Annotated in this window: 57 protein-coding genes and 1 tRNA gene (2 of these 58 only partly in view); 30 read left to right on the plus strand and 28 right to left on the minus strand. The window is 59.2% G+C overall.

What is annotated here, in order from left to right:
* Positions 1-17 carry the 5' end (the start) of a hypothetical protein gene (locus METLI_RS09940; protein WP_004040018.1) on the minus strand. The gene continues 244 nt to the left of window position 1, outside the view, so 17 of the gene's 261 nt are visible here — the first part of the coding sequence; its start codon is at positions 15-17; the stop codon falls past the left edge of the window.
* Positions 18-154: 137 nt separating this feature from the next.
* On the opposite strand from METLI_RS09940, the gene METLI_RS12845 reads away from it, so the two are divergent.
* Entirely contained in the window at positions 155-304 is a 150-nt protein-coding gene (locus tag METLI_RS12845; RefSeq protein ID WP_157203260.1) for a DUF2080 family transposase-associated protein, read from the plus strand.
* A gap of 691 nt (positions 305-995) precedes the next feature.
* Positions 996-1,778 (plus strand): HEAT repeat domain-containing protein, encoded by a 783-nt coding sequence (locus tag METLI_RS09950; RefSeq protein WP_004040024.1) that lies wholly within the window; start codon positions 996-998, stop codon positions 1,776-1,778.
* A 522-nt stretch (positions 1,779-2,300) separates the two neighbouring features.
* Here the strand turns inward: METLI_RS09950 and METLI_RS09960 are convergent.
* Positions 2,301-2,501, minus strand: coding sequence for a hypothetical protein (locus METLI_RS09960; protein ID WP_004040030.1), 201 nt, complete (start codon positions 2,499-2,501; stop codon positions 2,301-2,303).
* Positions 2,502-2,531: 30 nt separating this feature from the next.
* A complete protein-coding gene (locus METLI_RS09965; RefSeq protein WP_048104211.1) occupies positions 2,532-3,035 on the minus strand; it encodes a hypothetical protein in 504 nt (167 codons plus the stop codon).
* A 100-nt stretch (positions 3,036-3,135) separates the two neighbouring features.
* Between METLI_RS09965 and METLI_RS09970 the strand changes: the two genes are divergently transcribed.
* A complete protein-coding gene (locus METLI_RS09970) occupies positions 3,136-3,378 on the plus strand; it encodes a hypothetical protein (RefSeq protein ID WP_004040035.1) in 243 nt (80 codons plus the stop codon).
* A 202-nt stretch (positions 3,379-3,580) separates the two neighbouring features.
* On the opposite strand, the gene METLI_RS09975 is transcribed toward METLI_RS09970, so the two are convergent.
* Positions 3,581-5,053 (minus strand): DUF4062 domain-containing protein, encoded by a 1,473-nt coding sequence (locus METLI_RS09975; RefSeq protein ID WP_004040037.1) that lies wholly within the window; start codon positions 5,051-5,053, stop codon positions 3,581-3,583.
* Between the two features lie 321 nt (positions 5,054-5,374).
* Here METLI_RS09975 and METLI_RS09980 point away from each other — a divergent pair, with 321 nt between their 5' ends.
* Together METLI_RS09980 and METLI_RS09985 are read left to right on the plus strand one after the other, a co-directional pair.
* Positions 5,375-6,301, plus strand: a complete 927-nt coding sequence (locus METLI_RS09980) for a hypothetical protein (RefSeq protein ID WP_157203261.1) — start codon at positions 5,375-5,377, stop codon at positions 6,299-6,301.
* Positions 6,302-6,342: 41 nt separating this feature from the next.
* On the plus strand, positions 6,343-7,395 hold the full coding sequence (locus tag METLI_RS09985) for an ATP-binding protein (RefSeq protein WP_004040041.1): 1,053 nt from the start codon (positions 6,343-6,345) through the stop codon (positions 7,393-7,395).
* A 49-nt stretch (positions 7,396-7,444) separates the two neighbouring features.
* Here the strand turns inward: METLI_RS09985 and METLI_RS12510 are convergent, their stop codons facing one another.
* The 3 genes from METLI_RS12510 to METLI_RS10000 form a co-directional block, all read right to left on the minus strand.
* On the minus strand, positions 7,445-8,257 hold the full coding sequence (locus METLI_RS12510; RefSeq protein ID WP_157203262.1) for a PKD domain-containing protein: 813 nt from the start codon (positions 8,255-8,257) through the stop codon (positions 7,445-7,447).
* A 5-nt stretch (positions 8,258-8,262) separates the two neighbouring features.
* Complete coding sequence (locus METLI_RS09995; RefSeq protein WP_157203263.1) at positions 8,263-10,038, minus strand: hypothetical protein; 1,776 nt, start codon at positions 10,036-10,038, stop codon at positions 8,263-8,265.
* A 65-nt stretch (positions 10,039-10,103) separates the two neighbouring features.
* Positions 10,104-13,388 (minus strand): DUF3821 domain-containing protein, encoded by a 3,285-nt coding sequence (locus tag METLI_RS10000; RefSeq protein WP_004040051.1) that lies wholly within the window; start codon positions 13,386-13,388, stop codon positions 10,104-10,106.
* Positions 13,389-13,622: 234 nt separating this feature from the next.
* Between METLI_RS10000 and METLI_RS10005 the strand changes: the two genes are divergently transcribed.
* From METLI_RS10005 to METLI_RS10050, 10 genes are all read left to right on the plus strand, one after another.
* Entirely contained in the window at positions 13,623-14,801 is a 1,179-nt protein-coding gene (locus tag METLI_RS10005; protein WP_004040052.1) for an ORC1-type DNA replication protein, read from the plus strand.
* On the plus strand, positions 14,788-14,934 hold the full coding sequence (locus METLI_RS13370) for a hypothetical protein (protein ID WP_004040053.1): 147 nt from the start codon (positions 14,788-14,790) through the stop codon (positions 14,932-14,934). Before METLI_RS10005 ends, METLI_RS13370 begins: the two co-directional genes overlap by 14 nt.
* A gap of 88 nt (positions 14,935-15,022) precedes the next feature.
* Positions 15,023-15,238 (plus strand): hypothetical protein, encoded by a 216-nt coding sequence (locus METLI_RS10010; protein WP_004040054.1) that lies wholly within the window; start codon positions 15,023-15,025, stop codon positions 15,236-15,238.
* A 61-nt stretch (positions 15,239-15,299) separates the two neighbouring features.
* Positions 15,300-15,779 (plus strand): hypothetical protein, encoded by a 480-nt coding sequence (locus METLI_RS10015; protein ID WP_004040055.1) that lies wholly within the window; start codon positions 15,300-15,302, stop codon positions 15,777-15,779.
* Positions 15,780-16,154, plus strand: coding sequence for a DUF3467 domain-containing protein (locus METLI_RS10020; RefSeq protein ID WP_004040057.1), 375 nt, complete (start codon positions 15,780-15,782; stop codon positions 16,152-16,154).
* Between the two features lie 105 nt (positions 16,155-16,259).
* On the plus strand, positions 16,260-16,439 hold the full coding sequence (locus METLI_RS10025) for a hypothetical protein (RefSeq protein WP_004040059.1): 180 nt from the start codon (positions 16,260-16,262) through the stop codon (positions 16,437-16,439).
* A gap of 79 nt (positions 16,440-16,518) precedes the next feature.
* The gene (locus METLI_RS12850) at positions 16,519-17,658 is read left to right on the plus strand and encodes a helix-turn-helix domain-containing protein (RefSeq protein WP_004040061.1); all 1,140 of its coding nucleotides are present in this window, start codon (positions 16,519-16,521) and stop codon (positions 17,656-17,658) included.
* Positions 17,659-17,662: 4 nt separating this feature from the next.
* Positions 17,663-18,172: a DUF4411 family protein gene (locus METLI_RS12855; RefSeq protein ID WP_004040063.1), complete on the plus strand. Its 510-nt coding sequence runs from the start codon at positions 17,663-17,665 to the stop codon at positions 18,170-18,172.
* A gap of 38 nt (positions 18,173-18,210) precedes the next feature.
* Positions 18,211-18,924 carry a hypothetical protein gene (locus METLI_RS13220; protein WP_004040065.1) on the plus strand — a complete coding sequence of 238 codons (714 nt, stop codon included), beginning with the start codon at positions 18,211-18,213 and terminating at the stop codon, positions 18,922-18,924.
* Between the two features lie 323 nt (positions 18,925-19,247).
* Positions 19,248-19,631, plus strand: coding sequence for a type II toxin-antitoxin system death-on-curing family toxin (locus METLI_RS10050; protein WP_004040067.1), 384 nt, complete (start codon positions 19,248-19,250; stop codon positions 19,629-19,631).
* 311 nt (positions 19,632-19,942) lie between these two features.
* Here METLI_RS10050 and METLI_RS10060 read toward each other — a convergent pair whose 3' ends face one another.
* From METLI_RS10060 to METLI_RS10085, 5 genes are all read right to left on the minus strand, one after another.
* The gene (locus METLI_RS10060) at positions 19,943-21,043 is read right to left on the minus strand and encodes an SDH family Clp fold serine proteinase (protein WP_004040071.1); all 1,101 of its coding nucleotides are present in this window, start codon (positions 21,041-21,043) and stop codon (positions 19,943-19,945) included.
* A gap of 49 nt (positions 21,044-21,092) precedes the next feature.
* Positions 21,093-21,455 carry a hypothetical protein gene (locus METLI_RS10065; RefSeq protein WP_048103803.1) on the minus strand — a complete coding sequence of 121 codons (363 nt, stop codon included), beginning with the start codon at positions 21,453-21,455 and terminating at the stop codon, positions 21,093-21,095.
* 270 nt (positions 21,456-21,725) lie between these two features.
* Complete coding sequence (locus METLI_RS10070) at positions 21,726-24,818, minus strand: type I restriction endonuclease subunit R (protein WP_004040073.1); 3,093 nt, start codon at positions 24,816-24,818, stop codon at positions 21,726-21,728.
* Complete coding sequence (locus METLI_RS12870; RefSeq protein WP_004040079.1) at positions 24,815-26,215, minus strand: restriction endonuclease subunit S; 1,401 nt, start codon at positions 26,213-26,215, stop codon at positions 24,815-24,817. The genes METLI_RS10070 and METLI_RS12870 overlap by 4 nt, the downstream gene beginning before the upstream one ends.
* Entirely contained in the window at positions 26,212-28,332 is a 2,121-nt protein-coding gene (locus tag METLI_RS10085) for a type I restriction-modification system subunit M (protein WP_004040081.1), read from the minus strand. The genes METLI_RS12870 and METLI_RS10085 overlap by 4 nt, the downstream gene beginning before the upstream one ends.
* A 371-nt stretch (positions 28,333-28,703) precedes the next feature.
* Here METLI_RS10085 and METLI_RS10090 point away from each other — a divergent pair, with 371 nt between their 5' ends.
* The 3 genes from METLI_RS10090 to METLI_RS10100 all read left to right on the plus strand — a co-directional run bounded on the left by METLI_RS10090 (position 28,704) and on the right by METLI_RS10100 (position 30,665).
* Positions 28,704-29,162 (plus strand): EVE domain-containing protein, encoded by a 459-nt coding sequence (locus METLI_RS10090; protein ID WP_004040083.1) that lies wholly within the window; start codon positions 28,704-28,706, stop codon positions 29,160-29,162.
* 4 nt (positions 29,163-29,166) lie between these two features.
* A complete protein-coding gene (locus tag METLI_RS10095) occupies positions 29,167-30,081 on the plus strand; it encodes a DUF5655 domain-containing protein (protein ID WP_004040085.1) in 915 nt (304 codons plus the stop codon).
* A gap of 65 nt (positions 30,082-30,146) precedes the next feature.
* Positions 30,147-30,665, plus strand: a complete 519-nt coding sequence (locus METLI_RS10100; protein ID WP_004040087.1) for a TATA-box-binding protein — start codon at positions 30,147-30,149, stop codon at positions 30,663-30,665.
* A 28-nt stretch (positions 30,666-30,693) separates the two neighbouring features.
* Here METLI_RS10100 and METLI_RS13585 read toward each other — a convergent pair whose 3' ends face one another.
* The 9 genes from METLI_RS13585 to METLI_RS10140 form a co-directional block, all read right to left on the minus strand.
* Entirely contained in the window at positions 30,694-31,356 is a 663-nt protein-coding gene (locus tag METLI_RS13585; protein ID WP_004040090.1) for a hypothetical protein, read from the minus strand.
* On the minus strand, positions 31,331-32,314 hold the full coding sequence (locus tag METLI_RS10110) for a Panacea domain-containing protein (RefSeq protein WP_004040092.1): 984 nt from the start codon (positions 32,312-32,314) through the stop codon (positions 31,331-31,333). The genes METLI_RS13585 and METLI_RS10110 overlap by 26 nt, the downstream gene beginning before the upstream one ends.
* Before the next feature lie 119 nt (positions 32,315-32,433).
* On the minus strand, positions 32,434-32,673 hold the full coding sequence (locus tag METLI_RS10115; RefSeq protein ID WP_004040094.1) for a hypothetical protein: 240 nt from the start codon (positions 32,671-32,673) through the stop codon (positions 32,434-32,436).
* Positions 32,670-35,417: a hypothetical protein gene (locus METLI_RS10120; RefSeq protein WP_004040096.1), complete on the minus strand. Its 2,748-nt coding sequence runs from the start codon at positions 35,415-35,417 to the stop codon at positions 32,670-32,672. Before METLI_RS10120 ends, METLI_RS10115 begins: the two co-directional genes overlap by 4 nt.
* Entirely contained in the window at positions 35,414-35,758 is a 345-nt protein-coding gene (locus METLI_RS10125) for a hypothetical protein (RefSeq protein ID WP_004040098.1), read from the minus strand. The genes METLI_RS10120 and METLI_RS10125 overlap by 4 nt, the downstream gene beginning before the upstream one ends.
* The gene (locus tag METLI_RS10130; RefSeq protein WP_004040100.1) at positions 35,755-36,009 is read right to left on the minus strand and encodes a hypothetical protein; all 255 of its coding nucleotides are present in this window, start codon (positions 36,007-36,009) and stop codon (positions 35,755-35,757) included. The genes METLI_RS10125 and METLI_RS10130 overlap by 4 nt, the downstream gene beginning before the upstream one ends.
* A complete protein-coding gene (locus METLI_RS13225) occupies positions 35,997-36,140 on the minus strand; it encodes a hypothetical protein (RefSeq protein ID WP_004038958.1) in 144 nt (47 codons plus the stop codon). The genes METLI_RS10130 and METLI_RS13225 overlap by 13 nt, the downstream gene beginning before the upstream one ends.
* A 165-nt stretch (positions 36,141-36,305) precedes the next feature.
* A complete protein-coding gene (locus tag METLI_RS10135) occupies positions 36,306-37,535 on the minus strand; it encodes a site-specific integrase (RefSeq protein WP_004040108.1) in 1,230 nt (409 codons plus the stop codon).
* A 62-nt stretch (positions 37,536-37,597) separates the two neighbouring features.
* A tRNA-Ser gene (locus METLI_RS10140) sits at positions 37,598-37,682 on the minus strand.
* A gap of 46 nt (positions 37,683-37,728) precedes the next feature.
* On the opposite strand from METLI_RS10140, the gene METLI_RS10145 reads away from it, so the two are divergent.
* Positions 37,729-37,932, plus strand: a complete 204-nt coding sequence (locus METLI_RS10145; RefSeq protein ID WP_004040109.1) for a hypothetical protein — start codon at positions 37,729-37,731, stop codon at positions 37,930-37,932.
* 10 nt (positions 37,933-37,942) lie between these two features.
* On the opposite strand, the gene thsA is transcribed toward METLI_RS10145, so the two are convergent.
* Positions 37,943-39,538, minus strand: a complete 1,596-nt coding sequence (gene thsA / locus METLI_RS10150) for a thermosome subunit alpha (RefSeq protein ID WP_004040110.1) — start codon at positions 39,536-39,538, stop codon at positions 37,943-37,945.
* A 143-nt stretch (positions 39,539-39,681) separates the two neighbouring features.
* Here thsA and METLI_RS10155 point away from each other — a divergent pair, with 143 nt between their 5' ends.
* On the plus strand, positions 39,682-40,239 hold the full coding sequence (locus tag METLI_RS10155; protein ID WP_048103810.1) for a hypothetical protein: 558 nt from the start codon (positions 39,682-39,684) through the stop codon (positions 40,237-40,239).
* 87 nt (positions 40,240-40,326) lie between these two features.
* Here the strand turns inward: METLI_RS10155 and METLI_RS10160 are convergent, their stop codons facing one another.
* The 4 genes from METLI_RS10160 to METLI_RS10175 all read right to left on the minus strand — a co-directional run bounded on the left by METLI_RS10160 (position 40,327) and on the right by METLI_RS10175 (position 43,289).
* Positions 40,327-40,947 (minus strand): orotate phosphoribosyltransferase-like protein, encoded by a 621-nt coding sequence (locus METLI_RS10160; RefSeq protein ID WP_004040112.1) that lies wholly within the window; start codon positions 40,945-40,947, stop codon positions 40,327-40,329.
* A gap of 79 nt (positions 40,948-41,026) precedes the next feature.
* Entirely contained in the window at positions 41,027-41,482 is a 456-nt protein-coding gene (locus tag METLI_RS10165; RefSeq protein WP_004040113.1) for an NOB1 family endonuclease, read from the minus strand.
* The gene (gene rtcA, locus METLI_RS10170; protein WP_004040114.1) at positions 41,479-42,444 is read right to left on the minus strand and encodes an RNA 3'-terminal phosphate cyclase; all 966 of its coding nucleotides are present in this window, start codon (positions 42,442-42,444) and stop codon (positions 41,479-41,481) included. The genes METLI_RS10165 and rtcA overlap by 4 nt, the downstream gene beginning before the upstream one ends.
* The gene (locus tag METLI_RS10175) at positions 42,438-43,289 is read right to left on the minus strand and encodes a ribose-phosphate diphosphokinase (protein ID WP_004040115.1); all 852 of its coding nucleotides are present in this window, start codon (positions 43,287-43,289) and stop codon (positions 42,438-42,440) included. Before METLI_RS10175 ends, rtcA begins: the two co-directional genes overlap by 7 nt.
* Positions 43,290-43,405: 116 nt before the next feature.
* On the opposite strand from METLI_RS10175, the gene lonB reads away from it, so the two are divergent.
* Genes lonB through METLI_RS10195 form a run of 4 tightly spaced genes read left to right on the plus strand, consistent with a single transcriptional unit; the run spans position 43,406 to position 48,165 of the window.
* Complete coding sequence (gene lonB / locus METLI_RS10180) at positions 43,406-45,304, plus strand: ATP-dependent protease LonB (protein WP_394295873.1); 1,899 nt, start codon at positions 43,406-43,408, stop codon at positions 45,302-45,304.
* Positions 45,305-45,307: 3 nt separating this feature from the next.
* Positions 45,308-46,633, plus strand: a complete 1,326-nt coding sequence (locus METLI_RS10185; RefSeq protein ID WP_004040117.1) for a TldD/PmbA family protein — start codon at positions 45,308-45,310, stop codon at positions 46,631-46,633.
* On the plus strand, positions 46,620-47,900 hold the full coding sequence (locus METLI_RS10190) for a TldD/PmbA family protein (protein WP_342632898.1): 1,281 nt from the start codon (positions 46,620-46,622) through the stop codon (positions 47,898-47,900). The genes METLI_RS10185 and METLI_RS10190 overlap by 14 nt, the downstream gene beginning before the upstream one ends.
* Before the next feature lies 1 nt (position 47,901).
* Positions 47,902-48,165, plus strand: coding sequence for a pro-sigmaK processing inhibitor BofA family protein (locus METLI_RS10195; protein WP_004040119.1), 264 nt, complete (start codon positions 47,902-47,904; stop codon positions 48,163-48,165).
* A gap of 6 nt (positions 48,166-48,171) precedes the next feature.
* Here METLI_RS10195 and METLI_RS10200 read toward each other — a convergent pair whose 3' ends face one another.
* Positions 48,172-48,879 (minus strand): KaiC domain-containing protein, encoded by a 708-nt coding sequence (locus METLI_RS10200; RefSeq protein ID WP_004040120.1) that lies wholly within the window; start codon positions 48,877-48,879, stop codon positions 48,172-48,174.
* Positions 48,876-49,700 carry an RAD55 family ATPase gene (locus tag METLI_RS10205; RefSeq protein ID WP_004040121.1) on the minus strand — a complete coding sequence of 275 codons (825 nt, stop codon included), beginning with the start codon at positions 49,698-49,700 and terminating at the stop codon, positions 48,876-48,878. Before METLI_RS10205 ends, METLI_RS10200 begins: the two co-directional genes overlap by 4 nt.
* Positions 49,701-49,814: 114 nt before the next feature.
* Between METLI_RS10205 and METLI_RS10210 the strand changes: the two genes are divergently transcribed.
* The 6 genes from METLI_RS10210 to METLI_RS10230 form a co-directional block, all read left to right on the plus strand.
* The gene (locus METLI_RS10210) at positions 49,815-51,392 is read left to right on the plus strand and encodes a type II/IV secretion system ATPase subunit (protein WP_004040122.1); all 1,578 of its coding nucleotides are present in this window, start codon (positions 49,815-49,817) and stop codon (positions 51,390-51,392) included.
* Positions 51,389-53,332 carry a type II secretion system F family protein gene (locus METLI_RS10215; protein ID WP_004040123.1) on the plus strand — a complete coding sequence of 648 codons (1,944 nt, stop codon included), beginning with the start codon at positions 51,389-51,391 and terminating at the stop codon, positions 53,330-53,332. The genes METLI_RS10210 and METLI_RS10215 overlap by 4 nt, the downstream gene beginning before the upstream one ends.
* Before the next feature lie 82 nt (positions 53,333-53,414).
* Positions 53,415-53,576 (plus strand): hypothetical protein, encoded by a 162-nt coding sequence (locus METLI_RS13375; protein WP_004040124.1) that lies wholly within the window; start codon positions 53,415-53,417, stop codon positions 53,574-53,576.
* On the plus strand, positions 53,573-54,049 hold the full coding sequence (locus tag METLI_RS10220) for a hypothetical protein (protein WP_004040136.1): 477 nt from the start codon (positions 53,573-53,575) through the stop codon (positions 54,047-54,049). The genes METLI_RS13375 and METLI_RS10220 overlap by 4 nt, the downstream gene beginning before the upstream one ends.
* A 56-nt stretch (positions 54,050-54,105) precedes the next feature.
* Positions 54,106-54,435 carry a hypothetical protein gene (locus METLI_RS10225; RefSeq protein ID WP_004040137.1) on the plus strand — a complete coding sequence of 110 codons (330 nt, stop codon included), beginning with the start codon at positions 54,106-54,108 and terminating at the stop codon, positions 54,433-54,435.
* Positions 54,422-56,314, plus strand: the 5' portion of a protein-coding gene (locus METLI_RS10230; protein WP_004040138.1) for a V-type ATP synthase subunit I. The gene runs 84 nt beyond the window's last position; only the first 1,893 of its 1,977 coding nucleotides appear in the window; it begins with the start codon at positions 54,422-54,424; its stop codon lies beyond the right edge, outside the window. Before METLI_RS10225 ends, METLI_RS10230 begins: the two co-directional genes overlap by 14 nt.

Below are 56,314 nucleotides of genomic sequence, written 5' to 3' on the forward strand. Positions count from 1 at the left end.
GCTTTTTTGAAGGTCATTTTTCGATTCCTCCGGTGAGCGGCCTTCCGCTCACTATTATAGTATAGGCCGCAATAGTATTTAAATGTATTTACAATGTATAAACATAGTATATTTTTTAGATATCTATTAATGACACAACGTTGAAACTATGATAATGGATCTCATCGAAGTCTCGATCAGGGGATATGAAGTGCGGGAGAAGACTGTCACCAAGACCGGGAACAGCGGCCACGTGATGGTGCCCCCTTCATGGATCGGGAAGCGGGTCAAAATTATTCTGCTCGATCCCGTTGAGGAAGAGTGATCCCGCTCTCCCGTCCAGGGTCCAATCGCAACGACTGCCCCCCTGAAAGGGGGGAGGAGGCCCGAAGGGCCGGGCGGGGGTGATGCCTATCGCCGCGTGCGGCGGTAGGGGGCACAGCGCAGCGTCCAGGAGCCGGGAGGCGTGCCCCGCAGGGTGACGCCTCCCGGCGGTTCTCAGCGGAGCCGGCACGGGCCGAGCCTGGGCCGCGAGGTCCGTGCGGGCGTACACCCGCACCAGAACACGCACGAAACGAGGCGGTGATGGCCGGTGAGCCTGCATCCTTGCGAACCGGTCATGCCCGCCGGCCCCACCTCATCCTGACATCACAATTGAGCACTGATATGCGCAGATCACATATCCGATCACATAAACGAGGGGATATGTGATCGATATGTGCAGATCACATAGCGGATCACAAACCCCGGCGTTCGCTCCCGCCCGGCAGGTAGCGATACCGGCTGCCCTTCCCCACGCCCTCGCGGACAATCGCGGGCTCTTCGTGCTGCACCTCTTTCATCACCCGCACCACCTGATGCCGGTCCAGGTGTGCGATCTGCCGGATCTCCGCCGCTCCCCCTCGGGATGAACCGGACGCGAACCAGCACATCAACCGGGTTGCAAACCACAACCCTTATGATCGCGAGCACCCATCTCCTTTTTCAGAGGTTAATTCTCAAAATGGGGAATCAAAATGCCTAAAAAACACAAAATCGATCGTGTCGCACTTCTGATTGAAGCCCTCTCGGCGCCGTCCCTGCGGGTGCGGTCCGTTGCCGTGCGGGGGCTTACCCCCCTCCGGGATGCACGGGCAATCCGACCTATCATTGAGTCTGTCAGGGGGCTTGAAGACGAATGCGAAGATTTCATCCCTCCCTTCATCAGCGAGGTCATGATCGCTCTCGCCTCCTCCGACGACAGAGGGGCCCTCATACCATTCTTCACCACGCTTGATGCCTCATTTGAGGACCTCCACCCGATCGTCTGGCATCTAACACAAGAGGACCGCTCGGCGATCCTCAGTCTGGCCGAACTCTATGAGGATGATATCGAACCCCTGAAACAGATCCTGTTCGGTCCGTATTCCGATTACACAAAAAATTGTGTCATCAATATCCTTGCAGAAACCGACACGTATGAGGCAGACCACGCCCTCATCGAGGTGCTCCAGGACCGGGAGATGGACGACTATCTCGTCACCGAGGCGGCCGATGCACTGGGCAGATCGAGGTGCAGGGACGCATTCCACCCGCTCTGCGCAATCCTGATCAACAAGACGGACATTTCCGACGATACCCGGAGTGCGGCGGCGGGAGCACTCGGGCGGATCGGCGATCCCCGGGCAATCGCCCCCCTTGTAGCGGTGCTGACCGACCCGGACGAAGATCGACACTCCCTGACCTATGAATTCGCCATCGATGCACTGCAAATGCTTGTGGGCAACGGCCAGGAGATCGAGGAAGACGGAGAAAATTGAGGAAATAACGCCATCTGAGGGGGATGATGAGGTGTTCAGGGTTCTTTGTGAAGCAGATTACACCTCCGATCTGGATAGCGGGCACGTGCGGTGCAGGCCCCGGGGCGCTGCTGGAGGTGATCTCAGATGTGCATCGGTGCGGGGAACGCTCTGCCGATGCCTATGAAGCATTCGAGTCGATAATTGAAGCGATGGAGAAACGGTCTGAGTGAGGCGGCCTCCCCGGAATGCCTCTCCATACCATTCCAGATTTCTCCTCAAATTCGCGCCAATTTCCGCCCGTTTTCCCGCCCTCCACCTCTCCCGTGCAGATGATCCCCTTCTTCTGGACCATCACCTCCTCAGGCAGGGCACGTACATCCAGTGGAAACAGAGGCATTTCTCCTCAATGGGAGATTTTACCGCCATTTTAGCGTTTTTAAAAACGGAGGCCAAATCATAGAGTAATACCCGTCCAGAATCGAAAATAAGGCCCATAATGGCCGCTTTAACCACGAGAGAGGGATCGAAATCCCCCCTCCCTCACCGCTCATCCCACGCAGACGACTCCCGCCCGGCGATCGAATCCCGGGCAAAGTCGAACTTCTGCGCCTGGTCCATCAGGTCGATGCCGGCATTCCGGCGGGCCCGGCGGTCCAGGGCGTCGGCGACGGTGGGGATCGCGGCAACCGCCATCCCCACGACCGACACCCCGGCGACGATCACGGTCGCATCAATCGGCATGATTCACCCAGAAGAGGGGGAAGATCCCCCTCAGTTCAGGGCCGCGACCCCGTCCGCCCAGGTCTCGACGGTCGCAAGAACGGCGTCGTCCTCGTACGAGGTGATCCGCACGCTCTCGCGGGCCAGAGCGACGTAGTAGGTCTCCCCGCTCGCGTCATGGCACTTCAGCTGGCAGCTGAAGGCGTCGGCGTCGGGGTTCCGCACGGCGTCGCCCCCGAGCGCGGTCTCGAGGGCCGCGTCGTTGAGGACGGCGGTCGCCGCTGCGTTGAAGGCGGCCATGTCCGGCGCCTTGACGGTGACGGTCCCGACGACGTTGCCCTCGACGTCCTCGTAGTTCACCCGCAGGGAATAGGACTCGCGGTTGCGCTCGACGCCAGGATGGGTCGAACCGCCCTGCACGTACTCCACACACCCGAAGGGGTTGTCGGCGATCACGCCGGCGACGATCGCCTCGAAGGTCGCAATGTCTGCGATCGGGGCCGGGATCTGCCGCACGGCGGTCTTGGTGTTGCTGGTCTCGACAAAGTCTGCCATAGATTTCTCCTGCCCGTATGCTCCCAGGTGCATCTCAGGCACACAGTAATATTACCTCAAGTAATATTAATCTACCTTGACCGCCCATGTTCTCTCGACCATGGAGGAGAGGAGCACCCGGGAACTGGTCATCGAGACCGCCCGGGACGTGAAATGGATCTGCCGGACCCTGCGGAGGATGGAGGAGGAGGGGACCTGCCGCGAGGAGCGGCTCCGTGCCCTGGAAGGGTGGCAGAGCGAACAGGTGGGCGAGAGCCGGCGGGATCGGCAGATCGCCGCCGGGGCCGGCGGGATCGTGGGCGGGGCGGTGGCTATCGTGCTGCAGATGTTTGGGTGGGGGTGAGGGGTTACCCCGTTGCCCCGGGCACCATCACGCACTGATCACGCAGATATCCGCATCCTGCCGTGGTGACCTCTTCGGCGATGGCGACGTCGTTGTTTCGGGATGCTCCTGCTCGCCCGTCTAGAGACAGGTGAGGGCGTCGCGGAAGGAGGCGACACCCCGCCCCCGCGCAAGACGCTCACGCTCGCCGACGGCGCTCATCTTAACCGCCGATAATCTCCCAACGGCCGCCTTTCCTTGGACCTACCCGTTTGAGCCGACCGGCCTGCTTCAATTGCCGGATCTGCCATTCAATCCCTTTCGGCGTGATACCGATCTGCTCTGCGAGCTCTTTTGTACTGATGGCCGGGTCGGCTGCGATCAGGGCCAGCATTTTTTCCCTGGTGTTCTCCCTAGTTTCTTCCCTAGTTTTATCCCTAGTTTCTTCCCGAGTTTCGCCGGCACCTCTGTTCTGGACCCGGCGGATGGTCGTCTGGAACCCGTCGCTGACGGCGAACGCCGGCTCCGGCAGACCTGCCTCGGTGCAGCGCCGGATCATGTCCCGCGTCCCTGTGCCCATCCGCTCGATATAGCCGGCGAGATACATCGGTTCGGCGAGGAGGGGGTTCGCCGGCACCGAGCCATGGGCCTCCCGGAGTTTTTCGAGGGTCAGGGACGGCGGGAGGGTGCCGGGGTTCCAGACTTCCAGGCGGTCGGCGAAGAGCATCACCTGCACGCTGCCGTTGCTGGTGTAGTCGCGGTGGGCGACGGCGTTGACGATCGCCTCCGCCACCGCCTCCTTCGGGATCTCGTAGCGGACCGGCGCCTGCGGACCGGCCTCGCGGGTGCCGACCGAGAGGGCGATCTTGCTTAAGACGAAGTCCACCGCCGCATCCACGAGATCGAAGACCGTGCCTTTGTAGACCTGGTAGGACGGGATCGGTTTGGCCACCTCGGTGCCGTGGAAGTGGGCGCACTTGATCTCGGAGGAGATCAGGAACCGTTGCGGCCGGTTCCCGAAGAGGAGGACCGCCGCGTTTGTCACCTTTCCGTCGTCGAGGAGGTTCAGGTGCGCCAGCAGTTCATGAGGAGAAGCGTCCCCGGCGAGGGGGAACCGGCGGGTCGCTCTGGCCGTGCGGATGAACCAGGCCATCCGCTCAGGGTCCAGGTCTCCGGGCATCGCCTTCATGCACGGGGCCGCGTCGAAGGGGCCGGAGCGGATGAGCTGTTTCTCCTCGAGGTACTCGACGAGCGCCGCATACAGCCCGGCGACCAGTTCCGAGGGGGTGTTGAACCGCTTCCGGATCAGCCCGGCCTCTGCCCTGCCGATGAGCGCACGCATCTTCGGGTGACGGGCGGCGTCGTCCGTGCCCCTGACGTAGATGAGCCGGTACTTGCCTTCGGTGGTGGCGAGGTCGAACTCCCGTTCGGTCGGCGAGAGCCCTCCGGCGTTTTCAGAGCCGTAGTCGTTCCCGAAGAGTCCGACATAGATGTCGCAGCGCCTGACCTCGTCGAGGTACAGGTCGTCGGTGCGGCGGTCGGCGGCCGGGACGTCCTCGAAGAGGAAGACCTCAAAGAACCGCCGCATCAGTGCGTCGCCCCGCAGGTAGTCGCGGAGGGCCGCCCGTTCCCCGGCGAACTCCTTCTGCACGCTGCTGATGAAGATGCGGACGGGGGTGAGGGCGAAGGGGGGCATATCTGTTTCGGGTGGTGCATGCGTTCATTTATAGTGTTCGGAGGGGGTGTGCCGCATGACGGGGCCGGGCAGGCGGTGGCGATCGTGCTGCAGATGAACGGGCAGGGGTGAAGAAGGCCGCTCTTCTAATATTCAGATCTTCGAACCAAACTTCAGTAGGAGTGAAAAATACTCTGCAAATACCGGGTTGATTATTTAATGAAACCCATCCAGCAACCAGATAAGGCATCAAAAATATCAAAACGACAATATTATTTATTCTCTCGATAAGCACCTTTCATGTGTCCTTCTAACCCCTCAAAAGTCATAATGCCAAAAAACATGGATGATCTGTTCAAACACGTCACCGAAACCAGAGAGAACACACAAAAAAAAGAAACGTGGGAGTCGTTTCTTGAGAGGTATTGGTCAATTCATAAAATCGATCCGGATCAGTTGTTTTGCAATATCCAGTTTATCGGGAGCATACAATCAAGAAAGAATATGTATTTTTGTTATGAGTACGGAGCCCTCTACCTCCTATCAACTGGATTTAAAGAGATCACCAGGCCAAACATCGTCATGAAAGAAGAAGTCGAAGAGCTTGCTGACTTCATCTCAGATACCAGGCCCCTTAAAGCCTTTTCATTAAGCCAACTGATGGATGCGATGTGCGGCCATACTTTTTCATCAGAAAGGATCTCAGAGGCATTGGCGTTAAACCGGACTGAAACATTGAGGGACGACCCGCTTTATCTGTTGGTGATGAATGCGTGCTATGTGCTGACGGCCCTCAACAGGTTGTCCCTCGATAAAGTCGGAAGAGGCGTTATCTTCTCAAAGAAAGTGCGTAAGGACCAGCATGCAGACGACACCGATATCTATGCAGGCATCAGATATGTCGGGAAAATACGGGATAAAACATGGCTTTTCGAAAATCAAAAATTATACTTTACGATCCAGATGAATCTCTTCCGGGGGAGTATCGTGCCATACATAAAGGAGGAGATCGAGTATCTTCAAAAATTTGTAACACAATATCCTGTTGGTGAACGAGTCATCATAAATGATATCGTGGGCGATTTTGATTACTCCAAACGATTCCAGAAGATCTATACCCAGATCGAATACCGCAATATTAGAAATGACCGTGATGATAGGGATTTCTTTGTAAGCAGGATAAAAAACAGTCTTGAAGTGGTCGAATATCTCGCTCATTCTGTAAAAGTGAAAAAGGAAGGCAGGAATAGAGTATTTGAACGGATTTGACGGCTGACTGAAAGATATCAATACTCCATGGAGCAAGACCCTTGACTGTAAAAATCTGGCTTGGCAGCCTGGACGAACTGAATGCATGGGATGAACCGGTCTTCTGGACCCCTGAATCAGAACAAAACCCTCATCTGTTGATATCCGGGGCTTCAGGATCGGGAAAGACAGAGACCCTGAAGGTGATCTGTGAGGAACTGAATCGTCAGAATATCCCCCTGCTGATCTTTGATTTCCATGACGATTTTCTGGGGTTTGGATCGAATATTGTCAATGAAGATAAAATCCGGATCCATCCCCTGCAGATCCTCGTCGGCGAGAAACCGAAGGATGTGGTCTATAAGGTCTCATCCATCATCAGGCACACCTTCAATGGCATCACAGATGTCCAGGAGGGGACGTTGCGAGAGGCAATGAGGTTGTTTTACACCGATTCCGGGATCGATGATCTCAACAGACCTCTCGCGACCGAGACCCCCCTGCTGCCATTTTCGCAGTTTAAATACTATATTGAGATGACATCCTCAGAACAGCGTACGATGAACAGTCTGAAGATAAAACTGGACATCCTCTTTGATTATGAATTGTTCCAGGCATCTGGGGATGCTGTCAATTTCGACTCGCTTCTGTCGTCATCGACAGTGTTCCAGTTGAAGAATGCTCCAAGTGACGATGTGAAACAGATCGTTGCCGATTTGATGATCAACAAATTGATCCAGTACTCCTATCGCCTTGAAAAGACCAACACTGTACGATTGTATTGTATCCTGGATGAAGCCCACAGGATGACCTATAAGGGTTCCCCGATCGATACCCTCTTTCGGGAAGCACGGAAATATGGCATCGGTGTTATTTTAGCATCGCAGCGGGCGATCGATTTCAATGAGACGCTTCTTGCAAATGCGGGCACGATCATCACCCTGAAACAGAATCTTGTAAAGGATGCCGGGTATATTGCGAAGAATAAATGGGCGGACAAGCAGGTCCTGCTGAATGCTCGCCCGGGGTGTGGGTTTATCAAACGGTCAAGTGAGAACCGGGCAAAGCAGATTCAGGTCGTTCCGCTCGGCGAGAGGGCGAAGAACCAGATTTGATCTTTTTTCAGGAGTGGGATCCAGGGAGGGTGGATGTGCAGGGTTTTGCTCACCCCACCATCCCGAACCACGCCCCCCGCAGCCCGACATTATACTGGGCGATGAAGAGGGCATCCCCGACCTCGATCGCCCCGTTCTCGTGCACGTCGGTCTGCCGGAAGAGATCAGTCCCGGCCACCGGTGCCCCCTCCAGCCCGACGACCACCCGCAGCACCCGGAGGGTGTCGGCCTGGTTCACGACGCCGTCGTCGTTGGCGTCGCCGAGGAGCACGGGAAGGACGTCGATCGTCCGTGTCGCCGTATCCTCCCCGCCGTTGACCGAGAGGGTGACGGTGTAGATGCCGGCGGCGGTATAGGTGTGCGACGGGTGCTGCACCGCCGCCGTCCCGCCGTCGCCGAAGGTCCAGGACCAGGATCTGGCGTTCGTCGAGAGGTCGGCGAACCTGACCGTCAGGGGTGCGACGCCCAGGGCGGGCGAGGCGGTGAACGCCGCGTGCGTCCCGGTGGGATCGAGGGCGCTCGCCGGGGCGGTGAGGTCCAGGCGGACGACGGCCCCGGGGGAGAACGCCAGCGTCTCGGCGGCCGCCTCCCCGTTCACGGTGAAGGCGACGGTCGCCCCGGCCGTCTCGCCGCCGATGATCAACCGCTCATCGAAAGTGCCGGCGCCGCCCATCACGCCGTCCTGGTCCAGGGTGATCTGCCCGCAGACCGCCCCGTCGATCAGGGCGGCGACGACCGTTCCGGCCGGGGCCGGAGTGCCGCCGCAGGTCACGGTCCCGTAGACCTCCTGCGGGAGGGCGGGCACGGCCGCGGCCGGGAGGGCGAGGAGGAAGAGCAGGAAGAGAAGGCAGACGGTCTTCATCTTCATCACGCCCCGATGGCGGCGAGTGTGCCGTCCTCTGTCATATACAGCCAGTAACCCTTCGCCGGGAGCATCCAGCCCGCGTCGCTGTGATCGCCGCTCCCGCCCCTGATGATCGAGGTCTCGTAGGTCTGACTCTCTGCGTCAAAGCCCATCAACACCGACCAGGAATTGCCGAGGGATAGGAGGGCATCGCGTGCCGCAGTAGGTCTTGTGTCAGAGAACCCGATCGCGTTCCACCCGACCGCAAGAGCGCGCTCGGGCGGCGCCTGCGGGGTACCGGTGGCATAGGAGAGGGGGATGTCCACATCTGCCGCCGCGTAGATCCAGTAGCCCTCCAGCGGGCGGATCCGGTCGGTGGGCTTCAGGGGGATCCAGGATCGGGTGGGGGTATCGTAGCGGAAGATCGAGTGACCTGCCGTATCCACCCCGGCGAAGATCGCCGTGGTGTCCTTCCCGATGGAGAGGGTCTTTGGTGTGGAGACGAAGTTCCAGCCCTGGGAGAGGGGGATGGAGGTTACCGGCGGGGTGGCGGGTGAGGTCTCTGAGAGCGAGACATTCAGCCGGTAGTCGCTCCCGACGACGACGGTATCGTCACTCCTCTGAAAACTGTGGAAGAGGAGGATGTCATCAGCCCCGTCGCCGGTCGGCACCGTGCCGGTGAGGTTGACGAGCACGCTCACCTCTGTGTCGGACTGATACGCAAGGTCCCACCCGGCGATCGAGAGCTGGTGGTTCCCGACCGTCTGGTAGGTCTGGAAGTTCGGCACACCGTCGATCGCGATGTTATAGGACCAGACCGGGTCATCGATCCCGGTGGCGAAGACCAGGGAGTGGGCGGGGGGGAAGGTATAATCACGATAAGAACCTTCGAGGCGGATCTCGCCCTCAAGCCTGAATGCACCGCCGGCAACGATGTTGGCGAGCGGGGGGTCCACGTGCAGGCGCTCGATCTCGTAGTTGCCATCGAGAGAGGGGCGCGGGTGGGAGAAGCCGTAGAGTTCGAACTGTGCCGTGGCAGCGGGTTCCCCACCCGGAGCGGTGACGTTCAGGGTGTAGCGCCCCTCGGTCATGCCGGTCGAGTCCACCGGGAAATGCCAGTATCTGATGTTGTCGGTCCCAGACACCGTCACCGTCCCGTTTCGGGCCGGCGCCGTCTCCCCTTCCAGGGTGAAGGCGTAGTGCAGTTCGGTGCCCTCAGGGAGGCAGGCCGAACCCGAGACGGTGAAGGTCTCGCCGACGTCGTAACTGCCGACGGCGTCGATCCTTATCCACTGCACGGCGGGATCGAGCACCTCAAACGAGAGGCGGATGTAGGTGTCGTCGCAGTTCGGCGAGTTGAGCATATCGCAGAGGGCGGTGATGGCTTCGGAGGCGGCCAGGCTGCCGAGGTCGACACCCCACCCCCAGTCATTGACGATGCTGAAGTCTGTGGTGCTCCCCGGGGAACGAGCATAGACATCGAAGACGCCATTGGTCATCGGGTGCTGGACGACCAGATAGCACTGCCCGGCAGGAGGGGTCAGGTCGCCCGGGACGGTGTACGAGAAGGTGCCGTCGTCTCCCACGGTGGCGTTTACCCCGAGCAGGCGGTAATTTTCACCGGTTACCCAGATCTGGACCGCCTCTGGATCGTCCTCTACAACCCCGGAGACGGTGATCTGATCCCCTAAGACGACGGTGGCCTGGAGGGTATCGACTGAGATATAGGGGGACTGTATGATTGCCGACCCATTTGTCTCTTCAACCTCTTCCCATTGTGCCATCGCAGGTAGCATCATACAGCACCCGGCGATGAGTATCACATAGACGGTAATGTTTGTTTTTGATCGCATTTTCATCTCCATCACGCCCCGATGGCGGCAAGGGTGCCGTTACCGGTCATATACAGCCAGTAGCCCTTCGCCGGGAGCATCCAGCCTGAATCGCTGTGATCTCCGCTCCCGCCCCTGATGATCGAGGTCTCGTAGGTCTGACTCTCGCCGTCAAAGCCCATCAGCACCGACCAGGCACTCCCGAGGGAGACGAGCGTATCACGGGCTGTGGCAGGTTCGGTGTCAGAAAAGCCGATGGCGTTCCAGCCCGTCGTCAGGGTGCGGGTTGCCGGAGCCTGTGGCGAGGCGGTGGCGTAGGTGAGGGGGATCTCCGTCGCCGTCGCCGCGTAGATCCAGTAGCCCTCGAGGGGGCGGACCGGGTCGGTGGGCTTCAGCGCCGCCCAGGCCCCGGTCAGGGTGTCGTAGCGGAGGATCGAGTGGCCGGCCGTGTCCACCCCGGCGAAGATCGCCGCGGTGTCGCTCCCGGCGGCGAGGGTCTTTGGCGTGGAGACGAAGTTCCAGCCGGAGGAGAGGAGGAACGCCGTGCTGTTGTAGGCAGGAGGCCCAACCACTGATCCTCCACCTCCACCTCCTCCGTCACCCGGGGAGGTCAGGTTGATCATGAACGCACTCCCCGGTATGGGCGTGCTGCCCCCGGCCAGCTGGGTGATGCTCTGAATGGTGACGGTTTTTAGCCCATCCACCTCAGGGACGGAGGGATCAGATGTCGGATTGATAGCATGGCACTGGGCCATGAGATATACGTCCACGTCCACACCGGCTGGATATGCGAGATCCCAACCATTGATCGTGATTATCCCGTAATCAGATCGGGACATAACATCGTTGCCATTGACCGCAATCGTGTAACGAATCGGATCATGGAAAATAACACGTTCATACTGTAGGTTGCCGATCTGGAGTGCATCCCCCGAAGAGAACGGTGTTCCATTCTTATCTGCAGGGTTCATGGTTGCAAGGACGGTGAACAACTTCGATGAAATATCAGTCTGGAATGGCTCTGCGACAGAGGGGTACACGAATGCGCACTCGACTCCATAATCTGCCGATTCAGGATAGATCGGCTCTGATCCACCATAGAGTGTGAAATTCAAACGGTCCTGCACAGCCCCGTCCTGACTTGAGAGCGTGACAGCGTAATCGCCCCCTTCAAGGGTTTTAAGGTCCAGGCTAAATTGCCAGGGATAGTATGAGAGTGACTCTATTATGGTGGATCCCGAGGTACAAACCGCTGTACCGTTATAGGGTGTCACCGTCCATGTGAGAGGCGTTCCGACGGGATAATTGGAGTGCCCCATGAATGTGATCGTTCCGTCATCTATCCGTTCATTCTCATTTTCATTTAAAAAATTCACATCGAATCTGATGTATCTGCTCTCCTCCACATGGAATGACACCATGGCCGCGGTATCGTCGCAGGAGGGAGAGAACACAGCATCGGTAACAGCCTGTGCTGCATCTATCGGCGAGAGCGTGGCGAGATCGGTGACCGTCCCGTCCGCCTCGATGATCCAGGAGTCGGTGAGGTTCTCGGGGTGGAGGGGCCGCACACCGAACTCGCCATCCCCCATCGGGTGCTGGGCGATCACATAGTAATCCCCTGAAAAGTTGATGGTGTCCTCGGACTGCAGGGAATATGACCACTGGCCGTCCTGATAATAAGAGAGGTTCGAGCCCTGTTCTCCCATGACCCGACAACCCTCTCCGAAGATCCACATCTGCACAGCGGGCGGATTGCCGGTCGCCTGTCCGCTGATGGAAAGAGTGCCTCCCTGACTGATGCTCACATCGTTGACCGAGGCAGAGATGAATGGCTTTTTCAGGATGATATCTGCGGTGCAATAGACGACGCCCTCAAGGTGGTCGGCGTCCACCGGCGCCCCTGTATCATCGGTAGCCGCACTCACCGCATACACCCGGCACGTCCCTTCATCCAGAAGCGGTGCAAGGACAGAGGTGTCCCATCGATATAGATATGAGTCTCCCCCTTCGAGGAGGCAGACGGTGTAATGACCGTCGGCCGCATGGGCGCTGACGTTGTCCAGTGCGATTCCCGTTGCGATGGCGATCTCTGGACTGGTCAGGAAGAGGTATACGGCCCTGGTATCGGTATTGGTGACTGACAGCCTGATCTCGTCACCAACATAATAGACGCCGCTCCCTTCGGCGGTGAGGGTGACTGCGCCCCTTTCGACCGTGACCGTCACCTCATCACATCTGGTGGTATCTCTCGGGTCGAGGACCTTGATCGTGAAGATCTGTCCGTCGTCGGTGGCGGTGGTGAACTCGATAGAGCGGGTGCCACCATTCGAGGAGGTGGTGAAGAAGGCAGCGGTACCGGGAACATATGCGCCGCCGACGATCGCACGCTCATTGTTGGCGAGGGTGTCAGCAGCGGGGTCAGATGCGAGCGCAAAGGCGACGTTGGTGATGGTCACACTGGGTTGACCCGGCTTGATGGTCGGGTACTGGTTGGCCGCCGCTAGGCTGGCGTTCTTGATGTACAGGTAGTAGTCCGTCTTGAAGTCGCCGGTGATGGTCACGACGAAGGGGTAGTTCCTGACGACGTTCTCCTTGTTGGAGACGATGGAGATCTCCTTCGTGGCAACGGAGAAGATCACGACGTTGGAGTCGGTGGCGTAGTCGGCGAAGCCGGTGGGGGTGGCCCAGACGGCGTTCGTGGTGTAGGTGCCTTCCTCAAGCTGGCTGATGTCTATGTTGCGGTAGTACGTCCTCGGGGCGTTCAGCGGGAGGCCCGTAAAGTTCTGGACAAGACCTGCAGCGTCGGGAATCTCATGGATGATACCGCCGCCGGGCGTGACGATCCTGACATTCACGGTAGCGACATCCGCACTGATGAGGAAGGTGCCGACCTCGGTTGCATCGAACCTGAAGGCGATGGGCGTGTTCTTGGTCACCGTCTTGCCGGCGATAGATGCGCTGAGGTCGTTTTCGAGGCAGACGCCAAAGTATATCTCAGGATTGCGGATGTAGATCTTCTTTGCTGTGTCTCTCATGAGGTAATAGGTACCATAATTACCCTGCATATCGATCTGGGTCAGGTCGAGGTTTGCCGCGTTGGCGACCGGGATCGAGAAGATCATTCCCTTTGTGGGGTCGTCATCAAAATACATCGCGAGCTGATCCCCGTCCTCCGCAATTCCCGAGAGGTCGAGGTCAGCCTCATAGTCAAACACCGTATCGCCGTTTCCAATCGCCCGGCCCGCCCCGGGCGCCGCCATGAGGCAGAGCCCGACGAGCAGGACGAGTATGGCAGTTCTCCGTTCAGGCACCATATGCATCCGTCCTTCATGCACGGGACAGATCGGCCAATCGAAAATACGGTGGGGGATCCGGGGAGATGGCGGGCCGGAGTGTTCTCCGGGCCCGCCGGGGGTTTTCTCCCGTGCGCAGGGGATAATTATCTGCCCCCATCCATAAAGGTGTCGTTATGGAAGGAGAGATCGGTCCCTTCACTTTCACCCCGCACGCGGCCCGCCCCTATATACCCTCCCGATCACCCCTTCACCATGAAACATCCCTCCCTCATGAGCGACCAGACGCTCTTTCGCGACCCGGCAATCTTCGAGACCACCCACCTCCCCGAGGTCTTCAACTACCGCGACGCCCAGATGAACGACCTCGCCTTCGCCCTGCGGCCGGCCGTCCGGGGTTTTTCGCCGTTGAACACGGTGCTCCGGGGGCCGCCGGGCACCGGGAAGACCACGGCCGTCCGCCGGATCTTTGCCGAGGTGCGGGAGGTGACGCAGCGGGTCGTGCCGGTGCTCATCTCCTGCCAGACCGAACAGGCGCCCAATGCGATCTACAGCCAGATCTTTCGCGCCATCTTCGGCCATATGCCGCCCAGGTCAGGGGTTGCGAACGAGCGGATCCTGGAAAAGATCGCCCTGCGCCTGATCGAGCGCAAGGCGGCGCTCGTGGTCTGCCTGGACGACGCACACTACCTCATCCCGGACGGGACGCTGAACCGTGTGCTCTCGGCGATCCTCAGGATGTACGAGGCATGGCCGGGCACCCACACCGGGGTGTTTCTGACCATATCCGACCTGAGCACCGATTTTACCCGGACGCTCAACCCGGCGACGCTCTCGGTGCTCCACGCCGCGAACGTGTATTTCATGCCCTATGGAGCGGAGGAGATCCGGGAGATCCTCCTCGACCGGATCAGGGTGGGGCTGTACCCGGGGGTGGTGCCGCCGGCGGCGCTGGACTATCTGGTGGAGCGGACATACGCCTGCTGCGATCTCCGGATGGGGCTGGACCTGGTGAAGCGGGCGGCCACGACGGCCGAGCGGGAGGCGCGGACCGAGGTGACGGTGGAGGACCTGGCGGCGGCGTTTCAGATCTCCCGGCACCTGGAGGTGGCGACGGTGGTGGGCACGCTCTCTTCGGGCGAGCGGGCGGTGCTCGATGCGGTGCTGGCGGTGGAGAACGAGGGGCCGGAGCAGGTGATAGCGAAGCAGGTGTACGAGCGCCTCGGCGAGAGGGAGCATGTCAGTTATACGGTGTTTCATGAGCGGTTGCGGAAACTGGAGCACCTGCGCCTGCTGGACCTGACGGTGCGGCAGGAGAAGGGGAGGAGGCGGGAGATTTTTGTGCGGGAGGGGGTGGAGGAGGTGCTCCAGGGCCCGGCAGGTTCATCGGGGGCGAATCGATGTGCAGGAGTGTGTGACGATGAAAAATGGTGAGGTGAAGGTGGCGGGGGTGATCACGGTCGATCTCTCGCGGGAGTTCTGGGAGTCGACGTCGATCGCCTCGACCGAGGGGGATGTATCGGTGCCGGGGAGGGAGGAGATCACGATCGGGGTAACGAGACGGTGAACCTATGGGATCGGGTGATCCTCCAGATGGTCCGGACCCGGGGAAAGAAGGGGCCCGGTTTCTTGCATGGGTGAAGAAAAGAGGTTCGATGGTTCGCTTCAAGGACTGCCATAAAAAACATCTCCAGTCCGGTTTTGATGCGCATTCATTTGTCCGGTCTCTAGGATCCCCCTTTATTGAGAAGTACGCCTGGCGGGGAGAGGCGGTTCTGAAACTTGAGGATCTCCCCTGGGCCGACCGCTGGATGATCTGGTATGGCGAAGAGGTGCCCCATCATCGGCACTGGCAGCAACTGAAAAAATAATTTCAATAATAGAAAATATTTTTATTGTTTGGGGAGCAGGTATGATGGATATGTGGTTACTATGACCGGCACAGTCTACCCGGAGTTGCCTGCAGAACGTGCGCAGTTCCTTGAAAAACCGTTTGGGGGGCTTTTCGGGAAAACGGTGCTTTCGCAGGTGGTTGAAGAGGTCGTGGCCGATCCTTCTGCGCTCTATACCCCGAAATATCTCCAGGAACTGACCGGAGCCTCGGCGCCCCGGCTCAGGGAAGCCCTTGCGACCCTCACGTCGCTTTGTCTGCTGCACCGGAAGGAGATCGACCGGCAGCACCCGGTCTTCTCCGTCAATACGGGGTCGAAGGTCTTTGTGGCGCTTTCGTTCCTCGCATATGCGGTCCTCGACGATCGTGACGGCTCGGGGTGCATGGATCAGGCGGTCTGTGAGTATTATCAGACGACACTCAGGGAGGAGTGCGAACCGTTCGCCCTGGCCTCGACGGTCGATACCGAATATGTGGCTGAGGACGGAACATGCACCGGATGCTACGGGGCGGCGGTCTGAATGGATGGAGAGGAGAAGAAGAGCGGCAGAATGGTGATCGATCTGCGGGAGATGTACGAGTATGAACCGTCCGATCTGGTTCCGGAGATTGGCGAGACGGTGTACTCGAACCTTGCCTATGTGCAGGCCACGCACCGCGATGTGTTCATCGATTTTCTCCAGATGCCGGGCGTGAAGCGGGACGGGAAGATGCACGTGCAGGGGACGCGGGTGTATATGTCCCATGCGGCGGCGCAGAAACTTGCCGGGGCGCTTGCAGGCACGGTGGAGAGGGTCTATTCAGACGGGGCGATGGAGCAGTACCGCCCGGAGAGGGCCGGGGAGCGGGAGCTTTCGACGCAGGTTTCTCGGGTGACGAAGGAGAGGACGGTTTAATTGGTGCTCTTCTCACAGGTCTGATGCCTGCACTTTCTCTGAACCGGGGGGCGCTCTTTCCGGCAGGTGCATCGGGGGCGAATCGATGTGCAGGAGTGTGCGACGATGAAAAATGTTGAGATGAAGGTGGAGGGGGATAGGCTGGTGATCACGGTCGATCTCTCGCGGGAGTTTGGAGCGTCGAAGTCAGGGAAGTCGATCACGATCGCCTCGACGGATGGGAATGTGTCGGTGCCGGGGCGGGAGGAGATCAAGATCGGGGTGAATGTGTACCGGAAGAAGTGAAGGATGAGAGGTAGTACGAATCAATGGTAAAGGATATATTTCTCGGATAACTGATTCTATAATATCTCATTAGGTATTTATGCGAAAAAGATCGCCGAACATTCGAATTAAGCCAGATATATTTCGCTGGTTGCGTGAAAGTTCAGGGTGGACTCTTGAAGACGTGAGTAACCATTTGAATGTCTCGGTCGAGTGGGTTTTAAAATGGGAACGGGGAGAAAAAGAGCCCACACTTAACGAAATAAAGAATTTATCAAAGGCATATAAAAGGCCTCTGGCTGCATTTTTTCTTCCTGCGCCGGAGAGTGAACTTCCTCTCCCCCAGGATTTCAGAAGGCTTCCTGGACAGCAGCGTCCACTTTCAAAGAAGACTATTCTGGCGATCCGAAAAGCGCGGAATCTACAAGTCATTTGCACCGAACTGATGACAAATGTTGATATTCCGGTCGACCCGGATGTGATACGTGCACAGTTGAGTGACGATGCTGAGGACATCGCTCTTAGGGAAAGAGATAGATTTGGTATTTGGATTGAGGATCAACACCCGTGGCATAATCCCTATGAAGCATTCAAGAACTGGCGGGATCTCATCGAACATAAAAATATCCGTGTTTTTCAGTTTCCAATGGAATTGGAGGAACTCCGGGGGGTTGCTCTGATGGATTCGAAACCATATGCCATTGTCATAAATTCTTCAGACACGATACAGGCACGCATATTCACTTTATTCCACGAATATGGACATATATTGCTCCACGAACCTGCCCTTTGCACACCTGAAAATCCCATGACTGGTGATAGCCATGGAGCGAAGGTTGAGAGTTGGTGCAATCATTTTGCAGGTGCATTTCTTCTTCCTCAAGAAAGTATCAGAGGAGATTTTGCCCGATGCGGTTTGCACGGCTACAGCCGGATTGCAGCCCGATATAAGGTTAGTCTTTCAACGGTTCTCACTCGACTTGTATCCCTCCATCTCATCTCCCAAAACCAGTATCTCAGTGAAATGAGGAAACTCTCCGGGGAGAGTAGCGATAAAGAGGATCAGGCCGGTGGGGGGGGTGAAAGTTCTGCCCGGCGTGCTCAGAGAGAGAGGGGGGAGGTTTTTGTCTCTCTTGTCCTTGAAAACACACAAAGAGGACTTATTACCAGCAGCCGGGCTCTGGACTACCTCGATATAAAAACAAAGCACCTTGGTGAATTGACAAAACAAAAGCCGTGATATAATGCCGGGTAATTCATTCTATGTCATTGATTCTTCTTCTCTTATTGATATGAAAATGTATTACCCGATGACCGTTTTCAGATCTCTCTGGGTGCGATGTGATAGTTTAATTGCTGAGGGTCGTCTGTGTGCACCCCCTGTCGTGCTTGAAGAACTTGAACAAAAAGATGATGAACTGACCGAGTGGGCACGGGGTCGTAATGGTGCATTGTTCCACCTGGACTCTTCCGATCTCATGGGACGAGTGAGTGAGATCCTCGGGGTTTTTCCAAATCTTATCAATTCGAATCTGGATCGAGAGCAGGCAGATCCTTTTGTTATCGCGATGGCCCTCGAAAAAAGAGAGGGTCCGCAACAGATGCTCTGTGGCGGCGGCGATGTTTACGTTGTTACCGAGGAGAAGAATAATAGAAACGGAAACAAAACAAAAATCCCAAAGGTCTGTGACCATTTTGGGCTCCCATATATCTCCATGGTCGATATGATGGTCAATGAGGGCTGGGAATTTTAATTGTGCATATTTTCGATCAAGAGGAACAAGATAGAACAATGGAATGGATTGTCACGCTTTCCGGAGATAACCACTTATTGGAGGAGTTATCAAAATCATTCAGCAGTGCCGACATCTGCATACAGAAAGAGAATGGGAATTATGTTCTCAAATCAGATCGATTTGCAGAGCTCTCCGCCGAGCAAGATGTACGGGATCACGCGGAAAAGTTGTTACAATTGCTCAAGGGTCCTGCAAAACTTGCTCTGGGTAATGGGCCTGCAATAAAAATTAATCATATTCTGCAGATCTGTGAGGATGGAACAAGGCACTGTTTTGTCCATCTTTCGGAATGTGTCATGTTGTCTTGTTCTGTTGATGTGAGAATAACAAATCCTGATGGGACCGTCGAAGAACATCATCCTGCAGATGCCACTGTGGATTGGGTGAGCCTCTCCCAAAAGGATCCTGCCGTCAAAATGATGTTTGATCAGGTGTCTGATGATTTTGAAAACTGGCATGGTCTGTACAATGTCTTTGACATTATACGGGAGGATGTTGGGGACATTCCCAGAAAGGGTTGGTGTGACGCAGGAGAATTGAAAAGGTTTACACAGACTGCCAACAGCAAGGAGGCCGTAGGTGTGAAGGCCAGGCATGGGAAATGGATCTCGGCACCATGCAACCCAATGTCATTATCTGAGGCAAAAGGATTGATGAAAAAAATAATCACAGAATGGTTGCAGGAGAAAGCGATCCGCTATGGCCTTTAATACTGGCCGTATCATTCCGCCTTTTGCTAGGGGTCTGATGTGACGCACTCACTCGAGCGCCTTTCAATTCTCTCCTGATTGGACCGATGTGGTTGTCGAAGATAAACAGGCGGATCGGTGCACTGATCAGGTAGTCCCGGTGCATCAGGGCGTTGACCAGCAACTCTTCAAAGACCACCGGCGAGATCTCCGGGACGCCGGGGGCGGAACCGTCTCACGACACCCGAGTAGCGGGAGGAGTCCTCAATTCTTTCTGGGCATCCTGGCCGTGTGAAATCAATACGTACAAGTGTTCATACACACAACCGGAAAAAGAGCGATCCATGGTAGACCTCACGGTTAAAATGATCATCGAAGTCCAGATCCATATTATCATGGCGAGTAAACACCAGGAGGATGAAAGAACCGAGGGGCTTGTACGTGACTATGGAACTCTCGATTATCTCGTCGATGAGATGAATTACATCAACGATTCATGCACTAAGGCCGCCCTGATGCTTCATGGCATTGCTTCCCGGCACCCCTTTTATCAGGGAAATAAACGGACTGCACTCGCCATTGCAGAAATAATCCTCATGCTCGAGGGGGGATGGTATATTGCTGCCGAGGATGAGGCGATCGATCTCTATGTTCGTGAAGTTGCATGTTATCAGCATGACCTTAATGAAGTGAAATGCTGGCTTCAGAAAAACTGCCAAAAAATGTAGGATTAATGCTGGGCCAGGAGATCATATGCCCGCCTGTGCCTCTGCATCGAGAGTTCGAGGGCGGCCCGCTCGACCGGGGTGAGACCTTTCTCTTCTTTACCGTGATCTACCAGTCTGAAGGCACTATCTACATTATATGTCGTAGTTTCACCGATGGTGAAGGTGCCACGAGGGGCAAAAGAGCCCGAGCTTCCAGCGACCATAGTAGAGTTCTCCGATGAGCGGAAACGATACGGTCCAACGGATTTCATGAATCCCTCTTCGTTATTCGAATTTTTCATCCTCGGACACATGCTGGCACCTCCTCATTTTTACTGGATTATCTTCCAGCCCTGAGACATAGGTGTTACGTTGATATTAATGTTCAGATCTGGATTCCTGATCGCGTTGATCATAATTCTTGATCGATAGTCGCTTCGAATTCTAGTGCTCTCGACCGTTGCGTTAAAAAACTCATAATAAACAGGTTGTACAGGCACAACATGGACGTTCTGTAAAAATTGTTGGTAGACCTGCTTGAGAAGATCAGGGGGGAGATTGGCTGGCACCTGTATCTGGGGTACCGGCCCAATCTGCTGGGATAGAACGGGGTCGGCCATAGCAACCTCAAAGGGATTGAAAGGCTCATTACATCTCATCTCTCCTTCGAGATCTTTCCAGACTTTCCAGATGAGGGTTTCAAGGTCATCAGGAGCTTCTATGATAGGAAGCCCAATCTTCTTCGCCTCTGCTCGTCCAACCGGGTAGCCGTGATGGTAAAAGGATTTATTGAGGGCTTCTGAGATCGCCCGCACTTTGTTCTGGTCGTCCATGTGGAGGCTGAGAAGTTTTTCTCCGAGGGATAGGGCAAGGTTTGAACTTCGCTTTGCAGCTCCGATCGGAACTGTACCAACCTCTTTGCAGAGGAGTTCAAAGGCGCGTTCTTTCTGTGCCTGGTCTGTAATCCCAACATCGGACTGGACAAAGTCAATGAAATGCGAGAGGTCTTCGGCTGCAAAGTCCAGGCCTTCCCGTTTTCCTTCATTGTTCTTTTCCACATGGAGTTGTGGATCCACAGGGCCAAGGTTCGAGAAAGGGTGCATGATAATCTCGTCTGCACCGAGGGCGAGGAGCGTTGCAGCACTGTAGGCCTGGTATGGGAGGAGAACCCCGATTTTGTCGAATCGTTCTCTAAGCATACTGATTATGCGCCATGAGACAATCGGATCGCCTCCCTCGCTGACGATGAGGATATCGACCCCGTGCGCGGTCGTGGGAAGTCGTTGGATCTGCTCGCAAAACATTGGTATCGCATCAGATCCCATGCGCCCTCCACCACCATCGCTACGGGAACTGGTGACATAGGTTATCAAAGGTCGCTTTCGTACTTCTTCGATCTGTTTATAGAGTTCTACCCGCTCGGCATAGCCCATACAATACCCTTTGTTTGTCCCTATATCAAGATGATGAAATATTCGTACCTCAGTGCAGAATTGCCACGATGAAAACACATCCGATCAAAAATCCTATCACAAAGAGAACTATGCCCAGAGCGGGACTACCAGCACTCCAGGCCATCGTAAAGATTTCTATGACTCCAATAACGGCTATTACTGCAGAAAAAACAGCGAAAATGGCCCGGAAAGATCTAAAATCAGATTCCGGGCTGCTCTCTTCGCAGACTTCGACGGTGGTCTCGAATACCTGACCGACAATGGCCTCGGGTTCGGCCTGGATGCCGGTCTTCAGAGCGATGCCGGCAAATATCCCGGCGCAAAGTCCTTCAAAAAATATTTTAGTCTCTGGGGACTGGCCAGGGGAAGTTGTATGCCGTCTCCGTGCCATATGTGACGATCAGAGCGCTCCAGCAAAATGCTTTGTGCTCGATGGGTCGGACCATCCGGGAGGTGGCCAGAACCCGGAGGCGCACGAACCGACGACCGACGCGATCAGGTGTGTCCCGATCTTCCTCGCCAGCTGCTTCTTCTCCGCCGCAGTCCTATCCAGCAGCACCTCTGCAGGTTCGTACCGCAGGGCACTGCGGCACCCGTTTGCCCTACACCACCAACTGCAGGGTGAAGGCGGAGAAATGGTCAATACGCTTTATTTCAGAGCCTATTCGTCAGCTGCCTCCTTCCTGACGGCATCAAAGATCTCTTTTGCCAGAATTGGAAATGCAGACCCCTGAAACTCCTGATCAGACATATACCGCGTCACGATCTTGTCATTATCGGCCATGCGATCGATCATGATCTCCTCGATCAGTCTGCGGATCCCCAGTTCAAATTTGTCGAGCGGATTCGCGAGAGCGGTCTGGATCACCCGGTCATCGCTGCAGGCGCTTTCCTTGATCTGCTGGAAGAACAACCGGTCTCCTTCGGCGAACTGTGTCCCGAAACGCTCGTTCAGGACCTCTATGATCTCGGAAAGGGGTGCTTTTTCTTCCTTTGCCTTGCCGGTGCCGACTGCTGAGGGCGCTCTTACACCGGGGACGTCTCCCTCTCTCAGATCGATGGCGCCGGAAAAGACCCGCTCCAGACGGTAGTACTGGAGTTCGACCTCGTTGCTCACTTTCACGATCTCCTCGTCCTGGTCGAGGGTCAGATGAGGGATCAGGAAGCGCCCATAACTGTAGAGCATCTCCAAATCCGGGTCGTTATACGGCATGATCTGGCTCATGAATGCATACAGCCGGACGTAACTGCAGAGTCTGTCGCGGAACTCCTGCTTCTTCTCCTCATCTTCAATCCCCTTAAAGCGGTCCACGGCGGGCTGGAGGTGGAACTGCATGCGGGCATGGTCCGAGGGTTTTTGTTGGTCTGGCGGTTTGTAAAAGATCCTGGCGAAGGCCGCCACCTCGCTCCAGAAGTACACCTGCGCCTGGTCGAGTTGAAATTTGAGGGCTTCAAGCTGCGACGGATCGGTGCATTCCTGGAGGCTGGTTTTGTCATAATAGGGTTTGAATGCCCCGTAAATATCTTCGGCCTCGTTGACGAAGTCAAGAACGAACGGCTCGTCTTTTCCCGGGATCTTCCGGTTGAGCCGGGATAAGGCCTGTACGGCATGGACGCCGTCGAGCCGTTTGTCGACATACATCGTGTGGAGCAGCGGCTGATCAAAGCCTGTCTGGTACTTGTTGGCCGCAATGAGGATCTGGTAATCGTTAGAGTCGAACCGTTCGGGGAGCTGGGATTCACTGATGTGCTGGCCGGTGATCACGTCGATGTTCATGCCGGGTTCGGTGTACTCAAGGCCGGTGTTCGGGTCCGTGACGGTTCCGCTGAAGGCGACGAGGGGATGGATGTCGGTGTATCCGTGTTCGTCGATGTAGCGCTGGAATGCCTCCATATAGCGGACGGCATTGAGGCGTGTGGCGGTGATCAGCATCGCCTTTGCCCGGCCGCCGAGACGGTGCTGCACATGGGTGCGGAAGTGTTCCACGATCACCGCGGTCTTCTGCTCGATGTTGTAGGGGTGGAGACTCATGAATTTTGCGAGCACCCGGGCCGCCTTCTTCCTGGGCATAGCGGGGTCTTCCTCGATGGCCTTCAGGAGTCTGTAGTAGGTGGCATAGGTGGTGTAATTGGTCAGGACGTCGAGGATGAACCCTTCTTCTATCGCCTGGCGCATGCTGTAGAGGTGGAAGGCTTCAGGGACGCCGTCTGCGCCGGGTCTGCCGAAGAGTTCGATCGTCTTGCCTTTGGGTGTGGCGGTGAAGGCGAAGAAACTCAGGTTTGGCTGCCGGCCGCGGGATTGCATGACCTGGTTTAACCCATCTTCCCAGTCGGGATCGCCGTTTTCCCCGGGTGTTGCGGCTGCACCGAGGATCGCCTTCAATTCCCGGGAAGTCTCACCGCTCTGGCTGGAGTGGGCTTCGTCCACGATCACCGCATAGTTTCGGACGGCGATGGCCCGCTGCCACGCTTTTGCCTGTTCTTTCTCCTCTTCGGTCGCCTCTTCGAGGTTTTTTGCCCCTGCTGCGGTGAGCAACCCATGCAACACAAACGGGAACTTCTGGAGGGTGGTAACCACGATCTTTGTGCCGTCGATGAGGGCTGCGGCCAGTTGTTTTGAGTCCTGGTCGATGGCCTGGACTACTCCCTGTGCGTGTTCGATCTGGTAGATGGCGTCCTGGAGTTGCTGGTCGAGGATGCGGCGGTCGGTGATGACGATGACGCAGTCGAAGATTTTTTTGTCGTCTGCGTTGTGGAGGCTGGCGAGCCGGTGGGAGAGCCAGGAGATGCTGTTGGTCTTGCCGCTGCCGGCGGAGTGCTGGATGAGATAGTTGTGTCCCGGACCTTCTTTTTTGGCGGCGGCGACGATCGCGCGGAGGGCGTCGAGCTGGTGGTAGCGGGGGAAGACCATCTTCTCCTTTTTGATACGCTTTTTCCCGCCGTGCCCGTCGTCGACGGTCTGTTCCTTATTTTCGATGAACATGAAGCGGCCGATGATGTCGAGGAAACTGTCGCGCTGGAGGACGTCTTCCCAGAAGTAACCGGTGCGGTAGCCGGAGGGATGGGCGGGGTTGCCGGCGCCGCACTGGATCTGGCCGGGGTGGCTGCCGCGGTTGAACGGGAGGAAGTTTGTCCGGTCGTTTTCGAGGCAGGTGGTCATGTACACCTGTTCACTGTCGGCGGCGAAGTGGACGAGGGACCGCTTTTTGAACTGGAAGAGGGGAGCACGCGGGTCCCGGTCTTCACGGTATTGCCTCACGGCGTTGCGCCAGGTCTGGCCGGTCCCGGGGTTTTTCAGTTCGCAGGTCGCCACCGGGATGCCGTTGACGGCGAAGAGGAGGTCCACGGTGTCGCACCTGCCCGGGTGGCAGGGGACCTGGCGCGTGAGAGTCAGCTGGTTTTTTGCGTAGAGGGCAAGGGTCTCTGCGTTGAGGCCGTGGGCCGGTTTGAAGGAGGCGAGCCTGAAGGTCTTACCGTAGAACTTGAAGCCGTGGCGGAGGACGTGGAGGGTGCCTTTGGTGTCGAGTTCTTTGACCAGGGTCGCGAGGATGAGGTCTTCGAGCCGTTCCCCGTGGAGTCCCTGCATCTCGGCCCAGAGGTCGGGTTGCGTCTCCTGGAGGAAGGAGACGATCCGCTGCGGGAAGAGGGCGCGTTCGACGTCCCATTCTTCTTTTTTGCCCGCCTGCCAGCCTCCTTTGCGGAGGATCTCTTCGAGGTAGGTTTCAAAGGCCTTCTCGTCGGTCTGACCGGTCATACCTCTGCCCTCTCCCGCACATCGATCTTCCCGGTGACGGCGGCGGTGATCAGCGCCGAGCGGTACTCCTGCAGGCGGTCGATCACCGCTTCTTCCAGGGAGACCAGACGATCGATCTTTGCGGTCTGGCGGTCGAGGAAGTCGGCGATGGCGCGTTGTTCGGGGAGAGGGGGGATCAATATAGGTATATTACGAAGAATGTCGGTATTTATTGACTCCCTCGTAGATCCAACAGACTGCAGTTCTACGAATGTTAGTCCCGCCTCCGAACCGAGAATATAAAGAGCATATCTCCTATTGATTTGTGGATTTCTCAATCGGAGTCTCAACATTTGACCAGAGATTAGCCATCCATCTTCTTTTTCCGTACATAACGCAATTCTTCCGACACTTCCAACACGACTGAAGACGAGATCACCGGTCTGCAACCGATACATTGCCAATCGACTCGCATCTTCTTCAGATATTCTGGGTATTTCAGTATCGTCGATTTTAAAGTCATTCACATTACGAATCAAAATCAGTGGAACACCCTCATCTACATAATCACTTGCATGGAGTTGTGCCCCGAAAGGTCCAGTTTGGACGACCGATTGATCGTTTCCTTCAAGCAACTTTACTTTCGCAACACCCCAGTGCTCTGGCACATCTCCCAGCCATTCAACACCCGAAGGCTTGAGCGGGGGATGGGGGTCGAGCCCGGCGGCCCGGGCGGCGGCGGGCGGGAGGCCGCGGGTGACCGTCCGCGAGATGAGGGCGGAGCGCTTCTCCTTCAGTCTCTCGATGAGCGCCCGCCTCTTTGCGATGAGGGTGTCGATCCGTCCGGTCTGGCGGTCGAGGAAATCGGCGATGGCGCGCTGTTCGTCAATCGGAGGAAGTGGTAACAACGCCTCTCCAATTGCACTTTTTGGCAATCCATATCGTGTCACACCAGTTGCGGCGATCTGGAACTGGTGGTTGACGGCACTGGATTGTAAGGACCGAAAGAGAAATGCCCCCAGTAGTTTCCGGAGGTTGGGCCGAATAATTGCAAGGTGGTAACCACATACAAGATCTGGAGTTGTCTCCCTAACAAGGGCAGGAACAGCAATATCATCCCATTCCTCAGAGTCTTTGGTAATTACCACGTCACCGAGATGGAGTCTGAACCTTTGAATCTCCTCGGCGGTTGCCGTTGTCTCCATCAACTCTAATCCCGGATGGATGTGGTCATTGTAGTAGACATCTGTGTAGTTGCAGAGCCGGACTGGTAATTCGTCTTCAGATGGAACCTTATCTACATTACTTGTCCTGGTATTTGCTGTGGTTTTAAGCCGCTTCACCTCCCACCCCGCCGGCACATCCCCCAGCCACGCCACGCCGCTGGGCTTATACGAAGGATAAGGGGAATACTTCACTCGGCCACCTCCTCCAGAAGCGCCAGGATTTCCCTCTCCAGCGCCTTGATCTCTGCATCAATCTCCTCCAGGGACCGCGGGGGCTCGTACTGGTAGAAGTGGCGGTTGAGCGGGATCTCATACCCCACCTTCGTCCTCTTCTCGTCAATCCAGGCGTCGGGTACATGGGGCAGCACCTCGCGTGCAACATACTCCTCGATGCTCTCCTTCAGGGGCACGCTCTCGGTGTCTCGGAGGTCTGCATCCGGCTCAGGATTGCCTTTGCTATCGCGGCAGATCTCCGCCGTCTCGTCCCGCTCGCCCAGGGCGTTCAGCACCGCCTTCAACTCTGCGGCTGTCAGGAGCACCCCTTTCCTGCGGTCCATCGCCCGCAGGTCGCGGAGGAAGGCGATACGATCCTTGTAGCATTTTCCCCCACTGGATTCTGCGAATGCTTCGAGAAGTGCACGTATCTCTTGCTGCCGCTGCTTTCCCGCCCCTATCTCCTTGAGGCGCATCTCCCCATCCTTTTTCTTGCTCGTGGCAAGGTTCTGGAAGGCCGTCTCATTCACGATCCGCTCGATACGCTCAGGTGTGGCCTGGAAATTCAGCCGGAGCGGGCGCTCGACAGTGATCTTCTGGTAGCCAAAATCCTCGTTATCGAAGATCTTGCTGACAACAACGCTCTTCTCATCACCGTTCGTACCGATCAGGCGCGTCTCGCCGTCCCGGAAGGCGCCATAGATCCGCGTGATCTCCCCGATCTGGTCGGGTTCCCCCTCGTCCTTCTCCCCGATCTTGTTCCGCTTGTTCCCCAGGCTCTTCTTCATCTTCACAAAGAACTGGCGTGCATCGATGAGCTGGACCTTCCCCTTACGCTCCTCGGCCTTCCGGTTCGTCAGCACCCAGATGTAGGTAGAGATCCCCGTATTGTAGAAGAGCTGGTCAGGCAGGGCGACAACCGCCTCAAGCCAGTCGTTCTCGATGATCCACCGGCGGATCTCGCTCTCCCCGCTCCCGGCATCGCCCGTGAACAACGGCGACCCGTTGAAGACGATGCCGATCCGGCTGCCGCCTTTTTCTGGCGGGCACATCTTGGAGATCATATGCTGGAGGAAGAGCAGCGAACCGTCATTGATGCGGGGCAACCCTGCGCCGAACCGGCCATTGTAGCCCAGCGTTTCATATTCCTTCGTGATAAACGCCTGTTGCGTCTTCCACTCCACGCCGAAGGGCGGGTTCGCCAGCATATAATCAAACGTGATCTTCTCGCCACTGTCGCTGTAGCTGAAACTGTCCTTGGCAAAAGAGTCGCCAAGCCGGATATTATCCGCCTCCTCCCCTTTGATCAGCATGTCGGACTTACAGATCGCCCAGGCCTCATCATTCAGATCCTGACCATAGAGCAGCGGTTTGGCCTCGTTGTTCAGCTCGTGGATGTATTGCTCGGCCACTGAGAGCATCCCCCCGGTCCCGCAGGCCGGATCGAAGATCGTCTTCACCACATGGCTCCGGGCCAGATCCTTCTCAGGCGAGAGCAGGAGGTTCACGATCAACTTGATCACCTCGCGCGGGGTGAAGTGCTCCCCGGCCTCTTCGTTCGACTGTTCGGATCCGATCCTGATCAATTCCTCGAAGATATAGCCCATCTGGATATTATCCACATGATCAGGGGAGAGATTGACCGTATCGAACGCCTTGATGACCTCATAGAGGAGGTTCTTTTCATCCATCTTGGCAATCTGCTGACTGAACGCAAATCTCTCCATTATTTTGCGGACGTTGGGAGAGAAACCGTTGATATAACCGTTTAGATTTGGAGCAAGATTTTCCGGGTCATCGAGCAATGTGTGGAAGGTCAATCTGGACAGATTATAAAAGGGCAGGCCTGTGATCTTCTGAAGTTTGCTGCGAATAACACTCTCCGGCTTGTTCTTGATCTCAGCGTACTCCTGGAGAACCAGTTCTTTGGTGGGCACCAGCAGACAGTCAAAGCGCCGCAGCACGGTAAGGGGCAGGATAACCTTCCTGTATTCGTTGCGCTTGTACGGTCCCCTGAGCAAATTGCAGATGTTCCAGATGAAATTTGCCATTTCAGCGTGTGTAGCCGTTGTGCTGCTGTTCTTTGTTGCCATCATTCCATCACTCGTGTTCCATAAGATTCGTGGGTGTCGTGTATAGCCATTCTTATTGCCTGCACCGATCATCCTGCAGGTTTTTCATTTCCATAACCGCTACGTCCAGATCAAACTTCATCCCCGCATCACCATCTGGATCGTTCAGCCGGTTACCTCAAGAATGAAATCATGTTTCGCGATAATTTTAACCGAATATCCTGCAATGAACCTTCTATTTCCTCAAAGGCACGATATACTTTTTCAATTGTATCGATGTCCTCTACAGGAAGTATCTTCTGCGAATGCCCCGGCAAAAGAGCCTTTTAGTATCCTCAGATCTCCCCGGCCCGGAACCGCAGGGTGATATACAAGACCCGCACAAATGTCATCTTATGACCCGCTGGCTCGCCATATCCAACCGCACAAACTCCGACATCACGATCAAAAAACACCTCTGGGGCGTCCCGAAGCGCGCCATCAACCAGATCAGCAAGACCCACCCATGCGACACCCTCCTCGTCTATGTCGGGCAGCAGGTGATCGATAAGGACACCACCCTCCCGCCGGCGATCACCGGGTGCTTCGAGATCATCTCAGAGGTCTATGAGGACGCAAAACCGGTCTTCACCGCACCCCCGAAACTCGGGAATGAGGTCTTCCCGCTGCGGATCAAACTGAAGACGATAGAGGTCTTCGACCCCCCGGTCGAGTTCAAGCCCCTGATCCCGCACCTCGCCTTCATCACCAACAAAAAGCAGTGGTCCGGGCACATCAGGGGCCAGGCGATGCGGACGATCCCGGAGGAGGACCACGCGTATATCATGAAGGCGGCACAGACGCCGCGGGACTGATCAGATGGGCGACATCCGCATCTTCCGCATCGACGGCCCGCAGGCAGAAGAACTCAAAGGCACCTCCGTCGCCCTGGAAAAATCCCTCCAAACCTACATGGAGCAGAACCTCGAACCCCTCCTCGGCGTCACCTTCCTGGCCAGCGAATATGCCACCGGCAAGACGCACGGCGGCCGGATTGACACCCTCGGTATCGACGAGAACGGCTTCCCGGTCATCATCGAATACAAGCGGGCGCTCAACGAGAACGTCATCAACCAGGGGCTCTACTACCTCGACTGGCTCCTCGACCACAAGGCCGAGTTCGAACTCCTCTACCTGAAGAAGTTCAAGAAGCAGGGCGACGAGGTCATCGACTGGACCGGCCCCCGCCTCCTCTGCATCGCCGGCGACTTCACCAAATACGATGTCCACGCCGTCCAGCAGATCAACCGGAATGTGGAGCTGATCCGCTACCGCCAGTTCGACCGCTCCCTCCTCCTCCTCGACCTGGTGAACGTCACCTCCCAGAACGGCGACACCGCCGCCCCGGCACCCTCCGCCCCCGGCAGAAAATCGACTGGGAAGACCTTCAGCGACGCCCTCGCCCTCTCTGACACCGACCTGCAGGACCGCTACGAAGCCATCAAGGCCTTCTGCCTCGCCCTCGGCGACGACGTCCAGGTGAAGATCACCAAATTCTATGCGGCCTTCCGGCGGATCAAAAACTTCACCAGTGTCGAGATACGCCCGCAGTCCGGCCTGCTCCTCCTCTACCTCCGCCTCGACCCCGACACCGTCACCCTCGAGGAGGGGTTCACCCGCGACGTGAGAAGGATCGGTCACTGGGGGACCGGCGACCTGGAGATCGTCATCCGCTCGGACGCCGAACTGGAGCGGGCCCGCCCCCTGATCGTGCGGAGTTATGAGGAGAACTGAGTTTTGATGAAAATCCCTTTCAGCGGAAAGTATCTGAGGGAATAGACCTCATCTTTTTTCTGGGAATGAAAATAGTCAATATCGTCTCCTCAGGCGACCTCCACCAGCCCGTCCCCTTCCAGCGGCTGCCCGAACTCCCCGCCAGCAGGTACAAATACGACCCAGAGATGTATCACGGAGCCTACCTACTCCTCAACGCAGGCAAGGCCACCGTCTACCGGAGCGGAAAATATATTTTAATCGGTCTGAAAGCGCTTGAAGAGGTAGATACATCATTCAAAGAACTCCTCGCCCTCCTCTCCCCCATCATCGACCCCTCCCTCGTCTCGCCGCCGCGGGTCCAGAACATCGTCGGCATGGAGGATTTTCAGGTCGAGATCCCGTTGACAAGGCTCGTCGTCGCCCTCCAGATGGAGCGCGTCGAGTACGAACCCGAACAGTTCCCGGGCGTCATCTACCGGGGGGAGCAGGGCACCGCCCTGATCTTCTCCTCGGGCAAGGTGATCCTCGCCGGGTTCAAAGACCTGGGTGCGATGGCGGCGTTCGCATCAGAACTGAAGGAAAAGATCAGGACGATCGGATAACGTCTCTTCCTCGCATTCGCCGCCCGAATCAACGGTGTGCATCCCCGAGGAACCGCACATCGCAAATCGCCGTTGTGTCCAGCACCCGCCCCCGGTTCCGCACGATATGGCCCAGGTCCCCCGTCCACAGCACCAGCCCCGGCACACACAGCGCCAGGTCATGGGCGTCGAGCACCACCTCGATATCGTCCGGGTCGTCGATGGCGTTCAACCCCCGGTAGATCTCCGGGTAATCGGTCCGCCGCCGGTGCAGGGAGAGCACCGCCCGGTCCTCCAGGCGGGCCAGGCGTCGGGTGCACTCCCCCTCATAGCAGGTCTTCACCTCCTCCAGCACCTTCCCGATCGCCGCCGCCTCCCTCCCGGCCCTGGCGATCGCCTCAGCCACAACACCCTGGATCCTCCACGTCGCCACCTCCGCCTCCAGGGCATCGGCCGACGGATCCCGTTTCAGGGCGGCGATCGCCCGGCGGAACTCCCGCACAATCTTTTTCTGGATTGTGGCACACCGCCCGCCGTTCTCGACCCCGAAACACTCCCCCCAGACAAACGTGCTCGAATAATTCAGTTCGGGATCGTCAAACACACAGGTCGCCGCCCGCCCCCAACCATCGGCGGCATGAAAATAGTAGCCGATCAGGACGTTGCTGTCATGGAAATACGGCAGCCTAACGCCTCCCCGGCGGCATCTCAAGCGCCAGGGACCGGGAGAGGCGCATTGTCAGGTCAAGGAGATCGCTGGTCGTTGTTGTGACCTCGCAGAGGTTTTCGGGGTGCTCACGGAAGAGACCCTCCCTGATGGTATCAAATCTCTCCTCCACCTCCTCGCAGTACGCCGCCAGCACCTCTCTCCCGACCGCACCGGACTGCACGGCGTACGAAGTAAAGCACAGGGCGTCGCAGCACTCAGCGGTCAGGGATGACACCACCGCCGGGTTCAATCGAAGGGCCAGGCGGAAGGTGTCGTCCCATGCGAGGTATGCGTCGTAGAAGACCGCAAGCGAGGGGAGGGGGTAGCGCACCACGAGATCGTCGAGGACCTCCTCCACCTTTACGACCCGTTCCGGGGTAAAGGGATGGATGGCATCTGAGAGATCCGCCGACAGCGTGGTCATGCGGGTACAGAACTCCCGCTGAAACCCGTCGATAAAGAGCCCGAAACTTTCAACAAGCCGCATCTCATCGTCATCGAGGGCAAAGTAATCGAGGGGGATCTCTTCACCGTCCCTGAATTCTTTCCAGAGCCGGAGGTGGTGGGTGAGGTCGCTGACCGATGTGGCCTTTTTCCCCCTGAGTGCTGTCAGGATCATGTGAAAGAGAGCGATTTCATAGCGGCTGAACAGATCACGGTTCACCGGCACCCTGACCTGAAACAGATAATGGTCATAGGGCCGGGTGGCCGAACTTTTCCCCTTCCCTCTGCTCTTCTTGACCGTGAAAAAGTCGTTTGTTTCGCCGGTGAGAGAGTACGCCACCGGATCCACCGGTCCCTTCGGCATCCTGATGTAGGTGCTGTCAAAGAGGGTGGTGCCCCGCTGGTTATAGTGGATGAGGTCGGCGAAGAAGATGAACTTCATCAGTTTTGTCCGACCGATGGCGGGGTCATGCTCCATCGCATAGAGCATCGCATGGATTTTTTTGAGTTTTTTCATACCATCACCCCGCATCGCCGGAAAAAACGCTCCGCTTTCCCATCGGCTTTGCGTCTATACACCTCGTATGATGTATACAAAAAGATAACCCTTTCGGAAAAAGAGCGTGCCCTGAATGTTCACCTCCCGCCGTGCGCACCGTTCACCACCCCCACCACCGCCATCACCCAGTAAAACCCGAACATCACCATCACGTACGGGTTCTCCGTCACCGCCCCGTACGCCACCCAGAACAGATTCCCCACCACCCACGCAAAAAACCCACACGCCCGCACGCCGGAACTCCTCCCGGCCACCAGCACCGCCCCCACCATCCCGAGCACCACCGCCGGCGCCTGGAGGGGATCGAGAGGGATCACGCGATCCCCCTCCCCTCATTCCACGCCCGCACCAGCCGCGCATAACACCCCTCGCAGAGGCGCGTCCGCCCGTCCGCCGACCGGAACACCGCCCGCCCCTCCCCGCATCCCGTGCAGCGCCCGAGGTCCGTGCTCACCCGGGAAAACTCCGTGTGCTCCAGCACGCCCGGCAGGGTCAGCACACCTGCCCGCTCTTTCAGCACCATCCCGACATTCGGCGTTTTTCGGCAGGCGCTGAAAACAGAACCGGCGCCATTCTCACCGGTATCCGGGTTTTCGTCCCCGTTCTGCCGGTTTGAAAAACCACTTTCAGCAGGCCGGGAACCACAGCCCCCCACCCCCGCCTCTTCGCCATCGCCGGTCGCACCCTGTGATCCCTCTTCCTGCTGAAAAGAAGTACCTATGTACGTACCTTGATCATTATACTCCTCAGTACGTTCGGATCCGCCCCCGTCCTGACCCGTTCCCTTCTTTCGGCAGGTGCTGAAAACCTGCTGAAAACTGCTGTCATCATCCGGGTCATCGTCCAGCCATACGCCGGGGCTCGCCGCCCACTCCCGGTAACGCACCCGGTCAAAGAGAAAGTGCAGCTCGTGCCGCTTCACCGAACACTCGCAACCCTCCTCGGTCACCGTCGTGTTGATCACGCTCACCGCCGGGCACTTCTCCAGCAGCCCCGTATAGGTCGTCCCGCGGCTCACATACCCCTGCAGCACCCGGTAGGCCTGCTGATACGAGATCCCGAGCGCCTCCTGCAGCTGCCCGACGGTGAACACGCTGACGCCCATCGCCGCGATCGTCTCCAGGGCCGCCGCCTCGTTCCGGGTCATCTTCGACTCTTGCCCCCCGGCCGTCCCGTTCAGGGCGCCGTAGAGCCGGACCGCTGCGGCGAAATCGTCGGGGGATGCGATCACCCGTCCCTCCTCGTCACACCCCCGCTGCAGGAAGAAGAGGCGGGCACGGCACTTGATCAGGTCGAAGAGCATGCCGGGGTTCCGGCGGTTCTGCGCCGCCGAGAAGTGGATGCGCCGGGCAAACGGGATGCGGACCGGCAGGACCTCTTCCTTGACGGCCTCCCAGATCGCCCGGGCGGTCTGCACCGCTTCGCTCTCCCCGGGGTCAGGCACGGTCGCCTCGGCCCTCTTCATGTGTTCGAGCACCGCCCGGTCCTGCTCTTTCGAGTCATCGATCCAGACGGTGAGCATGCGGTTCATCACCTGGTCGTCGCCCGGGTCCTCGACGCGGGCGAGCCACCAGACGCACCGTTCAGGGATGGCGCAGACGCGGAGCTGCCGGTCGGCGGTGACGGTGCGGTGCTCAATAGGTTCCTTGAAGTTGGTGGTTGCTGACTTCAGGACCTCCTGGAGGTCGTCGGATAACGAGACATCGTCGAAGAGGAGGACGGTGCCGGGCCGGAGGCTGTCGTGGTAGTAGAGCGCCTTGTTGGAGACGGTGCCCTTGAGCCTGAAGATCTCGGGGAGGAGGTTGAGCATGACGTTGCATGCGTGGGTCTTGCCCTTGCCTGAGTTGCCCGAGATGGCGACGTGCAGCCCGTTCGTGTTCTCGACCGCCTGCGAGGCGATGGACAGGATCAGGCACTCGGCGACGGTGCGGTCGCCGACATGCTCCCGGTTGAAGGTGTCCAGGAGGAACCGGAGGGGATCGCCGTGCTGCAGGATCTCCATCGCCCGCTCCCGGTATGCCGGCGCCGGCGCCGGTGCTGCGGGAGGAGGGGGAGGCGGAGGTGGCGAAACCTCCTGCCGCTTCTGCCTCTTTGGTTCGTGCATCGCCCGGAGTTCGGGCCAGCGCTGCACCCCGCCGCCGCAGCTGGCGTGGTGGCACCCGGCATAGACCGCTCCCGAGGAGAACTGGATCGCAAAGGCGCCGTCGTGGTGGGCGCCCGAGAAGGGGCAGTCCTCCAGGACATAGAGGGTGCCGCCCTGCCAGGGCCGGGTGCTCCGCACGGCCAGGGCGTGCTCACGGAGCCAGCGCCCCAGGTCGAAGGGGGAGGAGGCCTTCGCCGGGGCCGGGGCCTCGACCGGGAGGAGGGCGGCGATCTCCCTGAGGAGGTCGGGGGAGACGGTCTCCGCCGTCTCGGGCGCCGAGAGGATCCTCGCCCGCCGGTGCGGGCGTTCGGGCGTGTGGTCGCCCTTGCGCGAGGTGGTGCCGTAGAGTTTCCAGATCCGGGCGGGGTTCGAGTTGGCGGTGTCCACGGTGACGTGCTCATCAGAGAACAAGGCGTCGAGGGTGGTGAGCACCCCTTTGACCAGCCCGCCGTCGTCGGGCGGGAGGTCGATCCGGTAGAGGAGGTGCGCCCCGTTGCCCGAGTCAGCCCGGATCGGGGCGGGGAACCCCCGATCGGAGAGCCAGAGGGCGATCTCGTCGGCTTTCCGCAGGGCGGCGTCATGCTCCGCATCGGTGGACGAGACCCCGCTCGGCCGCACCGGGTCCAGGTCGATGGGCAACCAGCGCCGGCGGAGGATGTCGGTGTCGCTCGTGGTGGGATCGTTCCTGGTCAGCCGCATCTTCACCCGGTTCGCCCGCCGGGCGAGGAGGGCGCCCTTCACCTCATTGAGGGTGACGTAGATCCCCCGGACCTCCGGGTCGGCGTCCAGGGCCGCCGCCGCCTCGGCGCACTTCGCCAGGTCGTCGAAGTAGCCCGAGTGCGTGAAGCGGTCGGCGAGGGCCCGGACCTCCACCACTCCCCCCTCGCAAAACAGGGCGGCGAGGGCCTCCCCGATCATGGGTAGCCCTCCTCGATGAGGGGGAAGAGCGGCGCCGAGACCGCCTCTCCCGTGACCACCCGGCGGAACGAGACGAGCGGCACGATGAAGTGGCCGATCCTGGTGAAGATCTTCACCGCCCGGCCCGTGACGCCCATCGCTGCGTGCCCGACGATCGCCGTCTCGGTGACGATCACACCGTCCGGTCCCTCCTCGGCGACGGTCATCGTCACCGGGGCCGGGTGGCCGCGGAAGAGCAGGGTCCGCAGGTCGTCCTCGGCGATCCGGTAATGCTCACCCCCGACGATCAGGTGGAGGTTGTCCCCGGTGCCGAGGCGCAGGGTGCCGATCTCCTCGTTCATTCCTCCCCCTCCCGGGTGACCACCGCGACGGTGTAGCCGTTCCCGGCCACCTGTCGGACGTGGATCTCCTCGATCTGCCTGCCGAAGAGGCAGATTGCCGCCTCGATCATCTGCGGCACCAGGGAAAGCGGCACCGATACCGGCACCAGAATGTCGCTATGCTTATCTGCCATGCTCTCCGAGTCTGTGATGGCGGCCGGGCGGTTGGTGCGGTAACCATGTTCGTCCTGGCTGCCATCTATGCCCTGCATCTCTTCTCCTCCGCGACGATTTCCCAGATGCCGTGTTCAACCATTCGTTTCCCGATGCCCCGGTAGAACGGCGACCGTTCCTCAAAGGCGTCGATGTCTTCCGGTCTGACTTTTCGTGGTCCGTTTTTCATGGAGGTCTGCCTCCGCAGTGAGGGGGCCGCAACCGGGTGATCGCTGAAACAAATGCTGCCGCCAGGGGCAGGTGGTGGGGGGTGAATGTCGGCCCGGCCGCCCTCGAAAAAGAGATGAAGATTTCGGGGTTATAAACAAAAAGTAGAGGTTTCGAATGTGTTTTTTCAGATTTCACCTTTCCGTTTCTTCTCGTTGATCATCTCCTCGACCATCGCCCTGAGGATCTGCGGGTGGGCGGTGAGATCGGCCTCCATCTCCTCGATGGTGGCGATGCTCTCGCCGGTGAGGGCGCGGTGGCAGGTGGTGCAGTAGCGGGCGGTCGGGGCGTTGATGGTGTGGCACCCGGGACACTCCCGCGGCTCCAGGCTTGTGTCGGCCGCCTCGGCGGCGACGGTGACGCCGTAGTGGCCGAGGATCTCGCGGTCGATGTCCCGGCCGGTGAGATGGGCGTAGGTCCCGAACATATCGGTGCTCAGGTTGCCCCACATCATCAGTTTGATGACCGACTCGTTGACGCCCTGGGTGATGAGGTGGGTGATGCGCGAGTGGCGGAAGAGGTGAGGCGTGACGTGTTTGGTGAGGCCGGCCCGCGCGGCAAGGTTGGTGAGGATCTTGAGGGTGGTGGCGTACTGGAACGGCGTCTTGCGGTTGGTGATGAAGACGAGGGCCCGCCCTTTTGGCTCGAAGGGGAAGTCGTTTCGCCATGCGGCGAGGTAGGGGAGGGACATGACCAGCCTGACGTGCCGGGTTTTGTGGCATTTGGTGTCCTCGACGGTGAGGACGGCGCCGTGTGCGTCGAAGGTGACCCGCTCCCAGGTGAGCCGCCCGATCTCGCCGATCCGGCACCCGGACTCGTAGAGCACGGCGACGAGCGCACGGTCACGGGAGTTTGCGGCGGCTTTGATGAGGGCCCGGATCTCTTCCGGGGTGAGCATGTGCTCGGGGAGTTTGGTGTTCCGGTCCATGTCAGGCGCCTTGATCGCCTTGACCTTCTTGATGGGGACGGTGGAGATCTCGTTCTCGATGAGCCAGAGGTAGAAGCGCTTGAGGAGGATGATGTGGTCGTGCAGGGTGTTCTGCTTGAACGGTTTGCCCCGCTGGTTGGTGCCCCCTTTCAGGCGGTTGATGCCGGCGTAGAGGTCGAGGATGGTGTTGGTGCGGTACGGTCCGAGGAAGCGCCGCCAGTTGACGAGGAGGTAGATGAGTTTGTTGATCCGGACGGTGGTGAGCCCCCGGGAGGCCTGTTGTTCGGTGATGAAGGCCTCGAGGAGGGTGGCGTCGTCGTCGGTGAGACGGCCCTCAGCGAGGGCGCGGTCGATGGAGCGGTGCGCATAGACCTGCTTGACCAGGTGGAAAGCACGGTCTTCCTGGGTTGGTGCGGTAGTTGAACCCATGAAGAGTGGTCAGAAAGGAGGTATTAAAAGATTCGGTTGAAGAATTGAACTTGAATTCTTAACGCCGGGGGGGAGATTTGAACTCCCGAGGTGTCAGACACCAGTAGCTTTCGAGGCTACCGCCTTCCCGGACTAGACTACCCCGGCACTGCGTGGGTAAAAATATCTGTCGGCAGTCCAGATAACCTTTACGATGGAATGCACGCTCCACTTCCCCCGCGAGGGGGTGACGCTCACCTACACCGGCGCCGCCGGCGACACCTGGGAGACGGCCCTCCTCTCCCTCGGAGTGAACCCCGACACCGTCATCGTCTTTGCAAACGGCGTACCGGTTCCGCAGGACGATGAGATAAAAATAGATGAGGCCGAGATAATCTCGACCTGTTCGCGCGGGTAAATGTGGCTGTTCAGGCCATCGGGCCTGCACCCGGACCCTTCTTGACCGTCACAAACATATCGTCGACGCGGATGAGCATGCTCGCCATCTCGGCGGCCGACATGATCGCCTGCTTCTTCACGCGGGCGGGCTCGAAGACGCGCTCCTCCTTCATGTCGATGATCTCGCCGGTGTAGACGTTGAGCCCGGCGTACTTCTGGCCCTGTGCATGGGCCTGCTTGAGGGCGACCACCTTGTCGATCGGGTCGAAGCCCGAGTTCTCTGCAAGGGTCTTTGGAACCTCCTCGAAGACATCGGCGAAGGCCTCAAGGGCGATCTGGATCCGGCCGCCGACGGTCGCCGCATACTCGCGGATCTTAAGCATCATCTCGGTCTCGACCGAGCCGCCGCCGACGACAAAGGTCCGGTCTTCGAGGGCGTCCTGAACGACCCGCCGGGCGTCCTCGACGGCGCGCTCCAGTTCGTCGATCAGGTGCTGGGTCGAGCCGCGCAGCAGGATGGTGACCGCCTTCGGGTTCGTGCACTCGGCAATCTTCACGAGCTCGGCGTCCTCGACCTGCTCGACATATCCAGCCGTGCCGAGCACTTCAGGGGAGAGTTCATGGACCTTGTTCACGATCACACCGCCGACCGCCTTTGCCATGAACTTCATGTCATTCTCCTTGACGTCCTCAACGGCGAAGATGCCGTACTTCGCAAGGTAATACTGGACGGCGTCGGCGATGCCCTTCTGGCAGAACACGACATTGGCGCCGGCGTCCCTGACGGCGTCCGCGAGTTTCTTCAGGCTCTCGCGCTCCTGTTCGCCGAAGGCGGCGAGCTGCTCCGACCCCGAGATCTTGATCTTCGACTTCACCTGGGTCTTGGTGATCTCCAGGGGCTGGGCAAGGAGGGCGACCTTCGCTCCGACAACCTTCCGCGGCATGCCGTCTGAGACCCGCTTCTTGTTGATGACGACGCCCTTTACGAGTTCGGCGTCGTTCATCGTCTCGCCGACCTCCTTGGTGACCATCACGTCGTCCTCGTCGATGACGAGTTTGCCGTCCTTCTCCTCGGCGATGCTCTTCACCGCATCGACGATGATCCCGGCGACCTTCTCCTTCACCGACTCGATCGACTTGCCGGTCATCGAGGTGGAGGCGATCTGGAGGAGGATCTCGCGGTCCTCAGGGGTGACGGTGATGGTGAGGTCTTTGAGGATCTCAAGAGCCTTCTCCATGCCCATGCGGTAGCCGTGGGCGATGACCGTCGGGTGGATCTCCTTGGCAAGCATCACGCCGGCCCGCTCCATCATCGCTCCGCCGAGGATGCAGGCGGTGGTGGTTCCGTCGCCGACCTCGTCGTCCTGGGTCTCGGCGACCTCGACCATCATCTTCGCGCCGGGGTGCTGGACCGAGAGCTCGCGAAGGATCGTCGCGCCGTCGTTGGTGATCGTGACGTCCCCACTTGAGGAAACGAGCATCTTGTCCATGCCGCGGGGGCCGAGGGTCGTCCTGACGGCCGAGGCGATTGCTTTTGCCGCAAGAATATTGGACTGCTGGGCCTCGTGGCCCCGGGTGCGCTCTACATTATCTCTTAATACTACGATTGGCTGTCCAGCAAGCATGGTATAATCCTCCGATATCTCAATAATATGGATTTGAACTTCTATATATGGTATTCGGTGACGATCCGCCGTACCGCTGGCGCCCCGAGATTCAGGCGGTCAATTCGGAAGGGCTTTGTGTGCCGGCGGCTCACGGAAGATCGATGAGGCATATCGCCGGTTTCACCGCCCTTGAGTGGACCATCCTGATCGTCATGGCCGGCCTCCTCTTCACCGTCGCCGGTCACATGACAGGCGGCGGCAAACCTTCTGGACTGGTCTATACGGCACTCGGAGAGACCGGCAGCCTGATCGAGGTAGACGATGTGGTGGGGTATCAGGCCGCCGCCGATCCCGGCGCCCTCGACTCGGCGTCCTTCACGATCCGCCTCTTTCTCGGGGACATGGGCGGCGTGGATATGGATCGGGCGACGGTTACGTTCTCGGACAGAAGCGGCGCCACCGTTCTCCCGCAGGGCACAGCGGGCGACGCCCCGCCGTGCTGGATGATCGCCGACCGGCTGAACAGCCCCCCCTTCCTGATCGCAGACGGAGACGATCGCCTCGAACCGGGCGAGTCATTTGTGATCAGGGTGCTCTTCCCTCACCCCGTGGGAGCGGGCGAGACCTTCACCATCGCCCTCACCCCGCCGGGCGGCCTTCAAGAGAGCATACAGAGGGCAGTCCCCCCGCGGGTGACGCCGGTGACGGTGCTCGGATGACCCTCTTCCCCGTCATCGGCGGCGGCGCCTATCTGCCCGCTGACCGACAGTCACCGTGACGGCGATGAGACGGAAAAAAAGAGAAGATCAGTCGATCCTGGATACGGTATAGAGCGGGAAGACCGGGACACCCTCGACCGCTTTTACTCCCCGCTTGTCGAAGAGCACCCAGATGGCGATCGGTTTAGCCCCATGCGAGCGCAGATACTCGACGACTTCGTGGAGCGTCTTGCCGGTGGTAATCACGTCGTCGACGATGATGCAGGACCGCCCTGCGACCGATGCGAAACTCCCCGAAACCGAACCGACCTTTTTCTGAGCCGGGCTGTGCTTTGCCGGGTGATAGATGGCAAGGCGCGTCCCGGTCCCCCGGGCGATGAGGGTCGCCACCGGGACACCGGAGAGCGATATGCCGACGACCGTATCAAAGTCCGCCTCACCTGATCTGAGGGGAATCTGCCCTTCCTCGACGGCGATCTCGTAGCGGCGTATCATCATCTCGGTCGTCAGGTCGAGCATCCGGGCGTCGGCGCTCGTCGCCGTCCAGTCGATGTGCACGTCCTTGGGCGCCTCCTCCCCCCGCTGCTGGGTCAACAGCCAGGTCACCGTCTCCATCGAGAGGGAGAGTTCATCACCGATCTGTTCGGGGCTATGGCCGTCCGAGAGGAGGATCTGCGCCTTATTGATCAGTTCGTCGAGGGAAGTCATACAGAGTGGTCTGTTGGGAGATATATAAGGGTTTGCGGGGAGGCGGATTGCGCCTTGTTCCCTGATTCCCGGGCCCTTCTCACCGCCGCGTCCGCCTGATCGCCGCACCGCAGACCATGCACTCGCCCTCATGATCCGCGTAGCGCCCGCAGCCTGAGCAGCGGTACTTCCACCGCACCCGCACCGCCCGGCGCTGCTGGAGAGGCTCGGTCCCGACGCCGAGAACGATCGCCGCGTTCTGAAGGGCGAAATCGTCGGTGTAGATGACGCCCCCGATATCGAGGGCGAGGGCGAGCACCGAGAGATCGGTCGGTGAAAGCACCCCGATGTCGCGGCTCTTCTCCGCCGCACGTCTGGCCCGTTCCAGGGCCCCGGCCGACGCTCCCGAAACGGTGAGTCCGGTTGCAAGCAGCGCCTCGTACCGGCACTTCGCCCTGAGATCGACGAGCTCGGCAACGACTTCAGGGGTCGTGAAGAGAGCCCCCTCCACCGGCCGCTCCACAAAGAACGCCGTGGCGTCCAGCACCGCCTTCATGCCGAGAACACCGCCGGGGAGGTGCCTGAGACGGCGATCTCGTAGCCGAATGTTGAGAGCAGGGAGCAGGCGGTCAGGGCATGGCTTGAGGCGGTCGGGGCCGTGTACCTCCCGCCGCTCAGGGCGAGGTAGACGAGGAGCTGGTCGGCAAGGTGCTCGTCGACCGCGCCCGGCGCCGCACAGGCGGCAAGAAGCCCTTCGGCCGCAGCCCGCCCGACACGTTCGGCAGGCAGCCCCAGCCGCCCGAGGGCCGACGCCCCCTTCGCCCCGGCCCATGCAGTCACCGACGTTCCCGTGCTCCTCCCGGTCCGGCGGTCGATCGTCACCGGAAAATCCGGGAGCACGGCGGACGCCGCGGACGCCTGCCGGTCCGCCACATGGTCAGGCAGGTTCTGGGTGCAGGAGACGATCCCCTGCTCATTCGGGAGGCGGGCCGGATCGATCGGAGCGAGTGCAGATGGCCCGGCCGTCACATGCACCACGCCACCGCCGGCCGGATAATAGCCGCGGGCCCGCACCTCCACCCGGACCTCAGCCCCGTGGGCCCTGAGCAGGGGGAGAAATACCTGCATAAAATAGTCGATCGTCGGGCTCTTCTCGACCTCGGTCCCGCCGGTGAGCGTGATCGACCCGCCGTGCACCAGCGCCACCGGGAGCCATGCCTGCAGCACCAGGGGGATGCTGCCGGCCGTGCCGATATCGAGGGCGATCGTCGTGCGCCTGATCTCCCCGGGCTCGAATACAAGGGTGTCGCTGCCGGCCGAGCACCCTTCAAGCGCCGCACCGCAGGCGAGGGCGACCGCCCGCACCGCCGTGCAGTGCTGGGCCGCGAGGCCGGGTTTCGGCCGTCCCGCCCGGATCTTTCTGATCCGCACCGGCGTTTCCGTCAGCGCCGAGAGGGCGACGGCGGTCCGCACTACCTGCCCTCCCCCTTCCCCGAAGGATCCGTCGATCTCTAACATTTCTTCAGCGCTTCGGCGATGCGGTTTGCCGCCGTGAACGCCGAGCACGCCCGCTCGATCGTGTCCGAGCAGACGAGGCTCTTCACCCCGGCCGCCCGCAGACGGACATAAGCCCCGCCAGTGAAGACCCCGTGGACGCAGGCGGCGTGCACGGCATACGCCCCCTGATCGTAGAGCATCTTCGTCGCCGTGGCGAGCGTCCCTCCGGTCGAGATGATGTCGTCGACGATGACAACCTCTCTCCCCTTCACGTCGAAGGTCTTCGGCTCCATCCGCACCTCTTCCCCGGATAGCCGGGTCTTTTTCAGGTAATCGGCCTGCCATCCGCCCTCAGAAGCGATCTCCATCGCGAAATCCGCCGCACCGCTGTCAGGGGCAAGGATCAGGGGATCGGCAAAACCCCGCCCTTTGATGTACTCCCCGACATCGGCAGCAAGAGAGAGATCATGTGCCGCCGCATCGAAGTACCGGGCGATCTCCTTCTCATGGATGTTGACCGTGATCACATCGCTTACCCCGCGGGAGAGGGCCCGTGCCGCAACACGGGCGCTCACCGGTTCCCCGTCCCTGAACTTCTTATCCTGCCGTGCATATCCCATGTACGGGATAACAAGCGTATTCGTCGTCGCCTCGCAGGCATCGATAAGGAGCATCAGCTGGATAAAGGCGTCATTATCGGTGACGCTCCCGACGATCACGGTCTCGTCATCCAGCGGGCCGGCCACCTGCAGGTAGAGTTCACCGTCAGGAAACTGAGAGAAGCGGGTCTCGACCGCCTGCACCCCGAGGTGGTCGGCGATCCGAACGGCGAGAATCTGTGATTTTTCTGTGCATACGACCTTCATTTCTGGTCTTTCCTCCAGCTGAAACTACTTAAACTATCATGAAAATAGTATATAAAGTATCATTGCTTAACGAGGTTGCACCAATAATGGAAGAGAGTGTTTCTGAAATCCTTGAGATGAGATCCGAGGAAGACGTCCTCCAGGGCTATGATGTCTCGAGTTCCTCCGAGATCACCGTGCCCCCCAGACTGATCGATCAGGTGATCGGTCAGGAGAACGCCGTGGAGGTGATAAAGAAGGCCGCCACCCAGCGCCGACATGTGATGATGATCGGCAACCCCGGTACAGGCAAGTCGATGCTGGCGAAAGCGATGGCCGAACTCCTCCCCAAAGAGGAACTCAAGGACATCCTTGTCTACCCGAACCTCGATGACTCGAACAACCCGATCATCAGGACGGTGGCTTCGGGGAGGGGCAAGCAGATCGTTGCCGCCCACAAAGCCGAGGCAGGGAAACGCAAACAGATGCGCAACACCCTGATAATGCTCCTCATATTCGGCATCATCGGCTACGCCCTCATATCGGGCCAGTGGCTGATGGGCATCATCGCCGCCGCCTTCATCTTCATGGCCCTCCAGTACTCGAGGCCGCGTGAAGAGGCGATGATCCCCAAACTCCTCGTCTCCAGCGAGCCCAACGCCGTCGCCCCCTTCATCGACGGCACCGGGTCGCACGCCGGGGCCCTTCTCGGCGACGTGCGCCACGACCCCTTCCAGTCAGGCGGGCTCGAGACCCCGGCCCACGACCGGGTCGAGGCCGGCGCCATCCACCGCTCGAACGGCGGCGTGCTCTTCATCGACGAGATCAACACCTTAACCCCGCACTCCCAGCAGAACCTGCTCACGGCCCTGCAGGAAGGGGAGTTCCCGATCACCGGCCAGTCAGAGCGGTCGAGCGGGGCGATGGTCAGGACAGAACCGGTCCCCTGCCGCTTCATCATGGTTGCGGCCGGCAACCTGGACGCCGTGCAGGGGATGCACCCGGCGTTGCGCTCCCGTATCAGGGGCTACGGCTACGAGGTGTATATGCAGGACACGATGCTCGACACCCCTGAGAACCGCGTGAAGTTTGTCAGGTTTATTGCGCAGGAGGTGAAGAACGACGGGAAGATCCCGCACTTCGACCGGAGCGCGATCGAAGAGGTGATCAGGGAAGGGCAGCGCCGGTCCAACCGGAAGGGGCACCTGACCCTGAAACTCCGTGACATGGGCGGGCTGATCCGGGTCGCCGGCGATATCGCCCGCCAGGAAGGCGCCGACATGACGACCGCCGAGCATGTGCTCAAGGCGAAGCAGTCTGCCCGCTCGATCGAGCAGCAGATCTCAGACGAGTACATCACGCGGATCCGGGACTACGACCTCTCCGTCGTTACCGGCACGCAGATCGGGCGGGTGAACGGCCTTGCCGTGATGGGCAGCGACTCGGGTTCGATCCTGCCGATCGTCGCCGAGGTCACCCCGTCGCAGGGGGCGAACGGGACGGTGATCGCCACCGGCCTGTTAAAGGAGATCGCAAAGGAATCGATCCAGAACGTCTCGGCGATCCTGAAGAAGTTCACCGGCCGGGACATCAGGAACATGGACGTGCACGTCCAGTTCATCGGCACCTACAGCGGCGTCGAGGGTGACTCGGCATCCATATCGGTGGCGACCGCCGTCATCTCGGCGATCGAGGGCATCCCGGTGAAGCAGGACGTGGCGATGACCGGCTCCCTCTCTGTCCGCGGCGACGTCCTGCCCATCGGCGGCGTCACCTACAAGATCGAGGCGGCCGCCAAGGCCGGGATCAAGACCGTGATCATCCCGAAGGCGAACTTCGGGGACGTGTTGATCGAGGACCGGTACCGCACGATGGTGGAGATCATCCCGGTGGAGCATATCGAGGAGGTGCTCGAAGTGGCGCTCGTCCCGCAGAACCGTGAGGTCTTCCTGAACAAACTGAAAAAACTTGCCGCGGAACCGGCGAAGGTCTTTGAGTCCTCCACCGGTGCCGCCGGCAGCCATTCGGCGGCATAAACCATGCATAATCTCCGCTATTACGATATTCGCCACGTCCGCGGCTCCTCGACCCATATCGACATCGACAACGGTGTGGTCGAGTCGGCGGGCACCAGTTTTTTCGACCATGCGGTCGTCAGGGTGCTCGGGGAGAAGGGGTGGGGAATCCTCACCCTCGAAAACCTCGATCCCGACGGTCCGGTTGAGGCGCTGATCAGGGAGGCGCTCGACCTTGCCCGGATCACCGAGGACCCGGTGGACCTCGCCGACGCTCCGCGCCAGATCCTGCCGGTGCCGGCGGTGGGCGAGGACCCCCGCGATGTCTCGCTCGAAGAGAAAACGCACCTTCTGGCCGGGATCGAGGGGACCGCCCGCATCCCCGGCATCGTGAACACGCGGGCCAGGTATAGCGAGACGATCGAAGAGGTCAGGTTCCTCGACTCGTCGGGTGTGGAGTTCTCCTACGAGATTCCCAGATGCGGATTCTCGGTGATGGCCGTTGCGGCCAGGAAGGGAGAGATGCAGATGGGACGCGAGAGCCTGCACACCATCCGCGGCCTCAACCTCCGCCACCGCGAAGAGATGGGCGTGAAAGCGGCAAATACCGCCGTCGCCCTCCTCGATGCGAGGGCGGCGAAAGGGGGACGGATGCGGGCGGTGCTCGACCCTGAACTCGCGGGTGTCTTTGCTCACGAGGCGATCGGCCATGCGAGCGAGGGCGACCTCGTCAGAGAAGGCAACTCCGTCCTCGCCGGCAGGACCGGCGAGGTGATCGGCAGCCCGACCATCACGATCGTCGACGATCCCACCCTCCCTGAGTTCGGGTTCGAACCGGTGGACGCCGAGGGCGTCTCAGTCGGCCGGACCGAACTGATCAGAAACGGACGGGTGAACGCCTACATGCACTCGCGCCAGACGCTGGCGGCGGTGGGAAACGGCCGCGCCGGCCATGCCCGCGCCAGTGCCGGCGATCCCCCGCTCGTGCGGATGAGCAACACCTTCATCGAGGAAGGTGACGCCGCCTACGACGAGATCATCGCCGAGTGCCGGAGCGGCATCCTGCTGAAGGGCTCACGCGGAGGGCAGGTCGATCCCGGCCGCGGCGTCTTCCAGTTCAACGCCGAGTACGGGTATATCATCGAGGACGGTGCCCTCGGGGCGATGGTGCGGGACGTCTCCCTCTCAGGCGAGATCCTGGGCACGCTCCATGCGATCGCTCTGGTCGGCAACGACCGGGCGATGCACCAGGGGTATTGCGGCAAAGGCGGGCAGAGCGTCCCGGTGAGCGACGGGTCTCCCCATATTCTCCTCGAAGATGCGGTGGTGGGTGGCAGTGGAACTGATTGAAGAGATCCTCCGCACCGGCGGAGAGATGGTGGACGAGATCGAGGTCTATGTCTCAGAGGCGGAATCGGTCTCTGCAGAGCTGAAACGCACCCTCATCGAGAATGCCGGGGGTGCAAAAGGGTTCGGCATCGGCATCCGCGTCATCGAGAGCGGGCGCATCGGCGTCTCCAGCACCGGCAGCCCGAAAGACTGGCGGGCCTGCCTGGAGGCGGCGATCGCCAGTGCACGCCTCGCCCACCCGCAGGAGTGGGGAGGACTCCCTGCCCCTGCATCCCTGCCGGACGCCCCGCCGATCTTCGACCCCTCGCTCAGCCTCGACCCTGACTGGACGAGATCCACCCTCGAAGAGATGCTCCGCGGGGCTGAAGTCCACGACGCAGACGTGACCGGTGGTTCGGCCTCGCTCTCCCGGTCGAAGGTGACGATCGCCAACTCTTCGGGCGTCGTCTACGAACAGGAGCGCACCAGCGCCGGGTGTTCCCTGGAATGCATCAACGAGCAGTCCACCGGTTTCGAGTTCGACGTCTCTCCCTTTGTCGGGATCGATCCCTGCCACACCGGCGAACAGGCGGCATTTTTTGCCGAGCACGGCGTTGACGGCGATGAGATCGAGACCGGGGACTACGACCTCGTCCTCTCGCCGGTCGCCCTCTCCCAGTTCCTCGGCCACGTCCTCGAACCCGCCCTCTCGGGCAGGAACGTGCATGCAGGCCGGTCCTGGCTTGCCGGGAAGGTAGGTGAGGAGTGCATCGGCGAAAACCTCTCGATCTATGACGATCCCTCCCGGTGCGGCCTTTCCAGCACCCGTTTCGACGCCGAAGGCGTGCCTGCAAGACGGATCGTCTTCTTCGAGAACGGCGTTTTGCAGGGCTATGCCTACGACCTGCGCACCGCCTACCGCTACGGACAGGAGAGCACCGGATCAGCGGTCCGCAGCGGGCCCGGCGGCGCTCCTGCGATCGGCGTCCACACCCTGGTCATCGACGGGGCGCGGGACACCGTCGACGACGAGCCTGCCGTCTATGTCCACGACATCGTCGGGGCGCACACGGCCAACCCCCTCACCGGCGACTTCTCGGTCGAACTCTCCAACCCTTCATGGGTCGAAGACGGGGCGTTCACCCTTCCGGTGCGGAGCGCCATGCTGGCCGGCAACGTCTTCGAACTCCTCGGTGCGGTCGCCGCCATCGGAAAAGAGGAACGCCTCGTCGGCGGCGCCGTGCTTCCGGCGGTAAGATTAAATAAGCAGCATATCATTGGTAAATAGGATGATAGAGACCATTATCGCCATCGCACTCGTGATCGTGGCTGTCGGGGTTCTGTATTATTTTTTCAAGCAGGCGACGACCCTGATCATCAACGCCGTGGTCGGGCTGATCCTCCTCTTCCTGATCAACTACTTCCAGGTGACCGGCATGATCGGCGGGACCGAGATCCCGATAAACTGGGCGACCGTCCTCATCTGCGCCCTCGGCGGTGTTATCGGCGTGGTGCTGCTCGTCCTGCTCAACCTTGCCGGGATCACCATCTGACTTTTTTCAAAAGACGTTCGCCTCTGAATAGACCTGCACCCGGTCTTTGAGGATCTCGTAGGGCTTGATCTCGCGCGAGTGGTTCGATCCCCGCATCTTCACCACCTCGACCGCCGGGTGGACCTCTGAGAGGTCTGAGGGGCGGATATAGCGGAGAAGGATGACGGTGTCGACCATGTACTCGATGAGGGAGTACTTGCTCGCATACGGGTTGTTCTGGAGGGTCTCCGAGGTGAGGATGAGCGTGCAGTCCTCGTCCCGCATCCTCTCGATGAACCTGAAGAGTTCCTGCCGCCGGGTCGATTCGTCGGTGAAAATGCCTTCGAAGAGCGAGATCGGATCGATCACCACCCTTCTTGCCCCGACGCTCCGGATCAGCTGCGGCAGTTCGTCCTTGATCTGGTTGACGGCGACGGTGAAATCGGTCGGATCGAGTTTTATTACAAACAGGGACTTGTCCAGATAGGTGTCGAGGTCCCATCCCCTCCGCAGGATATCCCGGTGGATCATCTCGGTCCGTTCGTCGAGCGAGATGAAGATCGCCTTCTCACCCTGTTTTAACCCTTCATAAATGAACTGGAGGGCAAACGTCGTCTTGCCGGTGCCGTAGGTCCCCACGATTGAGCAGATGGACCCTTCAAAAATCCCGCCGCTCAGCATGGAGTCGAGCCCCTCGATCCCGAACTGCACTCTCTGTTCGTCGTCCCCGTTCATATGACCACCCTGATATTGGATACCTCAAACCCGCCCCCGGCGGTGATGCGCACGCCGAACTTCACCAGATCCTGCTCCTCGAGGTGGGGCATCACCCCCCTGAACTTCCTGAAGTACATCGTCCTCTGCCGCCGCATCGCCTGCGTCTCCTCCCACTGAAAGAGGGTGACGGCGTCGGCGATGTCCTGGATCTCGATCTCCTTCGCTGTTGGAAGGACACCGCGCGTCAGGGGTAGGTAGATCACCGACCCCCACCGTTTTGTCACCCGCTGCAGGCCGCGAAGAAAACCGGTGAACGCTTTCCACTCCTGCGGCGTGTCGGCCTGTGCGGCAAGGTCGGTGAGCGAATCGAGATAAATGACGCTGCCCGGCGCCGCATCCGAGAGGATCGTCGAGAGTTCTCCGAGGATGTTTTCCCGTGAGGAGCGGCTTTGCATCCGGGTGAGGATGTTGCTCCCCCCATACCAATCGACCGGAACGACGCTGGCGTCAAAATAACGTTCGGAAAGATCGCTGAACCTGACCCCCTCCTCCATGGCGGCGTAGAGATCCGGGCTCACCGAACTCACCGCCTCCCTGAGGATATCGTCCCGTATGCGGGTGACCGTGATGTACAGGATCTCGCCGGCAGGAGCTGCTTCATCGCCTCGCTCTTTTTTCTCCTTTGATAGGAATATTGCTGATGACCTGATGAAGTCGCTGTTCCCTGCCCCGATATCCCCGAGAAGGAGTATCATCGACCCCGGCGGGACGCCGCCGTCCAGCACCGGGTCAAGGGAGGCGATCCCGGTTGGAACCCTCAGATCTGCTCTGTCCCTCATCTTCTCCCTGAAACTAATCGACACACTTCTATAAAATGGTTGTAGATTCTTTGTTCAATAAAAATAAAGATAAATACTGGATCCGTTCAATCCTTCATAATCTGGAGTTCGCACATGAATCTGCCGTTTCCCTGGAAACACCCGGACCAATCAGAGATCTTCACCGATTACGACCCGGAAACCGAGCCGGCCCTGGTTGAGGCGGCGATCCCTGAGGCTTTTGATCTCGTTGAGAGTTACTGGGTGGATAAAGGGCGATCGCTTGTCTGTATCCTCCTCAACCGGCATATCGGCCAGAACGAGTATCACCTGATGGAGCCCGCCCTCTCCCCGTTTGAGTACGAACTCCTGGAACGCCTCCACGAAGACCTGCGCGACACGCTGATCCTCTCGGACGACGAGATGATCCGTGAGCGCAAACGGGTGCTCATCGAGCGGATGAACGGTCTGATAAGGGAATACGGGGTCCAGATCGATCCCATCTCCCGCAGGAAGATCGAGTATTACATTTTGAGAAATTTCATCGGCTGGTCCCGCCTGGAGGGGCTGATGAAAGACCCCGATATCGAGGATATCTCCTGCGACGGCACCAACATTCCCCTCTTCCTGTACCACCGGCGGTTCAAGAACATCAGGACAAACCTCTCCTTCTCCGAGGTCGAGTTGAACTCTCTCGGCATCTCCCTTGCCCAGCGTTCGGGGAAACACGTCTCGATCGGAACGCCGGTGGTGGACGCCACTCTTCCGGACGGTTCAAGGCTCCAGCTCACCTTCGGCAAGGAGGTCTCGACGCGCGGCACCTCGTTTACGATCAGGAAGTTCCGGGCCGAACCCTTCACCCCGGTCGAACTCCTCGACCTGGGCACCTTCTCCCCCGAGGAACTGGCCTATTTCTGGATGTCGATCGAGAACAACAAGAGCCTGCTCTTTATCGGCGGCACGGCCTCGGGCAAGACCTCCTCGCTCAACGCCGTCTCGCTGTTTATCCCGCCCCTGGCAAAGGTCGTCTCCATCGAGGACACCCGCGAGATCACCCTCTTCCACGAGAACTGGATCGCCTCGGTGACGCGGGACACGATTGCAGGGGAGGCGTCGACCTCGATTTCGATGTTCGATCTCCTGAAGGCGGCGATGCGGCAGCGGCCCGAGTTCATTCTGGTCGGCGAGGTGCGCGGCGCCGAGGCCCAGACGCTCTTCCAGGCGATGAACACCGGGCACACCACCTTCTCCACGATGCATGCAGGCGGTGTCGACGCCGCCATCCACCGCCTGGAGAACGAACCCCTCAACGTCCCGAGGAACATGGTGCAGGCCCTGGACGTCGTCAGCGTGCAGGCGCTCATTTACCGCGGCACCGAGCGGGTCAGGCGCTGCCAGGAGGTCGTGGAGATCGCCGGCATCGACCCGGGCAGCGGGAACCTCCGGGTGAACACCGTCTTCACCTACGACGCCATCCACGACGTGATGCGCTACTCGGGCAGGTCGCTCGTCTACGGCAGGATCATGGAGATGCGGGGCTGGACCCAGGCGAGGCTTGAAGAGGAGATCAACGAGCGGATCCACATCCTCAGGGCGATGCAGGAGCAGAAGATCACCGATTATCGGAAGGTCTCTCATATCTTCCACCTCTATGCGATCAACCGGAACACCGTGATGGAGAGCATCGACACCCTTTCAAGGCTGTTTTCATGAGCGACGAGAGCAGGCCCGGTCTCTTCAGACGTTTTGTCGAGGCGGTCGTACGCCGGGACCCGGTAAAATACAACAACCTCAGGCAGGACCTGATCTCGGCGCGGCTCGGCATGACGGTCGAGGGATATGTGGGCCGCTCAGTCCAGTTTGCCCTCCTGGCAGGCATGTTCTTCGGCCTCCTCGTCTATTTCATCTCGGGCTTTGTACACCTGCCGGCAGGCAGCATTCAGATCGTCAACATCCTCCACCTGCCGATGCCTCTTCTCGAAAAAGGCTCGTCGTCCTGGTATCTGATCCGGATCTTTGCCTTTATGGCGGCTGCAGCCATTGCCGGGGCGGCGTCCTACGCCCTTGCCCTCAGGTACCCGGCGCTGGAACGGGGAAACCGGGAGACGAAGATCAACCTCTCCCTCCACAACACCGTCTCATACATCTATGCAATGCGGAGGGGGGGCGCCGAAATCATCGATATCTTCCGGTCTCTCTCGGAAAACGCCGGAATTTACGGCGAGAGCGCCATCGAGTTTCGGCAGGTGGTGCGCGACGCCGATTATTTCGGCATGGACGTGGTATCGGCGATCCGTCACCTCTCCGAGACGACCCCATCAAAAAAACTCAAAGAGTTCCTTGAAGACCTCCTCTCGGTCATCGAGAGCGGGGGAAACCTTTCGGCGTTTCTCTCGACCCGCGTCCGGATATACCAGGAAGAGGCGCGCTTTGAGCAGAAACAGTTCATCAGCACCCTGGAGTTTGTCGGAGAGGCCTATGTCACCGCTTTTGTCGCCGGCCCGCTCTTCCTCGTGATCGTGATGGTAGTGATGGGGCTGCTCGGCGGATCGGCGATCACCCAGCTCTCGGTCGTCGCCTATGCCCTGCTCCCGATCGGCTCCCTGATCATGATCCTTTTCATCGACCTGATCTCGGTGAAGGAAGAGGGCGCCGAGCGCTACACGAAGATGAAGGTGCTCGAAGCCTTCGGAGAGGTCAGGGTGGTCGATGTCGACGGAGAGGAAACCCTGTTCAAGCAGCTCGCCCATTACGACCGCATCCGGGGGATCAGGGCGTTCATCAGAGCACCGTTGCGCGGCTTCGTCGTGGACGCGCGGCGGACCTTCCTCATCACGGTGCCGGCGGCACTCCTCTACCTGCTGGCAATCTTCCTGAACCTCCCTCCCTCTCTCCCCTTCGAGGCTGCCGTCTCTGCCGTCGACGACCATGTCGTCATTGCGGCCCTTCTGGTCATGATCTGCTACGCTGTCTTCTTCGAGGTCTGGCGGCGCGAGATCAAGGGGATGGAGGGAGCGGTCCCCGAGTTTCTGGCCAGGATGGCCGGCATCAACCAGGTCGGCCTCACCCTTGCACAGGCGATAGAGATCCTGGTGCGGACAAACCTCGGCGTTCTTTCCTACGAGATAAAGCGAATCAGCAAGGACATCGCATGGGGGGCAAATGTCCAGGACGCCCTCGTCCGTTTCGAGCACAGGGTGCGCACCCCGGTGGTCTCCCGCTCGGTCACCCTGATCACGACCGCCACCAGGATGAGCGGCAACATCTCCGAGATCCTGACAATCGCCTCAAAAGATGCCCAGATGTCCCAGGTGCTCAGGCAGGAGAGAAACGCGGCGATGCTCCTCTATCTTGCGGTCATCTACATCGCCTTCTTCGTCTTCATCTTCGTCGTCGTGGTCATCTCGGCCCAGTTCCTCCCGCTGCTCGAGGATGTCGGCGCCCAGGCAAGCCAGATCGGTGGAACCTTCGGCGATATCGGGAGTGGGTCGCTCCTCTCGATCAAGAGGCTCCTCTATCATATCTGCCTGATACAGGCCTTTTTCTCCGGCCTTGTCGCAGGGAAGATGGGTGAAGGCTCGGTGCGGGCCGGGGTGAAGCACGCCGCAATCATGCTCTTCATCGGACTGGCGGCGTTCAACCTGCTGGTGTAACCGATTCCTCTCTTTTTTCAGGCCGGAATATCCCGGCTCCAGAACCAAATGCTTATATTCCATCGTTGCCGTAGTTCCTCGTATGTGCTCCACTGGCGGTGGCCCCGATGTTGAGATCAACGAGAAAGTGAAGGAAGGAGAAGGAAAACGCTACCGGTGCGGTGAGTGCGGCTATACGTTCTCGTCCCTGAGCCGGCACCCGATCTGCCCCTCCTGTCAATCCGAGGACGTCGAACAGATATGATCCTGGAGCCCGGTGCCGGCGATCTCTTCCTGATACAGGGTTCCTCCTCTTTTCTTCTCGGCGGTGTCGTGCGCGAACGGTTCGCCCTTCCGGTGAACGCTGTCGATGACGTCTACTTCGAGCCGGTCCGTCCGGGCGATCTCGTCTGTGTCTCAGCCCCGGAGGGCGGGTCTCTGCGGGCGGCGACAATGCTCCTTCTTCTCGTCCGGGACCATCACTTCCCGGTCTTCGCCCTCCCGAAAGGCCATCCGGGATCGACATGGGTGCCGATGGTCATCTCGACCGCCCCGTCGATCACCCTCTCCTGCGGGATCGTCAGGGGCACGCACCCTGACCAGCACCTCCTCTGTTCTTCAGCTGAACTTGCCGGCATCGTCCTGCGAGGCGGCGTGGACGCTGTCACGGTCGAGGGCCTTCCTGCGGGGTTCACGATCTCGTATATATGTGTTGACCGGGCGCTCGCCGCAGAATAACAACAAATATAAAGGTAATTTTCATCAAATATTGTAAGCCGTGAGAGGAGGGTTGGATGAAGAGTGAGGTTTTAAAAAGCATCAAGCAGGCAGAAGAAGAGTACATGTCAATGGTCAGCACCGCAAAGTCTGAACAGAAGCAGAAGATTGCGGATGCCAGGGTGGAGGCCGAACACATCGTTGAGAAGGCCACCGCCGATGCAGAGGCCCACAAAAAGCAGCGACTCGCAGACGCCGCGTCCGAGGCCGCCAAAAAGCGCGCCAATATCCTGAAGGACGGCGAAGTGCGGGCGACAAAACTCAGAGCTGACAGCCTTGCAAATCTTGACAGGGCAGTCGATCTGCTCGTCTCGCGTTTCAAGGAGCAGCTGCATGTTTCAGCCTGAACGGATGAGCCGTATCCTGGTTGCAGGGTCCAAGGACCAGATGGATACGATTGTCCGTGAGCTGTATCACCAGAACGCTTTTCACATCGAAGATTTTGTCGAGAAGGAAGACGAGGCCTACGAAGGGTTCAGGATCGGCATGCCTCTTGCGGGCGCAAGCGAAGCGTCCACAGAGCTGATCAAGATCCGTTCGATGGAGTCGATGTTCGGGATCTCCCCTGACACCGTCACCACCGCAAGGTCGCATTCGTCCCCTGAACTCCGGGCCGGAATCGACCAGAAGCTCGCCGTACTCGTCAGAGACGTCGAGGAAAGCACTGCACAACGGTCAAAATTAGAGGCGCAGGCGAAGGCGCTCGAAGCCAGGGCAACCGCTCTCGAACCCTTTGCCGCCGTCCCCCTCGACATGGACCTTTACCACGGCTATGAGGGCATCACCGTTTTTGCAGGCTATGTCGGGTCCGACGTCGAGATCCCTGCCCCCCATGAGAAGCACTATGTGCCGGGTGGAAAGGGCAGACAGAACTTCCTTGTGGTCTTTGTCCCTGCAAGCGATGCAGAGGCTGCGAACAGCGCCCTGCTTGAAGCACGGTTCCAGGCGGCCCCCATCCCCGAAGGGAGCGGACCGGTGAACGATCTGATCTATGATACCCGGGGCAAAATTGCCCAGATCAACGAGAAGATCGCAAAAATCGAACGGAACCTTGAAGAAAAGAAGTCTGAATACAGCGAACTCCTTGTTGCTTACGACGAGTATTTCACGGCCGTTGTGGAGCAGGCCGAGGCCCCGCTCCGGTTTGCAACGACGGAGGACGCTTTTGTGGCAGAAGGCTGGGTCCCGACGGAGCGGGTCGAGGCGATCATCGCAGCGCTCACCCATGCGACCGCCGGCAAGGTCTATGTCACCAGGCTCGATATCGGCGACGACCCGAAGGAGGTTCCGGTTGAATACAAAAACCCGAACTTCTCGCGCCCGACCGAGCTCTTTATGGACATTTACTCGCGTCCGCGCTACGATGAATTTGACCCGACGCTGCTCGTCTCGATCGTATTCCCGATCTTCTTCGGGTTGATTCTGGGCGATGTCGGCTACGGTCTCGTGCTGCTTGTGGCCTCGTTTGCCCTGAGAAAATTCCTCTCGGGCGAGGCGGGGAACCGGCTCCTCGACGTGCTGCGCAATGCAAGCATCATGAGCATCATCTTCGGCGTATTGTTCAGCGAATTCTTCGGCATGGGACTCCCGTGGGAGTCGATCATCTACACCAGACACTTAAACATCGGCGGGCATGCCGTCCACCACCCGATGGTGGCCGAACTGCTGATCGTCTCGGTCTGGATCGGCCTGCTGCACATCACGCTCGGGCGCCTGATTCACGTCAGAAACATCAGCCGTGCCATGCACAAAAGCCACCACGCCACCAAGGAGATCCTTGCCCAGCTCGGCTGGCTCTCCACAATGTGGGGCATTGTCATCGTGATCTGGTCGATGTTCGCCATCCCCCTGATGATCGACCTGACCGGATTTGCTCCGGTGGCAATGGGCCTGAACGCGGCCAGTATTGTCGGCGTCGTCCTCGGGCTGATCGGCATCGTCTTTATCGGCATGGAATCTCCGCTTGAACTGGTCGAGATCCCGACGATTATCAGTCACGTACTCTCGTACACCCGTCTTGTCGCCGTCGGCCTTTCGTCAGTCGCCATCGCGATGGTCACAAACTTCATCGCCCTGGACTTGATCATCGGCCCGCAGTTAGAATCGCTCTCTGCGGTCGGGGTGTTCATCGTCCTGCTGGGCCTTGTCGTCCTGGTGATCGGCCATGTGCTGAACACGGCACTGGGCATCCTGGGCGGCGGCCTGCACTCAATCAGGTTACACTAT

The organism is Methanofollis liminatans DSM 4140 (assembly GCF_000275865.1).
GTDB classification, from domain to species: Archaea; Halobacteriota; Methanomicrobia; order Methanomicrobiales; family Methanofollaceae; genus Methanofollis; species Methanofollis liminatans.

Excerpts from the sequence above, each read along its gene's own strand:
- METLI_RS12845 (WP_157203260.1), top strand. The coding sequence starts at position 155 with ATGGATCTCATCGAAGTCTCGATCAGGGGATATGAAGTGCGGGAGAAG.
- METLI_RS09950 (WP_004040024.1), top strand. The coding sequence starts at position 996 with ATGCCTAAAAAACACAAAATCGATCGTGTCGCACTTCTGATTGAAGCC.
- METLI_RS09960 (WP_004040030.1), bottom strand. The coding sequence starts at position 2,501 with ATGCCGATTGATGCGACCGTGATCGTCGCCGGGGTGTCGGTCGTGGGG.
- METLI_RS09965 (WP_048104211.1), bottom strand. The coding sequence starts at position 3,035 with ATGGCAGACTTTGTCGAGACCAGCAACACCAAGACCGCCGTGCGGCAG.
- METLI_RS09970 (WP_004040035.1), top strand. The coding sequence starts at position 3,136 with ATGGAGGAGAGGAGCACCCGGGAACTGGTCATCGAGACCGCCCGGGAC.
- METLI_RS09975 (WP_004040037.1), bottom strand. The coding sequence starts at position 5,053 with ATGCCCCCCTTCGCCCTCACCCCCGTCCGCATCTTCATCAGCAGCGTG.
- METLI_RS09980 (WP_157203261.1), top strand. The coding sequence starts at position 5,375 with ATGGATGATCTGTTCAAACACGTCACCGAAACCAGAGAGAACACACAA.
- METLI_RS12510 (WP_157203262.1), bottom strand. The coding sequence starts at position 8,257 with ATGAAGACCGTCTGCCTTCTCTTCCTGCTCTTCCTCCTCGCCCTCCCG.
- METLI_RS09995 (WP_157203263.1), bottom strand. The coding sequence starts at position 10,038 with ATGATGCTACCTGCGATGGCACAATGGGAAGAGGTTGAAGAGACAAAT.
- METLI_RS10000 (WP_004040051.1), bottom strand. The coding sequence starts at position 13,388 with ATGGTGCCTGAACGGAGAACTGCCATACTCGTCCTGCTCGTCGGGCTC.
- METLI_RS10005 (WP_004040052.1), top strand. The coding sequence starts at position 13,623 with ATGAAACATCCCTCCCTCATGAGCGACCAGACGCTCTTTCGCGACCCG.
- METLI_RS13370 (WP_004040053.1), top strand. The coding sequence starts at position 14,788 with ATGAAAAATGGTGAGGTGAAGGTGGCGGGGGTGATCACGGTCGATCTC.
- METLI_RS10010 (WP_004040054.1), top strand. The coding sequence starts at position 15,023 with ATGGTTCGCTTCAAGGACTGCCATAAAAAACATCTCCAGTCCGGTTTT.
- METLI_RS10015 (WP_004040055.1), top strand. The coding sequence starts at position 15,300 with ATGACCGGCACAGTCTACCCGGAGTTGCCTGCAGAACGTGCGCAGTTC.
- METLI_RS10020 (WP_004040057.1), top strand. The coding sequence starts at position 15,780 with ATGGATGGAGAGGAGAAGAAGAGCGGCAGAATGGTGATCGATCTGCGG.
- METLI_RS10025 (WP_004040059.1), top strand. The coding sequence starts at position 16,260 with ATGAAAAATGTTGAGATGAAGGTGGAGGGGGATAGGCTGGTGATCACG.
- METLI_RS12850 (WP_004040061.1), top strand. The coding sequence starts at position 16,519 with ATGCGAAAAAGATCGCCGAACATTCGAATTAAGCCAGATATATTTCGC.
- METLI_RS12855 (WP_004040063.1), top strand. The coding sequence starts at position 17,663 with ATGCCGGGTAATTCATTCTATGTCATTGATTCTTCTTCTCTTATTGAT.
- METLI_RS13220 (WP_004040065.1), top strand. The coding sequence starts at position 18,211 with ATGGAATGGATTGTCACGCTTTCCGGAGATAACCACTTATTGGAGGAG.
- METLI_RS10050 (WP_004040067.1), top strand. The coding sequence starts at position 19,248 with ATGGTAGACCTCACGGTTAAAATGATCATCGAAGTCCAGATCCATATT.
- METLI_RS10060 (WP_004040071.1), bottom strand. The coding sequence starts at position 21,043 with ATGGGCTATGCCGAGCGGGTAGAACTCTATAAACAGATCGAAGAAGTA.
- METLI_RS10065 (WP_048103803.1), bottom strand. The coding sequence starts at position 21,455 with ATGGCACGGAGACGGCATACAACTTCCCCTGGCCAGTCCCCAGAGACT.
- METLI_RS10070 (WP_004040073.1), bottom strand. The coding sequence starts at position 24,818 with ATGACCGGTCAGACCGACGAGAAGGCCTTTGAAACCTACCTCGAAGAG.
- METLI_RS10085 (WP_004040081.1), bottom strand. The coding sequence starts at position 28,332 with ATGATGGCAACAAAGAACAGCAGCACAACGGCTACACACGCTGAAATG.
- METLI_RS10090 (WP_004040083.1), top strand. The coding sequence starts at position 28,704 with ATGACCCGCTGGCTCGCCATATCCAACCGCACAAACTCCGACATCACG.
- METLI_RS10095 (WP_004040085.1), top strand. The coding sequence starts at position 29,167 with ATGGGCGACATCCGCATCTTCCGCATCGACGGCCCGCAGGCAGAAGAA.
- METLI_RS10100 (WP_004040087.1), top strand. The coding sequence starts at position 30,147 with ATGAAAATAGTCAATATCGTCTCCTCAGGCGACCTCCACCAGCCCGTC.
- METLI_RS10110 (WP_004040092.1), bottom strand. The coding sequence starts at position 32,314 with ATGAAAAAACTCAAAAAAATCCATGCGATGCTCTATGCGATGGAGCAT.
- METLI_RS10120 (WP_004040096.1), bottom strand. The coding sequence starts at position 35,417 with ATGATCGGGGAGGCCCTCGCCGCCCTGTTTTGCGAGGGGGGAGTGGTG.
- METLI_RS10125 (WP_004040098.1), bottom strand. The coding sequence starts at position 35,758 with ATGAACGAGGAGATCGGCACCCTGCGCCTCGGCACCGGGGACAACCTC.
- METLI_RS10130 (WP_004040100.1), bottom strand. The coding sequence starts at position 36,009 with ATGCAGGGCATAGATGGCAGCCAGGACGAACATGGTTACCGCACCAAC.
- METLI_RS13225 (WP_004038958.1), bottom strand. The coding sequence starts at position 36,140 with ATGAAAAACGGACCACGAAAAGTCAGACCGGAAGACATCGACGCCTTT.
- METLI_RS10135 (WP_004040108.1), bottom strand. The coding sequence starts at position 37,535 with ATGGGTTCAACTACCGCACCAACCCAGGAAGACCGTGCTTTCCACCTG.
- METLI_RS10145 (WP_004040109.1), top strand. The coding sequence starts at position 37,729 with ATGGAATGCACGCTCCACTTCCCCCGCGAGGGGGTGACGCTCACCTAC.
- thsA (WP_004040110.1), bottom strand. The coding sequence starts at position 39,538 with ATGCTTGCTGGACAGCCAATCGTAGTATTAAGAGATAATGTAGAGCGC.
- METLI_RS10155 (WP_048103810.1), top strand. The coding sequence starts at position 39,682 with ATGAGGCATATCGCCGGTTTCACCGCCCTTGAGTGGACCATCCTGATC.
- METLI_RS10160 (WP_004040112.1), bottom strand. The coding sequence starts at position 40,947 with ATGACTTCCCTCGACGAACTGATCAATAAGGCGCAGATCCTCCTCTCG.
- METLI_RS10165 (WP_004040113.1), bottom strand. The coding sequence starts at position 41,482 with ATGAAGGCGGTGCTGGACGCCACGGCGTTCTTTGTGGAGCGGCCGGTG.
- rtcA (WP_004040114.1), bottom strand. The coding sequence starts at position 42,444 with ATGTTAGAGATCGACGGATCCTTCGGGGAAGGGGGAGGGCAGGTAGTG.
- METLI_RS10175 (WP_004040115.1), bottom strand. The coding sequence starts at position 43,289 with ATGAAGGTCGTATGCACAGAAAAATCACAGATTCTCGCCGTTCGGATC.
- lonB (WP_394295873.1), top strand. The coding sequence starts at position 43,406 with ATGAGATCCGAGGAAGACGTCCTCCAGGGCTATGATGTCTCGAGTTCC.
- METLI_RS10185 (WP_004040117.1), top strand. The coding sequence starts at position 45,308 with ATGCATAATCTCCGCTATTACGATATTCGCCACGTCCGCGGCTCCTCG.
- METLI_RS10195 (WP_004040119.1), top strand. The coding sequence starts at position 47,902 with ATGATAGAGACCATTATCGCCATCGCACTCGTGATCGTGGCTGTCGGG.
- METLI_RS10200 (WP_004040120.1), bottom strand. The coding sequence starts at position 48,879 with ATGAACGGGGACGACGAACAGAGAGTGCAGTTCGGGATCGAGGGGCTC.
- METLI_RS10205 (WP_004040121.1), bottom strand. The coding sequence starts at position 49,700 with ATGAGGGACAGAGCAGATCTGAGGGTTCCAACCGGGATCGCCTCCCTT.
- METLI_RS10210 (WP_004040122.1), top strand. The coding sequence starts at position 49,815 with ATGAATCTGCCGTTTCCCTGGAAACACCCGGACCAATCAGAGATCTTC.
- METLI_RS10215 (WP_004040123.1), top strand. The coding sequence starts at position 51,389 with ATGAGCGACGAGAGCAGGCCCGGTCTCTTCAGACGTTTTGTCGAGGCG.
- METLI_RS13375 (WP_004040124.1), top strand. The coding sequence starts at position 53,415 with ATGTGCTCCACTGGCGGTGGCCCCGATGTTGAGATCAACGAGAAAGTG.
- METLI_RS10220 (WP_004040136.1), top strand. The coding sequence starts at position 53,573 with ATGATCCTGGAGCCCGGTGCCGGCGATCTCTTCCTGATACAGGGTTCC.
- METLI_RS10225 (WP_004040137.1), top strand. The coding sequence starts at position 54,106 with ATGAAGAGTGAGGTTTTAAAAAGCATCAAGCAGGCAGAAGAAGAGTAC.